This window comes from Virgisporangium ochraceum, assembly GCF_016863655.1.
Classification (GTDB): domain Bacteria; phylum Actinomycetota; class Actinomycetes; order Mycobacteriales; family Micromonosporaceae; genus Virgisporangium; species Virgisporangium ochraceum.
The window spans coordinates 57672-115342 of the sequence record NZ_BOPH01000142.1; the positions used below are offsets into that span (position 1 = coordinate 57672).

The 57671-nt window shown below is 71.5% G+C and carries 45 protein-coding genes and 1 tRNA gene (2 of these 46 cut by a window edge); 25 read left to right on the plus strand and 21 right to left on the minus strand.

Going from position 1 to position 57671, the window contains the following annotated elements:
• From ftsH to Voc01_RS54350, 3 genes are all read right to left on the minus strand, one after another.
• On the minus strand, positions 1-1029 hold the 5' portion of the coding sequence (gene ftsH / locus Voc01_RS47795) for an ATP-dependent zinc metalloprotease FtsH (RefSeq protein ID WP_203934449.1). Its footprint begins 978 nt before the window's first position; 1029 of the gene's 2007 nt are visible here — the first part of the coding sequence; its start codon is at positions 1027-1029; its stop codon lies off the left edge, out of view.
• A gap of 208 nt (positions 1030-1237) precedes the next feature.
• Positions 1238-1807: a hypoxanthine phosphoribosyltransferase gene (gene hpt, locus Voc01_RS47800; protein WP_203934450.1), complete on the minus strand. Its 570-nt coding sequence runs from the start codon at positions 1805-1807 to the stop codon at positions 1238-1240.
• 115 nt (positions 1808-1922) lie between these two features.
• Positions 1923-2054 (minus strand): hypothetical protein, encoded by a 132-nt coding sequence (locus tag Voc01_RS54350; RefSeq protein ID WP_275423833.1) that lies wholly within the window; start codon positions 2052-2054, stop codon positions 1923-1925.
• A gap of 152 nt (positions 2055-2206) precedes the next feature.
• On the opposite strand from Voc01_RS54350, the gene Voc01_RS47805 reads away from it, so the two are divergent.
• On the plus strand, positions 2207-3160 hold the full coding sequence (locus tag Voc01_RS47805; protein WP_203934451.1) for a GlxA family transcriptional regulator: 954 nt from the start codon (positions 2207-2209) through the stop codon (positions 3158-3160).
• On the opposite strand, the gene Voc01_RS47810 is transcribed toward Voc01_RS47805, so the two are convergent.
• The 4 genes from Voc01_RS47810 to dacB form a co-directional block, all read right to left on the minus strand.
• Positions 3149-4777: a gamma-glutamyltransferase family protein gene (locus tag Voc01_RS47810; RefSeq protein ID WP_203934452.1), complete on the minus strand. Its 1629-nt coding sequence runs from the start codon at positions 4775-4777 to the stop codon at positions 3149-3151. The genes Voc01_RS47805 and Voc01_RS47810 overlap by 12 nt on opposite strands.
• A 5-nt stretch (positions 4778-4782) precedes the next feature.
• Positions 4783-5760: a tRNA lysidine(34) synthetase TilS gene (gene tilS / locus Voc01_RS47815; protein WP_203934453.1), complete on the minus strand. Its 978-nt coding sequence runs from the start codon at positions 5758-5760 to the stop codon at positions 4783-4785.
• A gap of 3 nt (positions 5761-5763) precedes the next feature.
• Complete coding sequence (locus tag Voc01_RS47820) at positions 5764-6813, minus strand: Rv3626c family coenzyme F420 biosynthesis-associated protein (RefSeq protein WP_203934454.1); 1050 nt, start codon at positions 6811-6813, stop codon at positions 5764-5766.
• A gap of 686 nt (positions 6814-7499) precedes the next feature.
• A complete protein-coding gene (gene dacB, locus Voc01_RS47825; protein ID WP_203934455.1) occupies positions 7500-8891 on the minus strand; it encodes a D-alanyl-D-alanine carboxypeptidase/D-alanyl-D-alanine endopeptidase in 1392 nt (463 codons plus the stop codon).
• 87 nt (positions 8892-8978) lie between these two features.
• Between dacB and Voc01_RS47830 the strand changes: the two genes are divergently transcribed.
• On the plus strand, positions 8979-9509 hold the full coding sequence (locus Voc01_RS47830; protein ID WP_203934456.1) for an inorganic diphosphatase: 531 nt from the start codon (positions 8979-8981) through the stop codon (positions 9507-9509).
• A 47-nt stretch (positions 9510-9556) separates the two neighbouring features.
• On the opposite strand, the gene Voc01_RS47835 is transcribed toward Voc01_RS47830, so the two are convergent.
• Positions 9557-10822 carry a S8 family serine peptidase gene (locus Voc01_RS47835; RefSeq protein ID WP_239161029.1) on the minus strand — a complete coding sequence of 422 codons (1266 nt, stop codon included), beginning with the start codon at positions 10820-10822 and terminating at the stop codon, positions 9557-9559.
• A 195-nt stretch (positions 10823-11017) separates the two neighbouring features.
• Positions 11018-14812 (minus strand): type VII secretion protein EccCa, encoded by a 3795-nt coding sequence (gene eccCa / locus Voc01_RS47840; protein ID WP_203934458.1) that lies wholly within the window; start codon positions 14810-14812, stop codon positions 11018-11020.
• A 110-nt stretch (positions 14813-14922) separates the two neighbouring features.
• On the opposite strand from eccCa, the gene eccD reads away from it, so the two are divergent.
• Complete coding sequence (eccD, locus tag Voc01_RS47845) at positions 14923-16254, plus strand: type VII secretion integral membrane protein EccD (protein ID WP_203934459.1); 1332 nt, start codon at positions 14923-14925, stop codon at positions 16252-16254.
• A gap of 83 nt (positions 16255-16337) precedes the next feature.
• Here the strand turns inward: eccD and Voc01_RS47850 are convergent, their stop codons facing one another.
• Positions 16338-17015 carry a Crp/Fnr family transcriptional regulator gene (locus Voc01_RS47850; RefSeq protein ID WP_203934460.1) on the minus strand — a complete coding sequence of 226 codons (678 nt, stop codon included), beginning with the start codon at positions 17013-17015 and terminating at the stop codon, positions 16338-16340.
• 204 nt (positions 17016-17219) lie between these two features.
• Between Voc01_RS47850 and Voc01_RS47855 the strand changes: the two genes are divergently transcribed.
• From Voc01_RS47855 to Voc01_RS47910, 12 genes are all read left to right on the plus strand, one after another.
• A complete protein-coding gene (locus tag Voc01_RS47855) occupies positions 17220-18584 on the plus strand; it encodes a CapA family protein (RefSeq protein WP_239161024.1) in 1365 nt (454 codons plus the stop codon).
• Positions 18585-18612: 28 nt separating this feature from the next.
• Positions 18613-19371 (plus strand): endonuclease III, encoded by a 759-nt coding sequence (gene nth / locus Voc01_RS47860; protein WP_275423834.1) that lies wholly within the window; start codon positions 18613-18615, stop codon positions 19369-19371.
• Positions 19368-19949, plus strand: coding sequence for a TlpA family protein disulfide reductase (locus Voc01_RS47865; RefSeq protein ID WP_203934461.1), 582 nt, complete (start codon positions 19368-19370; stop codon positions 19947-19949). Before nth ends, Voc01_RS47865 begins: the two co-directional genes overlap by 4 nt.
• A gap of 126 nt (positions 19950-20075) precedes the next feature.
• Complete coding sequence (locus Voc01_RS47870; protein WP_203934462.1) at positions 20076-20723, plus strand: NUDIX hydrolase; 648 nt, start codon at positions 20076-20078, stop codon at positions 20721-20723.
• 4 nt (positions 20724-20727) lie between these two features.
• The gene (locus tag Voc01_RS47875) at positions 20728-21912 is read left to right on the plus strand and encodes a MarP family serine protease (protein WP_239161025.1); all 1185 of its coding nucleotides are present in this window, start codon (positions 20728-20730) and stop codon (positions 21910-21912) included.
• A 375-nt stretch (positions 21913-22287) separates the two neighbouring features.
• The gene (locus Voc01_RS47880) at positions 22288-22893 is read left to right on the plus strand and encodes a TetR/AcrR family transcriptional regulator (protein ID WP_373873968.1); all 606 of its coding nucleotides are present in this window, start codon (positions 22288-22290) and stop codon (positions 22891-22893) included.
• A gap of 8 nt (positions 22894-22901) precedes the next feature.
• Positions 22902-23675, plus strand: coding sequence for a TIGR03084 family metal-binding protein (locus Voc01_RS47885; protein ID WP_203934463.1), 774 nt, complete (start codon positions 22902-22904; stop codon positions 23673-23675).
• Positions 23672-25372 carry an acyclic terpene utilization AtuA family protein gene (locus Voc01_RS47890; protein ID WP_203934464.1) on the plus strand — a complete coding sequence of 567 codons (1701 nt, stop codon included), beginning with the start codon at positions 23672-23674 and terminating at the stop codon, positions 25370-25372. The genes Voc01_RS47885 and Voc01_RS47890 overlap by 4 nt, the downstream gene beginning before the upstream one ends.
• Positions 25369-26484, plus strand: a complete 1116-nt coding sequence (locus tag Voc01_RS47895; protein WP_203934465.1) for an acyl-CoA dehydrogenase family protein — start codon at positions 25369-25371, stop codon at positions 26482-26484. Before Voc01_RS47890 ends, Voc01_RS47895 begins: the two co-directional genes overlap by 4 nt.
• 2 nt (positions 26485-26486) lie before the next feature.
• Positions 26487-28109 (plus strand): acyl-CoA carboxylase subunit beta, encoded by a 1623-nt coding sequence (locus Voc01_RS47900; protein WP_203934466.1) that lies wholly within the window; start codon positions 26487-26489, stop codon positions 28107-28109.
• Between the two features lie 31 nt (positions 28110-28140).
• Positions 28141-30153 (plus strand): ATP-binding protein, encoded by a 2013-nt coding sequence (locus Voc01_RS47905; RefSeq protein ID WP_203934467.1) that lies wholly within the window; start codon positions 28141-28143, stop codon positions 30151-30153.
• A 36-nt stretch (positions 30154-30189) separates the two neighbouring features.
• Entirely contained in the window at positions 30190-31350 is a 1161-nt protein-coding gene (locus Voc01_RS47910; protein WP_203934468.1) for an acyl-CoA dehydrogenase family protein, read from the plus strand.
• Positions 31351-31505: 155 nt separating this feature from the next.
• On the opposite strand, the gene Voc01_RS47915 is transcribed toward Voc01_RS47910, so the two are convergent.
• The 5 genes from Voc01_RS47915 to sp36 form a co-directional block, all read right to left on the minus strand.
• Positions 31506-33170, minus strand: a complete 1665-nt coding sequence (locus tag Voc01_RS47915) for a serine/threonine-protein kinase (RefSeq protein ID WP_239161026.1) — start codon at positions 33168-33170, stop codon at positions 31506-31508.
• A gap of 60 nt (positions 33171-33230) precedes the next feature.
• Positions 33231-36821, minus strand: a complete 3591-nt coding sequence (locus Voc01_RS47920; RefSeq protein ID WP_203934469.1) for an adenylate/guanylate cyclase domain-containing protein — start codon at positions 36819-36821, stop codon at positions 33231-33233.
• Positions 36818-37570 carry an MBL fold metallo-hydrolase gene (locus tag Voc01_RS47925; RefSeq protein ID WP_203934470.1) on the minus strand — a complete coding sequence of 251 codons (753 nt, stop codon included), beginning with the start codon at positions 37568-37570 and terminating at the stop codon, positions 36818-36820. Before Voc01_RS47925 ends, Voc01_RS47920 begins: the two co-directional genes overlap by 4 nt.
• A gap of 172 nt (positions 37571-37742) precedes the next feature.
• A complete protein-coding gene (locus Voc01_RS47930) occupies positions 37743-38201 on the minus strand; it encodes a RidA family protein (RefSeq protein ID WP_203934471.1) in 459 nt (152 codons plus the stop codon).
• Positions 38194-38364, minus strand: coding sequence for a Sp36 family protein (gene sp36 / locus Voc01_RS47935; protein ID WP_203934472.1), 171 nt, complete (start codon positions 38362-38364; stop codon positions 38194-38196). The genes Voc01_RS47930 and sp36 overlap by 8 nt, the downstream gene beginning before the upstream one ends.
• A 65-nt stretch (positions 38365-38429) precedes the next feature.
• Here sp36 and Voc01_RS47940 point away from each other — a divergent pair, with 65 nt between their 5' ends.
• The 3 genes from Voc01_RS47940 (at position 38430) to bagB (ending at position 41635) form a co-directional block, all read left to right on the plus strand.
• Positions 38430-39419: an Rv0361 family membrane protein gene (locus Voc01_RS47940; protein WP_203934473.1), complete on the plus strand. Its 990-nt coding sequence runs from the start codon at positions 38430-38432 to the stop codon at positions 39417-39419.
• Between the two features lie 20 nt (positions 39420-39439).
• Positions 39440-40417: an ATPase BagA gene (gene bagA, locus Voc01_RS47945; protein WP_203934474.1), complete on the plus strand. Its 978-nt coding sequence runs from the start codon at positions 39440-39442 to the stop codon at positions 40415-40417.
• A gap of 63 nt (positions 40418-40480) precedes the next feature.
• Positions 40481-41635 (plus strand): ArsA family ATPase, encoded by a 1155-nt coding sequence (gene bagB, locus Voc01_RS47950; protein WP_203934475.1) that lies wholly within the window; start codon positions 40481-40483, stop codon positions 41633-41635.
• Positions 41636-41662: 27 nt separating this feature from the next.
• On the opposite strand, the gene Voc01_RS47955 is transcribed toward bagB, so the two are convergent.
• The gene (locus Voc01_RS47955) at positions 41663-41986 is read right to left on the minus strand and encodes a WhiB family transcriptional regulator (protein ID WP_203934476.1); all 324 of its coding nucleotides are present in this window, start codon (positions 41984-41986) and stop codon (positions 41663-41665) included.
• A 444-nt stretch (positions 41987-42430) separates the two neighbouring features.
• On the opposite strand from Voc01_RS47955, the gene Voc01_RS47960 reads away from it, so the two are divergent.
• Positions 42431-44896, plus strand: a complete 2466-nt coding sequence (locus Voc01_RS47960) for a penicillin-binding protein (protein WP_203934477.1) — start codon at positions 42431-42433, stop codon at positions 44894-44896.
• Between the two features lie 127 nt (positions 44897-45023).
• On the opposite strand, the gene Voc01_RS47965 is transcribed toward Voc01_RS47960, so the two are convergent.
• Positions 45024-45479: a GatB/YqeY domain-containing protein gene (locus Voc01_RS47965; protein WP_203934478.1), complete on the minus strand. Its 456-nt coding sequence runs from the start codon at positions 45477-45479 to the stop codon at positions 45024-45026.
• 63 nt (positions 45480-45542) lie between these two features.
• Here Voc01_RS47965 and Voc01_RS47970 point away from each other — a divergent pair, with 63 nt between their 5' ends.
• The 5 genes from Voc01_RS47970 to Voc01_RS47990 all read left to right on the plus strand — a co-directional run bounded on the left by Voc01_RS47970 (position 45543) and on the right by Voc01_RS47990 (position 49947).
• The gene (locus Voc01_RS47970; protein ID WP_203934479.1) at positions 45543-46415 is read left to right on the plus strand and encodes a metallophosphoesterase; all 873 of its coding nucleotides are present in this window, start codon (positions 45543-45545) and stop codon (positions 46413-46415) included.
• On the plus strand, positions 46412-47533 hold the full coding sequence (locus Voc01_RS47975; protein ID WP_203934480.1) for an alpha/beta hydrolase: 1122 nt from the start codon (positions 46412-46414) through the stop codon (positions 47531-47533). Before Voc01_RS47970 ends, Voc01_RS47975 begins: the two co-directional genes overlap by 4 nt.
• A 61-nt stretch (positions 47534-47594) precedes the next feature.
• Positions 47595-47668 (plus strand) — tRNA-Pro (locus tag Voc01_RS47980).
• Positions 47669-47879: 211 nt separating this feature from the next.
• Entirely contained in the window at positions 47880-48098 is a 219-nt protein-coding gene (locus Voc01_RS47985; protein ID WP_203934481.1) for a hypothetical protein, read from the plus strand.
• 52 nt (positions 48099-48150) lie between these two features.
• A complete protein-coding gene (locus tag Voc01_RS47990) occupies positions 48151-49947 on the plus strand; it encodes an HEXXH motif domain-containing protein (protein ID WP_203934482.1) in 1797 nt (598 codons plus the stop codon).
• An 18-nt stretch (positions 49948-49965) separates the two neighbouring features.
• On the opposite strand, the gene fxsT is transcribed toward Voc01_RS47990, so the two are convergent.
• The 3 genes from fxsT to Voc01_RS48005 all read right to left on the minus strand — a co-directional run bounded on the left by fxsT (position 49966) and on the right by Voc01_RS48005 (position 56382).
• Positions 49966-53850, minus strand: coding sequence for an FxSxx-COOH system tetratricopeptide repeat protein (fxsT, locus tag Voc01_RS47995; protein ID WP_203934483.1), 3885 nt, complete (start codon positions 53848-53850; stop codon positions 49966-49968).
• A 70-nt stretch (positions 53851-53920) separates the two neighbouring features.
• Positions 53921-55405, minus strand: coding sequence for a VMAP-C domain-containing protein (locus tag Voc01_RS48000; RefSeq protein ID WP_203934484.1), 1485 nt, complete (start codon positions 55403-55405; stop codon positions 53921-53923).
• A 242-nt stretch (positions 55406-55647) separates the two neighbouring features.
• Complete coding sequence (locus tag Voc01_RS48005; protein WP_203934485.1) at positions 55648-56382, minus strand: 3-keto-5-aminohexanoate cleavage protein; 735 nt, start codon at positions 56380-56382, stop codon at positions 55648-55650.
• A 92-nt stretch (positions 56383-56474) separates the two neighbouring features.
• On the opposite strand from Voc01_RS48005, the gene Voc01_RS48010 reads away from it, so the two are divergent.
• Positions 56475-57335 (plus strand): SGNH/GDSL hydrolase family protein, encoded by an 861-nt coding sequence (locus Voc01_RS48010; protein ID WP_203934486.1) that lies wholly within the window; start codon positions 56475-56477, stop codon positions 57333-57335.
• 29 nt (positions 57336-57364) lie between these two features.
• Here Voc01_RS48010 and Voc01_RS48015 read toward each other — a convergent pair whose 3' ends face one another.
• Positions 57365-57671: the 3' portion of a response regulator gene (locus Voc01_RS48015; protein WP_203934487.1), read on the minus strand. The gene runs 368 nt beyond the window's last position; 307 of the gene's 675 nt are visible here — the last part of the coding sequence; its start codon lies beyond the right edge, outside the window; the stop codon is at positions 57365-57367.

A 57671-nucleotide genomic window follows, 5' to 3' on the forward strand; every position in this document is an offset into this window, starting at 1 on the left:
CATGTCGGGACGGTCGACGGCGATCTGCCGGTCGAACCGGCCGGGACGCAGCAGCGCCGGGTCGAGGATGTCGGGTCGGTTGGTGGCCGCGATCAGGATGACCCCGCCCTTGGCGTCGAAGCCGTCCATCTCGACGAGAAGCTGGTTCAGCGTCTGCTCACGCTCGTCGTGACCACCACCGAGGCCGGCGCCGCGGTGACGGCCGACCGCGTCGATCTCGTCGACGAAGACGATCGCCGGTGCGTTCGACTTCGCCTGCTCGAACAGGTCGCGGACCCGGGAGGCACCGACACCCACGAACATCTCGACGAAGTCGGAACCCGAGATCGTGTAGAACGGCACCCCCGCCTCACCGGCAACGGCACGGGCGAGCAGCGTCTTACCGGTACCGGGCGGGCCGTACAGCAGCACACCCTTGGGGATCTTCGCGCCGAGCGCCTGGTACTTGGCCGGAGCCTGCAGGAAGTCCTTGATCTCGTGCAGTTCCTCGACAGCCTCGTCGGCGCCCGCCACGTCGGCGAACGTCGTCTTCGGCATGTCCTTGGAGATGAGCTTCGCCTTGGACTTGCCGAAGTTCAGGACCCGCGACCCGCCGCCCTGCATCTGCGACATGAACAGCAGCAGCAGGATCACCAGCACCGCGATCGGCAGCAGGTTCACCAGGAGGCTGACGAAGATGCTGTCCTTCGTGACCTTGATGTCCCACTTCTCGATCGTGCCCGCGGCCTTCAGCTCGTTGAGCTCGGTGTACAGGTCGTCCATCGACTCGGCCGGGATCGACGCCTGGATGCGGTCGGTGTCGGTGCCCTTGACCTTCACCTTGTTCTTCAGAACGAGGTTGAGGGTCTGCTCCTTGTCTTCGACGAGCACCGTCTTCGCGTTACCGGAGCGAAGGTTGCTCAAGACGTCGGAGGTGTCCCACTTGGTGTAGGTGGGTCCGCCCGAGATCAGGTAGCTCAGGGCGACAGCGCCAGCGATGACCAGGATGATCCACACCAGCGGTCGGCGGAACAAGCGAGTACGTTCCATATCGTCGTCGAGCGCCGCGCGCCCGGCCCCTCCCGATCGGTGAGACAGCCAACCCCGGCTAGATCCGGGCCCGGTGCCGCCCTCGGCCACCGGTCATTTGACGGTACACCGTTGTCACAGGTGGCGTGGATCGCCGGTTGACCCCTCCGGTGGAAGTCTCAGCCGGTTCACAGCATAAACCGGGCGAATCAGCCCCGAGGCCATGAAATCAGCGCTGGTACACCGATGGCTTGAGGACCGCGACATCGGCCAGTTCCCGGTAACGCTCCGCATAGTCCAGCCCGTAGCCCACCACGAACTCCGTGGGGATGTCGAAGCCGACGTACCGCACGTCGAGCGGAACCCGCACCGCCTCGGGCTTGCGCAGCAGGGTCACCACATCGATCGAGCGGGCGCCGCGGCTCGCCAGGTACTTGAGGAGCCACGACAGCGTGAGCCCGGAGTCGACGATGTCCTCGACCACGATCACGTTGCGGCCCGCGATGTCGCGGTCGAGGTCCTTGAGGATGCGCACGACGCCTGACGACGAGGTCCCCTGGCCGTACGACGAGACGGCCATGAACTCGAGCTCGACCGGTGGCCCGTACCGGCCGAGCGCGCGGGCAAAGTCGGCCATGAACATCAGCGCGCCCTTGAGCACGCCGACAAGTAGCAGGGAGTCAGCATCGGCGTGATCGGCGGCGACCTGTTTGGCCAACTCGTCGGTCTTCGCTCGGATCTGCTCCTCGGTGACGATGACCCGGTCGATGTCGCCGGCGTACCAGGTGCCTTCGGCCATGGGGCAAGCCTGCCGCATCAAGATGCGTAAACAGGCCGCGGGTGGCTCTTTTCACGAGTGAAGGCCCGGCTGAACTTCAGCCGGGCCTTCTACGTATACAGATGGTCATCATCGGTCAGTGCCAGCGGGTCACCCGGAATCCGTCGGACGAGGGTGCCCAGTCGGCGCCGTCGCGGCTGTCGACGACCCACCCGAGGGCGGCGGCGATGGCGAGGAGGACGAAGACGGAGAGGAGGAAGAGTTCCATGGTGGCCAGTCCTTAAATTAGGTCTTTGTGGGGATCTGGCCGGTGCGCACCGGTCTGTTGCCAATAAGCATGCGCTTCGCAAGGATTGATCGACAGTGGCAGCAATGCCACACATCTTCAACATCCTGCCATCGGCGGGTATCTTCGGTCACATGCTCACCAGGGTCGCCGTACTGGCACTTCCCGACCTCGCCGTGTTCGAGCTCGGGGTCCTCGTGGAGATCTTCGGGTACGAGCGCGAGGGGCTGCCGAAGTACGACTTCGCCCTGTGCAGCTACAAGAAGCAGCCGGTCCGCACGCATGCCGGGTTCTACGTCTCGCCGGAGCACGACCTCGACGTCCTCGAGCGGGCCGACCTCGTCGCCGTCGCACCGTCCGACAACGGCCAGACGCCGCCCGAGCCGGTCCTGGAGGCCCTGCGCCGGGCGGCCGACCGCGGCGCCTGGGTGCTGAGCCTCTGCACCGGCGCGTTCGCTCTCGGCGCGGCCGGCCTGCTCGACGACCGCCGGTGCACCACGCACTGGCGGCACACCGACCGGCTGGCCGACCTGTACCCGAAGGCCAAGGTCGACCCGAACGTCCTCTACGTCGCCGACGGCAACGTCATCACCAGCGCCGGCACCGCGGCGAGCATCGACGCCGGGCTCTACCTGGTGCGCGAGGTGCACGGGAGTGCCGTGGCCACCGCGCTCGCCCGCCGCATGGTGGTGCCGCCGCACCGCGACGGCGGCCAGGCCCAGTTCATCGAGTCGCCGGTGGCCGCCACGGTCGAGGCGCCGACCCTGCAGCCGCTGCTCGCCGACGTGCTGGCGAGCCTCGACCAGCCGCACACCGTCGACACGCTCGCCGCCCGCGCGCACATGGCGCCGCGCACGTTCGCCCGCCGCTTCCGCGCCGAGACCGGTGCCACGCCGCACGACTGGCTCACGAACCAGCGCGTCCTGCTGGCCCGGCGCCTCCTCGAGGAGAGCGACCTGGGCATCGACGCGATCGCCGCCCGCGCGGGCTTCGGCAGCGCCGCGACGCTGCGCCACCACTTCACCCAGCGGATGAGCACCACGCCGCAGGCGTACAGGTCGACGTTCAAGGTGCGGTCAGTAGCCTAGGGCGGCCCCGTCGGCGCGCGGTTCCGTCCCGGCGACGTAGCCGCCGGCGGGCGATCGCCAGATCGCCTGCCCGTACCCGAACCCGGTCGGCTCGGCCACGACCGTGACCTCGTGGCCGCGGGCGCGCAGGGCGTCGACGCCGTCGAAGTCGGGCTCCACCTGCACGGTCCGGCCGGCGTGCCAGTACCACCGCGGCCGGTCGAGCGCCGCCTGCGGGTCCAGGCCGTCGTCCACTGTGGACAGAACGACCTGCAGGTGGCCCTGCGGCTGCATGTGGCCGCCCATCACGCCGAACGGCCCGACGGCGTCGCCACCGCGGGTGAGGAAACCCGGGATTATCGTGTGGAACGGCCGCTTCGACGGCGCCGCCGCGTTGGGATGGTCGGCGTCGAGCGCGAAGCCGGCGCCCCGGTTCTGCAGCGTGAACCCGGTGCCCGGCGCCACGACGTACGACCCGAACCCCATGTAGTTCGACTGGATCAGGCTCACCATCATGCCGTCGCCGTCGGCGGTGCAGAGGTAGACGGTTCCGCCGCGGGCGGGGTCCCCGGGCGGCGGCGTGGCGGCCTTGTCGGTGATCAGGCCGCGGCGCCGCGCAAGGTAGTCGGCGTCCAGAAGAGCGTCAGAGGTGACGCGCATGGTGGCGGGGTCGGCTACATGTGCGTGCGCATCAGCAAACCCGAGCTTCATCGCCTCGATCTGCTCGTGCACGCCCACCGGGGCGTCGAAGCCGTCGAGCATGCCGAGCGCCTGCAGGGCCGCGATGCCCTGCCCGTTCGGCGGGATCTCCCACACCTCGTGACCCCGGTACCGCACCGAGATCGGGTCCACCCACGTCGACTCGTGCCCGGCGAGGTCGGCGAGGCTCAGCAGCCCACCGGTGCGGTCGGCGAACGCGGCCAGCGCGACCGCGGTCTCCCCGCGGTAGAACGACTCCGCGCCGGTCGAGCCGATCAGGCGCAGCGTGCGCGCCGCGTCGGGGTTGCGGAACAGTTCACCGGCCGCGGGCGCGCGTCCACCGGGCGCGAACACGCGCAGCCACTCGGCGAACTCCGGCCGACCCTCCATCGTCGACCGCACGGCGGCGACCGCGCGCGCCCAGTAGTGGGCCACCGTCGGCGAGACCGGGAACCCGTGCTCCGCGTAGTGCGCCGCGTCCTCGAGCAGGGCCGGGAACGGCAGCCGGCCGAAGCGCGCGTGCAGGTCCCGCCACCCGGCCGGCGCGCCGGGTACGGTCACCGGCAGCCAACCACGCGCCGGCATCACCGTCGACGCGTCGGCCTGCGCCCCACCGAGCGCCGGACCGGCCGGTTCGCCGGCGGCGTGGGCGGCCTCGAACGTCAGCGCCGCGGGAGAGCGGCCCGACGCGTTGAGCCCGTGCAGCGTCGACCCGTCCCACACCAGCGCGAACAGGTCGCTGCCGATGTCGTTGGACCCGGACTGGACGATGGCCAGCGCCGCCGCGGTCGCGATCGCCGCGTCGACGGCGTTGCCGCCCTGACGCAGCACGGCCAGGCCGGCCGACGCGGCGAGCGGCTGGCTCGTGGCCACCACCCCGCGCGCGGCATGGAGCGGCTTGCGCCGCGAATGGGGGCTGAAACTCCGAGGTGCGGACACGTCTGCTATCTAACCGCCGGCGCGAGGAGACCGCCCGTCCGGCCGACCAGCACCCCGCCGGGAAGCCCGACCGCGCCCTGGCCGTGCCAGTCGGTCACGAGGGCGTCGAGGGCGACGAGGTGGCACTGCGACAGCGCGTTCGCGCCCACCTCCGCGGCGAACAGCCGGAGCACGCGGGTGCGGATCGCGGCCGGCTGCGTGGCGAGCACGTCCGTGGACAGGCCGTCGGGGACGCGGGCCACCGACAGGGCCCGCTCGGCCAGCTCGTCGAGCGCGGCGGTGTCGTCGGCAACCAGGGCGGCGGTGCGGGCCAGGTTCGCCACCACCCCCGGTCCCAGAACATCGATCAGCACCGGTAGCGCCGCGCGCACCCGGGCCCGCGTGTACGCCGGGTCGGTGTTGTGCGGGTCCTCCCAGGGCTTGAGACCCATCTGGACGCCCGCCGCGCGGACCTCGGCCCGGGTGAGCCCGAGCAGCGGCCGCAGGAACGTGATTCCGTCGATCTCCCGGGTCGCCGGCATCCCGGCCAGCCCGCGTGGGCCGCCGCCCCGGGCCAGTGCCAGGAGCACGGTCTCGGCCTGGTCGTCGAGCGTGTGCCCGAGGAGAACGGTGGCGCCGCCGCAGTCGTGGGCGGCCTTGCACAGCGCGTCGTACCGGGCCTCCCGGGCGGCCGCTTCCGGGCCGCCGGACCGGCCGACGTCGACGGCGACGTTCAGCACCGGGGAGAACCCCTCCGACCGGGCCCACCCGTCGATGCCCCGTGCCCGCTCGGCCGAACCTTCCTGCAACCGGTGGTCGATGGTGACCAGTCCACACGCCACGCCCAACCGGGAGCTGACGAACCTGGCCGCGCCGGCCAGCGCCAGCGAGTCACCGCCGCCGGAGCACGCCACGAGAACGCCGCGCCGCGCGCGTCCACTCGCTTCTATCGCCCGACGGACCGCGAGCCTGACGGCGGCGACCTCGCGGGACGGCCCGGTCACGACCTACGCGGCGAGCGACGGCACCACCCGCGCGACCCATGCGCCCGGGTCGCCCAGTTCGTTCAGGCGGGGCAGGGTGAGCGGCGACTGCCAGATCTTGTTGAAGCCGGTCATGCCGACCCGCTCGACCACACCGTGGACGAACCTACGGCCTTCGGCGTACTGGCGGAGCTTCACCTCGATGCCGATGAGCCGGCGGATGACCTTTTCGACCGGGTTGGCCTCTTCGCGGCGGCGGTTGAACTTCTGCCGGATGTCGGCGACGCTCGGGACCACCTCGGGGCCAACGCCGTCCATGACAAACTCGGCGTGGCCTTCCAGCAGCGTCATCAGGGCGGTGAGCCGGTCGAGCACGGCTCGCTGGCCGCTGGTCTGCACGATGTCGAGCACGGAGGCGCGGCTGTCGGGGTTGCGGGCGGCGTCGGCCAGGGTGGAGATGCCGCGGCGGATCCGGAGCAGCATCTCGTCCTTGTCGAGCTGCGACGCGTCGACGAACGCCTGCACCTCGCCGAGGAAGTGGGCCCGCAGCCACGGCACCGCGGTGAACTGCGTGCGGTGGGTGACCTCGTGCAGGCACACCCACAGCCGGAAGTCGTGCGGGTCGGCGCCGAGGCGGCGCTCCGCCTCCACGATGTTCGGGGCGATGAGCAGCAGCTGGCCGGGGTCGGCCGAGAAGACCTCGTACTGGCCCAGCACCCGTCCCGACAGGTAGGCGAGCACCGTGCCGGCCTGCACGCCGGTGAGCCGCGACCCGACCGCGGTGCTGACCGTGCCCGGGTTCTTGCCACCGGTGAGCCGCTCGGCCAGCGGCGTGATCACCTCGCGGAGCCCGGCGATGTTCGCCGCCGCCCAGTCCTTGCGGTCGACCACGCGCACCGGCGCGTCGGGCCCCTTGAGCTGCGTGTACTCGGCGACGTGCACGGCCGCCACATCGGCGAGGCGGCGCAGGTCGGCGACGGCCTCGGCGGCTTCTTCCAGACTCACCTTGGGGCCGGCCTTGCCGAGCGCGCCCGCGGTGGAGGCGGCGAGATCCCAATCGACAAACTGCACCATGCCGTCCACCGTACCCGCGGCACGCCCACACCCCCGGTGATGATCACCAAAGATCCGGGACGTCTCGGGGTACCGCCCTACTTGCCCCGACACGCCCTTCAGCCGCTTTACGATCGTGGCCCTCCCCTGCTCGGCCCGCCACGCTTGATGCCCCTGGGACGCCCCATGCCCTGACCCGCCGCATGCCCTGACCCGCCGCATGCCCTGGTACGCGCATGCCCTGGTACGCGCATGCCCTGGTACGCGCATGCCCTGGTACGCCGCATGCCCCGGCGCGCCGCGCGCCATGGGGCGCCCGGGCAGACGCCGCACCCCGCGCGAGACCAGCCACCCTCGACGCCACCCCAGCGAGGCACCCTCCCCCGATCTTGGACAGTTGTGCACCGGAACCGATGCAGGCGTGTCCAAGATCGCCGGTTGGCCCGGCCCGGCGCGCCCAGAGACGAGGCGGAGCCCGGATGAGACGACGCGGCCCACCAACAGCGCGGCCCACCAACAGCGCGGCCCACGAACAGCGCGCGAGGCGGCACGGGGCGGCACGGCGCGGAGACGGCCGAAACGCGGTCGGGTACGGGGAGACCGAGGCAGACAGGCCAGGACGCCGCCCGCAGCCACGCCACCCGCAGTCACGCCACGGCACCGGGGCGCTACCCTGCAGCTACACCCCACCCACAATCGCGGGCGGGCTACTTGCAGCCGCAGGCGGCCAGGGCGGCCAGCACCCGATCCAACGCGTCCTGGGCTGCGAGCGTGGGGTTGGTGCCCGCCGCGACGCCGTCGGCGAGGATGGCTACTGCCAGTTCGCGACCGTCGGCGGTGAAGACGACGCCGGCCACGCCGCTCACGGAGCGCAGCGTGCCGGTCTTGACGCGCACCATGCCGGCGGCGCCGGCACCCGCGTTCGACTTCTTGAACCGGTTGAACAGCGTGCCGTTGTACGCCGCCACGGGGAGACCGGAGTGCACCGACCGCAGGTTGACCTTGTCGGGTTTCGCTGACAGCGCAATCAGCTCGGCCAGCAGCGACGGGCTCACCTTGTTGCCGCGGGACAGGCCGCTGCCGTCGGACAGGGTCAGCTCGCCGGCCGGCAGTCCCAGCTCACCGATCTGCTCCATCTGCGCCTGCGCGCCACCCTCGAAGCTGGCCGGCTTGCCGCGCTTGATCGCGACGTGCCTGGCCAGCGCCTCGGCGATCACATTGTCGCTCTCGACCAGCATCAGCTCGACCTGGCGGCTCAGCGGCATCGACTTCACCGCGCCGAGCTCCTTCGCGCCCTGGGGCGCCTGGCCCTGCGCCACCGCGCTCGCGGGCACGCCGAGCAGCTTCGCGAACGCCTGCGCGGCGGTGCCGGCCGGCAACTGCACCCGGGGCGTGCTGCCCCTGGTCACCTTGGGGTCAACCCGACCACCGTCGGTCATGAGCCCGACGATCGGCGCGACCACGCCGTTGGTGGGGATGTCGGAGTCCCAGGGTCCGACGGCCGGACCCGTGAAGATCGACACGTCGTAGGTGACCTTCGTGGGCGCGGTGCCGCCGAGCGCCTTCTTCACCTGCTCGGCGAGGTCGGGCAGCGTCGCCGCCTGCGGATACGTGCCGGTGGCCGCCGCCGACAGAGTGATGTCACCGCCGCCGATCAGCACCACCTCACCCGCCGCCGCGCCGGCCACCGCCTTCGTGACGAACTGGTGGTTGGGCCCGTACGCCGACAGCGCGGCGACCGCCGTGACCACCTTGATCGTCGACGCGGGGATCGTGGGCGTGTCGGAGCCCTTCCCGTGCAGCACCTGGCCGCTCGCCACGTCGACCACGTGGGCCGTGACGTTCGTACCGAGGGCCGGGTCGGCCAGCAACGGCTGCAGCTTCGCCGCCACCTGGGCCGCGTCGGGCACCGGCGCCGCCGGGGCCGCGGCCGGCAGCACCGCGCGGTCGTTCGGCGGGACGCCCTTGCGCCAGCCGGTGTCGGGACCAGCACCGAGCAGGCCCACCACGTCGTCGACCCGCCACGTGACCAGACCGGCCACGACCAGGCAAACGGCGAGCACCCCCGCCGCGACGACTGTGCCCCGCTGCTGTGACATCGGCCTTCCTTCCACCCCGTCCGCGCGCATCAGGGACACTAGCCGGCGGGTGCGACAGACGGACGCGGGCACGGCAGGGGGCAGGGAATGGACTTCTTCGACGTCACGGTGGAGATCCCGAAGGGGCATCGGAACAAGTACGAGGTCGACCACGTGACGGGGCGGATCCGGCTAGACCGGACGCTGTTCACGGCCACCCAGTACCCGGCCGACTACGGGTTCATCGAGGGCACCCTCGGCGAGGACGGCGACCCGCTCGACGCGCTGGTCCTCATCTCCGAACCGACGTTCCCCGGCTGCCTCATCGCCTGCCGCGCCATCGGCATGTTCCGGATGACCGACGAGAAGGGCGGCGACGACAAGGTCCTCTGCGTACCCGCGGAGGACCCCCGGCACCGCCACCTGACCGACATCCACCACATCGCCGAGTTCGACCGGCTGGAGATCCAGCACTTCTTCGAGGTCTACAAGGATCTCGAGCCCGGCAAGAGCGTCGAGGGCGCCACCTGGGTCGGCCGGGTCGAGGCGGAGGCCGAGATCGTGCTCTCACGCCAGCGGTACACCGACGCCATCGCCGCGGGCACGTACCACGACCCGGGCGTCCGCACCCACCCCTGAGCGCGGGGCCCCGCGCTCCGCGCAGGACGCCGCGCGGAAACGGCGCCTCAGCGGGAGTGGCGGGCCGAGCGGCGGTACCGGCTCAGAAGCCCACGCCGGTCGGCGTACGCGGCCGCGGCCAGCAGGGCGAGGATGATCACCGGGACCGTCGCCACCGCCGCCAGGTCCAGCGGGCTCAGCGTTCGCGCGGTCTTCGCCGCCGCCACCGCGGGAGTGCTGGTCGTCGGGTCGGCGGGGTTGCCGGCGCCGGCCGGTTCCGGGTTGGTGGGGCTGGCCGCTCCGGTCTTCTGGTCCGGTGCCCCGGTGGCGGGCTGGGCCAGGTTCTGCGGGTCGGTCAGGGGGTTGCGGCCCACCTCGGGGATGGTGCCGGTGACGGCCCGGTAGGGGTCCACCAGGCCGTAGCCGTAGCGGGCGTCCCGGCCGGGCGTGCCCAGGTCGGTGGCCGTACCGATCAGGCGGTTGATCACCGTGGCGGCGTTGGCCCGCGGATGGCGGGAGCGGATCAGGGCGGCGGTCGCCGTGACCAGCGGCGCGGCGAAGCTGGTGCCCTGCACCCGCCAGTACCCGCCCGGACGGGCACCCACCAGCGTGGCGGCGGGAGCGCTGAGCACGGTCTCGGGGCCGGTCAGCGAGCCCGGCCACAGGTCGTCGCCGCCGGCCGGACGGTCGAGCCAGTTCTGCGTGGTGGTGGTCGACGGGTTGCGCAGACCCGTGACGGCCACGACGCCCGGCTCGCGGGCCGGGTACCAGACCCGCAGGTCGGTGCCGGTGGTCTGGGCGATGTTGCCGGTGCACGCGATCACGACCACGTCGCGCTCGGCGGCGTACTCCAGGGCCGAGGCGAGCAGGTCGCTCTGGGTCACCCCGCCCAGCGACAGGTTGACCACCGTGGCGCCGTGGTCGACCGCCCAGCGCAGCCCCTTCGCCACCACGGACGCGTCGTCGTAGCGGTTCTGCCGGTCGAGCACCCGCACGGGGAGGATCTTCGCCTCGGGCGCGATGCCCACGACGCCGTCGTCGTCGCGCTTGCCGGCGATCAACGCGGCAACGGTGGTGCCGTGGCCGACCGGGTCGACGCGCCCGTCGCTGGAGCCGTCGACGAGGTCGATGCCCGGCAGCACCTGGCCGGCGAGGTCGACGTGGTTGGCGTCGACGCCGGAGTCGAGGATCGCGACCGTGACGCCGCGCCCGGTGGACAACTCCCACGCGGCGGCGGCGTTCAACGTGCCCAGTTGCCACTGCTCGTTACGCACCGAGTCGGCATATGCGGGCTCTGTAACGAATCCAGGGCTGATCGCAGTCAGCGTCGCCAGGAGAACGGCGATGAACGCGGACCTACAACGATCGATGAGCACTCGCACGGCGCGTCCATTCTGGCGGCTGCTCGCAACAACGGCGAGACGGCTACCCCCAACGACCGTCGATGCGTGCGGCCAACTACGGGTCATTTCCGGGCAAATGAGATCGTTGACCGACGACCGGACAGATAAAGCCGTCCGAACGGACCGCTACCGCGGTGGCAGGTACGCGAGCTGAACCAGGCGCACGCCGTCTCGCCTCGTGATCAACCGACCACGGCCCGGCGGCAACGGACCGGGCCTGACGTTGCCGACGAGCACGCCCTCGTCGCGGTCGCCGGACATCACCACCGCCGGACCCGACAGCTCCCGGATGCGCTGGATCACCGACTCGTACATGGCCCGTGCCGCGCCGCCGCTGCTCCGGGCGATCACCACGTGCAGGCCGATGTCGCGGGCCTGCGGCAGGAAGTCGAGCAGCGGGAGCAGCGGGTTGCTCGGACCGCCGCTCACCAGGTCGTAGTCGTCGACGAGCACGAACAGCTCCGGCCCCGACCACCACGACCGCCCGCGCAACTGGTCGGGCGTGACGTCGGGACCGGGAAGCCGGCGCTCCATGTACGCGGCGGCCGTCTCGACCAGCTCGGTGGCCTGCCGCGCGCCGGTACCGGTGCCGATGAGGTGGTCGCCCGTGATCGCGCCGAGCAGCCCGCGCCGGTAGTCGACGAGGATGACGCGGGCCTGTTCGGGGGTGAACCGCGCGACGATCGTGGCCGCGAGCGCCCGCAGGAACGACGTCTTGCCGCAGCCGCTGTCGCCGAACAGCAGGAGGTGCGGCTCGGCCCGGAGGTCGACGCACACCGCGCGCAGGTCGTCTTCGGCGATGCCGACCGGCAGCACGAGCGGTTCGCCGGTGATCCCGGCGAGGTCGCCGTACGGCACGAGGTCGGGCAGCAGCCGCACGGGAGGCGCCGGCGGTCCGGTCCAGGCGGCGGCGACGGCCGCGACCGGATCGCGGCCGTCGGTGAGGGCGGGCCGGGCCGCCAGGAAGTGGTGGCGTTCGGTGGTGATGCCGCGACCCGGTGCCAGCGGCACCGCCGCGGCGGTGCGCCGGTCGACGTCGGAGTCGCCCGGCTCGCCGAGCCGGAGCTCCAGTTTCGTGCCGAACAGGTCGCGGATGCTCGGCCGGAAGTCGTTCCAGCGCAGTGCGGCGACCACGACGTGGATCCCGTACGCCAGCCCCCTGGTGGCGAGGTCGGTGATCGTCAGCTCCAGCTCGTCGTAGTCGGCGCGCACGGTCGACCAGCCGTCGACCACGAGGAACACGTGCGCCCGACCCGTGGCGAGCGGTTCGCGCTCGCGCTCGGCGAGCAGGGTCACCAGCTCGGCGACGGTACGCCGGACCGCGGTGGTCTCCTGCCGGGAGGCGACGCCGCCGACGTGCGGCAGGCCGGCCACCGACGCGAGCGTGCCGCCGCCGAAGTCGAGGCAGTAGACGCGGGCCTCGGCCGGCGTGTGGGTGAGGGCCAGGCCGGTGACGATCGTGCGGAGCAGCGTCGACTTGCCGGTGCGCGACGAGCCGACGACCGCGATGTGTCCGGCACCGGCGTCGAGGGCCAGCCAGAGCGTGTCGCGGAGCTGTTCGAGCGGCTTGTCGACGTGTGCGACGGGCACCTGCAGTGTGCCGTGCAGGTCGGGGTTCACGGTGGTGAGGCCGCGGTCGGGCACCGCGTGCACCGGGCCGAGCAGGTCGTCGAGCGTCGGCGGGGTGTCGAGTGGCGGCAGCCAGACCCGGTGGGCCGGCGGGCCGAGTGGCGCGAGCCGGCCGACCAGCACGTCGAGGAGGCTGGTCGTCGACGGCGTGGGTGCCGGCGGCTCCGGCGGCATCGCGACGTCGTGGGTCGTGAACTCCAGCACCGGCCGGCGCGCCGGCCCACCGGCGGGCGTCGCCGGCGGCACGTACGGACCCGACGCATAGGCGGCCCGGAACCGCACCAGCGGCTCGGTGACGCACTTGAGGTACGCGTGACCGGGGGTGCGGGGCAGCTCGTACGCGTCGGGTACGCCGAGCACCGCCCGCGACTCCAGCGCCGAGAACGTGCGCAGGCCGATGCGGTAGGACAGGTGCGTGTCGAGCCCGCGCAGCCGGCCCTCCTCCAGCCGCTGCGACGCGAGCAGCAGGTGCATGCCGAGCGACCGCCCGACGCGTCCGATCTGCACGAACAGGTCGATGAAGTCGGGCTTGGCCGTGAGCAGCTCGGAGAACTCGTCGCAGACGATGAGCAGCGTCGGCAGCGGACCGAGCGGCATGCCGCCGGCCTCGTAGTCGTGGATCGACGCGAAGGTGCCGGCCCGCCGCAGCAGCTCCTGCCGGCGCAGCACCTCGCCGTTGATCGCGTCGGACATGCGGTCGACGAGGGTCAGCTCGTCGGCGAGGTTGGTGATCACGGCGGCCACGTGCGGGAGCCGGTCGAGCGAGACGAACGTCGCCCCGCCCTTGTAGTCGATCAGCACGAAGTTGAGGTTGGCCGGCGGATGGGTGGCCGCCAGTCCGAGCACGAGCGTGCGCAGCAGCTCCGACTTGCCCGACCCGGTGGCGCCGATCACCAGCCCGTGCGGGCCCATGCCGTCGAGCGCCGACTCCTTGAGGTCGAGCTCGACGGGCTGCCCGTCGGTGCCGACGCCGATCGGCACCCGTAGCCGGTCCCGGGCGGGCCGTTGAGCGGTGGGCCCGTCGAACCCGGCCGCGTCGCGGATGCCGAGCAGCTCGGTGAGGCCGGTGGTGCGGCGCTCGGGCGCCTCCCCGCGGCCGCTGACCGGCAGCCGCCGCGCCGCCAGCCGGCGCATCAACGCACGCGCCTCCACCCGGCTGAGCAGGTCGGGCCGGCCGACGTCGCCGGAGTCGCCCAGGGTGGTGGTGACCAGTCGCCCGTCGTCGACGGCCAGGACGATCGAGTACCGGTCGAGGAGGCGGGGTGGCGGCGTGTCCAGGTCGAGCACGGTGACGCCGGCGACCGGGCGGTCGGTGCCCACCAGCCGCGCCCCCGACGGGTCACCTCCGTCAAGCAGCACCACGACGTGCGGGCCCTCGTACCCGCCGCCGTGCCGGGGCCGCGGACCGACCACGTCGGCGAGCCGCTGCTCCAGCTCGGCGACGCTGGTGGCGACCAGCCGCACCGGCCCGGCGCCGTCGACGCGCGTGGGGTGCAGGGCGTGCGGCAGCCACTTGACCTCTTCCCACTCGTCGCGCCGGCCGGGTGCCGGGCAGACCGCGACCAGCAGGTCTCCGGGCGCGTGGAACGTGACCAGCTGCGCCAGCACCGCCCGGGCCAGCGCGCGGTTCCCGGTCCCGCGGATGTAGACCCGCGCGAACCCGCGCAACGACACCGCGACCGGCAGGTCGGGCACCACCGAGTACGTGTCGAGGAACCGCCGCAGCGCACCGGCGGTGACCGGCTCCAGGTCGTCGAGTTCCGCGCTGACCGGTGCCCGCAGCGGCGTGGCGAGTGTCTGCGGCCCCGACCCGACCCGCACGACCGCGAAGTCGGAGTCGCCGGGCCGGCGCTCCCAGAGGCGGTAGCTGTCGGCGGCGCACCACAGCTGGCCGGGCTCGGGGTGCCGGTAGGTCATCGCGACGCGCTGCGCGGTGATGGTCGACCGGACCTGGCGCCGCAGCCCGGCGAGCAGGCGCAGGTAGTCACGCCGCATCGCCATCAGCTCGGAGCGGCGCGGCTGCCCGCCACCGCCCCAGCTGGTGGCCAGCATGCCGAGCGTGGACAGGCCGAAGAACGCGCCGATCACCAGCGAGTACCGGTCGCCGCTGCGGCCGGCGAACAGCAGCGCTGTGGCCACCGTGCCGAGCAGCATGGGCAGCACCTGCAGCGCGCCCTGCCAGCGCGACCCGGTCGGCTCCGGAATCGCCGGTGGCGGCGGCACCACGACGTCGCCCGTCGGCAGCACCGGCGCCGGCCGGCGGGCGCTTCTGCGCACGACGACGACACCCATCGACAACCTCCCCAGGAAGCCGGCCCGAGGGCCGGCCAGTCGATGCTGGAGAAACTGTAAGCGACGGACGGGACACGTGGGGTACCCGTTTTAGTGGTAAACCTTCGGGCGTGCTCACGCGGATAACAGTCGCCTCCGCGCAGCGGCGGGTCGACGTGGTGCTGCCCGACGAGGTTCCCGTCGCAGAGCTCCTGCCCGACCTGGTCCACCGCGCCGGGGCCGGCCTCGCCGACCAGGGCCAGCAGCACGGCGGCTGGGCGCTGCACCGCTTCGGCGGTTCCCGGCTGGCGGCCACCGACTCGATGGCGACGGCGGGCGTCGCCGACGGTGAGGTGCTGCACCTGGTCCCGGCCCGTACCGACTGGCCGGAACCGGAGTACGACGACGTCGTCGACGCGATCGCGTCCGGCGCCCGCGGGCTGGGCGCGAGGTGGAGCGGCGCCGCCACCCGCGTCGCGGCCGTGGCCGCCGCCGGCATCGTGCTGCTGGTGGGCCTCCTGGGCGCGACCTTCACCCGCGACCGCTGGTCGGCGCTGGCGCTGGCCGCGGTGCTGCTGGCGGCCGGCGTCCTCGCCACCCGCGCCTACGCTGAGCCGCTGGTCGGAGCCGCTCTGGCCGCCTACGCGCTGCCCACCGCCTTCCTCGGCGGCTGGCACCTGCTGCAACCGGGCGCCGATGCCGCGTCCCGCATGCTCGTCGCCACGACGGCGCTCGCGCTGTGGTCGGCCGCCGCGGCCGTCGGCGCTCCCGGCGCCGGTTCGTCGATGTTCGTCGCGGGCACGGCCGCTGGTCTCCTCGGCGCCGCCGGCGCAAGTGCCGCATATGTGACCGGCACAGCCCGGTCCGCGGCAATCGTGCTGGTCGTGGTGGTGGGTGGGGTGGCCGCCGCCCCGTCACTGGCGGTGCGACTGGGGCGGCTGCCGCTGCCCGTGGTCACCCCACCGCCCGACGCCGCCGACGCCAGCGCGCTGGTTCAACCGCCCGACCACCGACGGATTCGTGCCGCGGTGGCGAGGGCCGACGCGATGCTGACCGGCCTGGTCACCGGGCTGGCGGCCACCGCAGCGGTCGCCGGGTGGGCGCTGGGTCCGGCCGGCGTGGCGGGCCTGCTGCTCACGCTGGCCGCGGGCCTGGCGCTGCTACTGCGGTCGAGGCTGCTGGTGACGGTCCGCCAGCGGGCACCTCTCCTGGCGGGCGGCGCCGTGCTGCTGGTCCTGCCGGTGGCCTCGGGCACCTGGAGCCTGGGCCGTCTCGCCGTACCCGCCCTGGCCGTGGCGGTGGTGGGCCTGGCCGCGGCCGGTGTGCGCTACAGCCGCCGGAGCCCGTCGCCCTACCTGGGCCGGGCCGCCGACATCGTCGACACCCTGTGCCTGGCGGCCCTGGTTCCCCTGGCCGCCGGAGTCCTCGACCTCTACACGATGATGCGAGCCCTGTCGGGCTGACGCACAGTATCGGGCACGCAAGTACCTCTCGGCCGACCCGAGAGGTACTTCCGTGCTCGGTAGTTGGCGCCGGGGGCGGCTAGCTAGACGCGGGCCCGCCGGGCCAACCGCTCCGGGTCCAGGATGATCACGGACTTGCCGTCGAGCCGGAGCCATCCCCGCGAAGCGAAGTCGGCCAGCGCCTTGTTCACCGTCTCCCGTGACGCGCCCACGAGCTGGGCCAGCTCCTCCTGGGTGAGGTCGTGCGTCACGCGCAGCACCCCACCGTCACGGTTGCCGAAGCGGCCGGCCATCTGCAGCAGGTTCTTGGCGACCCGGCCGGGGACGTCGGTGAAGATCAGGTCGGCCAGCGTGTCGTTCGTCCGGCGCAGCCTGCGGGCCAGCACCCTCAGCAACTGCTCGGCGATCTCGGGCCGGTTGGTGAGCCACGGCCGCAGGGCGGTCTTGCGCAGCCGGGCCAGCCGGGCGTCGGTGACCGCCGTCGCCGTGGCGGTTCGCGGACCGGGATCGAACAGCGACAGCTCGCCGATCATGTCGCTCGGCCCGGTGAGGGCCAGGAGGTTCTGGCGTCCGTCGGCCGCCCGGCGACCTAACTTGATCTTGCCGGACAGCACGATGTAGAGGCTGTCGCCGGGATCGCCCTCGTTGAAGACGACCTCGCCCTTGCGGGCCTCGACGTACTCCAACTCCTTCGCCAACGACTCGGCGGCATCGGCATCTACCCCCTGGAAGATGCCGCTACGAGCCAGTACCTCATCCATCGCGCCCACCTCGGATCCCGCGCGCAACGCGCCAGATCAGTTTAGGCATAACGGGCCTGATAGCGAACGTCGCCCAGCAGTGCGTCCTCTATCCGTCGAACAGCGGGCACGACGGTGGCGGAGGTGCGCTAGTGTCGCGACGAGTGTCACGGCCGGGCGCTCGGAGGTATCCCCGGCCCGAATCGGCAGGGGACGGTCCGCGCGATGAGTGTGTACGGAAGCCGTCGGGACGACGACGACCCGGGCTGGAACAACCAGTCGTACGGTTCGTCCGAATCTACCGGAAGCTACCAATCTGACCGGTACGACACGCCGGGTCCGTACCAGGGCCCGACCTACGGCCACCCGTCCGACCCCACCTCCGGGATGTACGGGAACCACCAGCCGGCCGCCGCGCCGCCGCCCCCGCCGCGTCCCCGCCGGTCCGGCCTCAACCGCACCACGCTGATCATCACGATCCTGGCGGTGCTGCTGCTCGGAGCGGGAACGGCCGCCGCGGCCACGCTCCTCACCGGCGACGACAAGGGCAACGAGACCCCCAACGGGCCCACCGCGGGCGACAACACCGGCCCGGCCGCGCCCGCCTCCTCGGCGGCCGCGAAGGAGCCGATCTCGATGACGGCCACCGGCGACGTCGTGATGGGCATGGCGCCCAACAAGCTGGCGCCGAACAACGGCAAGGGCATGTTCGACCAGGTCGCCCCGCTGCTCAAGGCCGACTTCCAGATGATGAACCTCGAGCAGACCATCACCGACGACACCGGTGTCACGAAGTGCGGCGCCAACAGCACCTCCTGCGTGGCGTTCCGTACGCCGCCGGCCACGGTGCAGAACCTGAAGGACGCCGGCACCCACCTGGTCTCGCTGGCCAACAACCACGCGTACGACTTCGGCGACAAGGGCTACAAGAACACCCAGGCGGCCCTCGACGGCGTCCAGATCAAGTACACCGGCTGGCCCGACCAGGTCACGGTCACCGAGGTCAAGGGCGTCAAGGTGGCGGTCGTCGGGTTCTCGCCGTACGAGCGGTGGTCGAACTCGTGCATCGACGTCGAGAAGTCGTCGGCGCTGATCACGAAGGCGTCCACGCAGGCCGACATCGTGGTGGTGCAGGTCCACATGGGCGCCGAGGGGTCCGACAAGACCCGGGTGAAGCCCGGCACCGAGAACTACGTCGGCGAGAACCGGTGCGACCCGGTCAAGTTCTCGCACGCGGTGGTCGACGCCGGTGCCGACCTGGTGGTCGGGCACGGTCCGCACGTGGTGCGCGGCATGGAGTTCTACAAGGGCCGGCTGATCGCCTACAGCCTGGGCAACTTCGTCGGCTACGGCGGCGCGCTCAAGTTCGAGGGCATCCTGGGCGTCACCGCGGTGATCAAGGTCAGCCTGAACCCCGACGGCACCTGGGCCGGCGGCTCGCTGATCCCCACGCACATCGTGTCGCCGGGCGTGCCGCGTCCCGACCCGAACAAGCGGGCGATCACCACGATCAGCGACCTCACGAAGAAGGACTTCGCCCAGACCGGGCCCGCCATCGGTGCCGACGGCACCATCACCGCGCCGAAGTGACGTCACACCCCCGCAGTAGTCTGGCGACGTGACCGAGACCTCGCTTGGCCTCAAGCGGCGTGCCCGCCGCATGGCGCGGGAACTCGCGGCGACCCATCCCGACGCCCACTGCGAGCTCGACCATACGAACGCCCTCGAACTCGCGGTGGCCACGCTCCTGTCCGCGCAGACCACCGACGTCCGGGTCAACGAGACCACCCCGAAGCTGTTCGCCCGCTACCGCACCGCGGCCGACTACGCCGCGGCCGACCGCGCCGAGCTGGAAGACCTGCTCAAGCCGCTCGGCTTCTTCCGGGCGAAGACCGACTCGTTGATGAAGCTCGGCCAGGCCCTGGTCGACCTGCACGCCGGTGTCGTGCCGAACACGATGGAGGCGCTGGTCGCGCTGCCCGGCATCGGCCGCAAGACCGCGAACGTCATCCTCGGCAACGCGTTCGGCGTGCCCGGCCTCACCGTCGACACCCACTTCCAGCGCCTGGTCAACCGCTTCGGCTGGACCGCCGAGACCGACCCGGTCAAGATCGAGATGGCCGTCGCCCAGCTCATCGAGAAGCGCGACTGGACCATGTTCAGCCACCGCATCATCTTCCACGGCCGCCGGGTCTGCCACGCCCGCAAGCCGGCCTGCGGCGCCTGCACCATCACCCGCAGCTGCCCGTCGTACGGCCTCGGCCCGAAAGACCCCGCTCTCGCCGCGAAGCTGCTCAAGGGCCCACGCATCGCCGAGCTCGCGAAAGCCGCCGGCGCCCCCGTTCCGGAAGGCGTGGTCGCGGAGCCCGCGCTGTGAGGTTGGTTGCGCTGGTCGCGCTGCTCACCCTGGTCGTCACCACCGGTTGTTCGAGGGGACGGGCACCGTCCGAGCCCTCCGTTACCGCGGCTTCGGGCACCGCTGCCCCGTGCGTGCCGGCGGCCACTCCGGCCGCCCCGGCTTCGCCGGCGGCCCGGACCGCCGGCGGCGAGAAGGTCCCCGACCTTGCCCTGGCCTGCTTCACCGGCGGCAGCGAGACCCGGCTGCGGACGCTCGGCCGCCCGGCGGTGGTCAACCTGTGGGGGTCCTGGTGCCCGCCCTGCCGTAAGGAGCTGCCCGCGCTGAACACGTTCGCCCAGCGCGGCACCGTCCTCGTCGTCGGCGTCGCCACGGAGGACACCCGGTCGGCGGCCGGATCGATCATCGAGGACCTGGGCCTCGGGTTCCCGAACCTCTACGACCGCGACGGCAGGCTCCACAAGGCGCTCGGGTCGGTGCCGTTGCCCGTCACGCTGTTCGTCGCGGCCGACGGCACCGTCGCGTACACGCACCGTGCCGGCGCCCTCGACGAGGCCGGCTTCGAACGGCTGGCCCGCGAGCACTTGGGGGCGGCATGACCGCCGGAGCGAAGCGGAGGCGGTTGTGCCGCGCTCCTGCGCGCGACCTCGGAGGCACAGCATGACCGCCGCAGCGAAGCGGAGGCGGTTGTGCCGCGCTCCTGCGCGCGACCTCGGAGGCACAGCATGACCGAGCTGCCCGGCTGGTTCGAGCCGCTGCTCACGCGGGTCCACGAATCCGACGCGACCACCTGGACCCGCCTACCGACGCCCGCCGACGGCCGGGCCAGCGCGGTGCTGGTCCTGTTGGGAGAGACCGACCACGACGGCCCGGACGTGCTGATCCTGCAGCGCGCGGCCACGATGCGCAGCCATGCGGGCCAACCCGCCTTCCCCGGCGGCGCCTCCGACCCCGACGACGACGGCCCGGCGGCGACGGCGCTGCGTGAGGCGGCGGAGGAGGTCGGTCTGGATCCCGACACCGTCGAGGTGGTCACCGAGTTGCCGACGCTGTGGATCCCGGTGAGCGGCTTCCTCGTCACGCCGGTGCTGGCCTGGTGGCGCGAGCCGCATCCGGTGCGGCCGGTGGCGCTCGAGGAGGTCGAGGCGGTGCGGCGGGTGCCGCTGGCCGAGCTGGTGGATCCGGCCAACCGCCTACGGATCCGCCATTCGAGCGGGTTCGTCGGTCCGGCGTTCCAGGCCGGGGAGATGCTCGTGTGGGGATTCACCGCCGGCGTTCTGTCGACGCTGCTCGAACTCGGCGGCTGGGCCCGGCCGTGGCCCACCGACCGGATCGAGGACCTGCCTGACACGAGCGCGGTCCCACTACGCTGACAAGGTGAACGGAAGCGTGGTCGATCTCGTCCTCATCGGACTGCTGCTGATATTCGCCTTCAACGGCTATCGGCAGGGGTTCGTCGTCGGCCTGCTCTCGTTCGCCGGGTTCTTCAGCGGTGCGCTGGTGGGGCTGCAGCTCGGTCCACTGCTCGCCGACCGGTTCGACACCGACGCCAAACGGGTGCTCGTGTCGATCATCGTGATCTTCGGTCTGGCCGTGTTCGGCCAGGCCGTCGCTGGTTTCCTGGGCTCCCGCCTGCGTGGCGCGATCCGGCACCGCGGCGCCCAACGCGTCGACGACGCCGGTGGCGCGGTCGTCTCGGTGATCGCGGTGCTGCTGGTCATCTGGCTGGTGGCGACGCCGCTGAGCCAGTCGTCGCTGCCGTGGCTGGCCCGGGCGGTCAGCAACTCGATCATCCTGAAGGTCGTCGACAAGGCGATGCCGAGCCAGGCACGCGCCCTGTCGCAGGCCCTGCAGGACACCGTGAACACGCGCGGGTTCCCCCGGGTGTTCGACAACTTCGGGCCCACCCGCGAGCGCGAGGTGCCCGCCCCCAACCCGGCCCTGGCGAACTCGCCGGTGGTGAAGAACTCGCAGGGTTCGGTGCTGAAGGTGCTGGGCAACGCGCAGAGCTGTTCGCGGCGCATCGAGGGCACCGGTTTCGTGTACGCCAACGAGCGGGTGATGACCAACGCCCACGTGGTGGCCGGCACCAAGTCCGTGAAGGTCGAGGTCGGTGACGGCAGCCGGAACGGCAAGGTGGTCGTCTACGACCCGGAACGCGACCTGGCGGTCATCCACGTCCCCGGCCTGAAGGCCACGCCGCTGAACTGGGCGCCCAAGCAGGCAGCGAGCGGCGCCGACGCCGTGGTGCTCGGCTACCCGCTGGACGGTCCCTACGACGCCCAGGAGGCGCGGGTCCGCGAGGTCCGGAACATCACCGGTCCCGACATCTACGACAACGGCCAGGTGACCCGCGAGGTCTACACGATCAAGGCCCTCGTACGAAGCGGCAACTCCGGCGGCCCCCTGATGAGCTCCGACGGCACCGTGCTGGGTGTCATCTTCGCCGCCGCCGCCGACGACCAGGAAACCGGCTTCGCCGTAACCGCCGCCGCGGCCCAACGAGTGGCCGACCTGGGCAAGAACGCGACAAGCGCCATCAGCACCGGCGAGTGCGCATAACGTAACCCGCACCCGGGACCGGCACCGAGGGCCGGATCCCGGGACCCCCTCCCGGATCCGCACCGAGGACCCGCACTCGACACCGCACCCGCCCTGCCCGCGGTCTCCCGCTCCCAGCTACCGCACGCCGCCCGCGGCCTCCCGCGCCAGCCACCCCACCCCGCCCACCGGTATGGGCCGCACACCACTCCGCGCCGCCCGCGCCCGCCGCGAAGCCCCTGCCCGCCGCACGCCACAGGGTCCGCCCACCCTGCCCGCCGCACGCCACAGTCCGCCTGCCCTGCCCTGCCGCCGGCCGCGCCGCGCTCCACCTCCCCCGCCACCCGGAAACAGTCAGGCTTGACTGATTGTTTGTCAGGCGCCACGCTGGACGGCGTGACCATCAGCCGTGCGCCGCAGCAGGAACGGAGCCGGCTCACGCAGCAGCGTCTCCTGTCCGCCACCGTCGAATGCCTCGTGGAGTTCGGGTGGTCCGGCGCCACGACCACCGTCATCGCCGACCGGGCCGGGGTGTCGCGGGGCGCGCAGCTGCACCACTACCCCACGCGGGCGTCGCTGGTATTGGCCGCCGTCGAGCACCTCGCCGAGCTTCGGGCGGCCGAGCTGCGGGTCGAGGCGGCCGCGCTCGGTGGGCTCGCCGGGCACGACCGGCACGACCGGGTGCTCGACATGCTGGCCGCGAGCTTCACCGGCCCGCTGTTCGTCGCGGCGCTGGAGGTGTGGGTGGCGGCCCGCACCGATCCGGAGCTGCGGGCGGCGCTGATCCCGCTGGAGGCCAAGGTCGGACGGGAGATGCACCGCCTCGCCGTCGACCTGCTCGACGCCGACGAGTCGACACCCGGAGTACGGGAAGCTGTGCAGGCGACGCTCGACCTGCTGCGGGGCCTCGGCGTGGCGAACCTGCTCACCGACGACTCCGCCCGCCGCACAGCGCTGCTCGCCGCCTGGAAGGACCAGCTCGCCACCATCCTGAACCGCTAGGAGACGCCGTGCCCGACCCCACCCTCACCCGGGTGCTCGCCGATCTCGCCGCCGAGTCCGCCGACCTCGACCGGACCGTGGCCGCCCTGCCCGCCGCCGACTTCAGCCGGCCCACCCCCGCGCCCGGCTGGACCATCGCGCACCAGATCGCGCACCTCGCCTGGACCGACTGGATCGCCCTGACGGCCGTGACCGACCCCGACGCGTTCCACGCCCAGCTCGCCGCGGCCGGCACCGACACGGGGAGCCTCGTCGACCGCGCAACCGAGAGCTTCCTGGCCGTGCCGCAGGAGCTGCTGTACCGCTGGCGGCAGGGGCGCGCCGACCTCGCCACCGCGCTGGCGGCCACCACCGCGTCGAAGGTGGCCTGGTTCGGAACCTCGATGTCACCGACGTCGATGGCGACGGCCCGGCTCATGGAGACGTGGGCGCACGGGCTCGACGTCGCCGACACGGTGGGAATCGAGCGGGGCTTCACGCCGCGGCTGCGGCACGTCGCGCACCTGGGCTACCGCACCATCGGCTACGGGTTCGCGGCGCACGGCCGCCCGGTACCGACGGTTCCGTTCCGGGTCGAACTGTCCACACCGGATGGTTCACTGTGGACGTTCGGCCCCGACGACGCGGAGGAGCAGATCACCGGGCCGGCGCTGGACTTCTGCCTGCTGGTCACGCAGCGGCGCAACCCCGACGACCTGGCCGTCAAGGCGACCGGTGCCGTCGCCACCGAGTGGCTCGAGGTGGCGCAGGCGTTCGCCGGCCCACCCGGGGTGAAACGATGAGGATCGGCAACGCGTCGGGCTTCTACGGCGACCGCTTCAGCGCGTGGCAGGAGATGCTCGAGGGCGGCGACCTCGACGTCCTCACCGGCGACTACCTGGCCGAGCTCACCATGCTGATCCTCGGCCGCGACCTCGCGAAGAACCCCGACCTCGGCTACGCGAAGACGTTCCTGCGCCAGCTCGACGGCTGCCTCGCCACCGCGGTCGACCGCGGGGTCACGCTCGTCACCAACGCCGGCGGGGTGAACCCCACGGGGCTGGCGTCCGCCGTGCGCGCGCTCGCGGAGAAGCTCGGGCTCGCTGCCAGGCTGGGCCGCGACATCCGCGTGGCGACGGTCGAGGGGGACGACGTACGCGCGCACCCGGCGGTCCCGCGCCACGCGTTGACCGCCAACGCGTACCTGGGGGCGTTCGGCATCGCCGAGTGCATCCGGGCCGGTGCCGACGTCGTGGTGACCGGTCGGGTCACCGACGCGTCGCTGGTGATCGGTCCGGCGATCGCCCACTTCGGGTGGACCCGCGACGACCTCGACGCGCTGGCCGGTGCCACGGTGGCAGGCCACGTCATCGAATGCGGCGCACAGGCGACCGGTGGCAACTACCCGTTCTTCACCGAGCTGCCCGACGGCGGCAGGAGGCCGGGCTTCCCGATCGCGGAGGTCGAAGCCGACGGGTCGAGCGTCATCACCAAGCATCCGGGCACCGGCGGCGCGGTCACGGTCGAGACGGTCACCGCGCAGCTGCTGTACGAAGTGGACAGTCCCGCCTACCGCGGCCCCGACGTGGTCGCGCACCTCGACACGGTGCGGCTCGACGCCGACGGGCCAGACCGCGTGCGCATCAGCGGGGTCCGGGGCAGCCTTCCGCCGCCGACCCTGAAGGTGGGCGTGAGCACGCTCGGCGGGTTCCGTAACAGCGTCACGTTCGTCCTGTGTGGACTGTCCATCGAGGACAAGGCACAGCTCGTGCGGGACCAGCTCACGAGCGCGGTGGGCAAGGACGGGCTGGAGTTCCGGCTCGCCCGCACCGACCACCCCGACCCGGCCGACACGGAGTCGGGCAGCGCGCTGCTGCACGTCCACCTGAAGGACACCGACGCCAAGCGGGCCGGGCGCGCGTTCTCGGCGGCGGCCGTCGAGTTGGCACTGGCGTCGTACCCGGGCCTGACGATGCTCGGGCCACCCGGTGACGCGGCGCCGTACGGAGTGTTCGAGGCGTACGCCGTCCCGCAGGAGGACGTCACCCACACGGCTGTCCTTCCCGACGGCACGCGCGTCCCGGTCCCGCCACCGGCAGAAACCACGACGGACCTCGCGCCGGAGGCACCGCCGCAACCGCAGACGACGCCGCGACGGGAACCGACCGCGCGCACGCCGCTGGGCGCCGTGGCCGGTGCCCGCTCGGGAGACAAGGGCGCCGACGCGAACCTCGGCGTGTGGGCGCGCGACGACGCCGGATACGAGTGGCTGCAAGGGTTTCTCACGGTCGGGAAGCTGAAGGCGTTGCTGCCGGAGGCGGCCGCGGTGCCGGTCGAGCGCTACGACCTGCCGAACCTGCGCGCGGTGAACTTCGTGCTGCGCGGCCTGCTGGGAGCCGGCGGTGTCGCGGCATCGACGCGGTTCGACCCGCAGGCGAAGGCGCTCGGTGAGCTCCTGCGGGCGAAGCTGGTCGAGATTCCCGTGAGGTTGGTGTCGTGAAAGAGCTGCGGGACCTGACGCGCCGGTTCACCGAGCGCGAGATCGTTCCCCACCTCGCCGGCTGGGAGCGGGCCGGCGAGGTGCCGCGGTCGCTGCACCTGTCCGCGGCGAAGGTGGGGCTGCTCGGCGTCGCGTTCCCGGAATCCGTTGGTGGCGGCGGCGGAACGCTGCTCGACTCGCTCGCGGTCAGCGAGGAGGTGATCCTCGCCGGTGGCTCGTCGGGCCTGATCGCGGCGCTGTTCACGCTGGGAATCGCGGTGCCGCACATCGTCGAGGCGGGCGACCCCGCGCTGATCGACCGGTACGTGCGACCGACGCTCGCCGGCGAGAAGATCGGCTCGCTCGCCGTGACCGAACCCGACGGCGGCTCGGATGTGGCGTCGCTGCGGACGACCGCGACGGCGGTCGACGGCGGATACCTGGTGAACGGCAACAAGACCTACATCACCAGCGGCGCGCGGGCCGACTTCGTGGTCACCGCCGCCCGCACCGGCGGACCGGGACACGAGGGCGTCTCGTTGCTCGTCGTCGACACCGACTCCCCCGGCTTCCGGGTGACCCGGCGGCTCGACAAGATGGGGTGGCACTGCTCCGACACCGCCGAACTGTCCTATTCGGACGTTCACGTACCGGCGGGAAACCTGGTCGGCGCGCCCGGCACCGGTTTCCTCCAGATCATGCGGCATTTCACCAGTGAGCGCCTGTCGTTGGCGATCCAGGCGGTCGCCACCGCGCGGCGCTGCCTCGACCTCACGCTCGCGTACACCCGGCAGCGGGAGACGTTCGGGCGGCCGCTGGCGAGCCGCCAGGTGGTGCGGCACCGGCTCGCCGAGATGGCCCGCCGCACGGAGGTGGCTCGCACGTTTGTACAGAGCGTGGCGGCGCGTGTCGAGATGGGTGAGCCGCTCGTTAGCGAGGTGGCGATGGCAAAGAACACCGCGGTCGACGCCTGCGACTTCGTCGTGGACGAGGCGGTCCAGTTGCACGGCGGATTCGGTTACCTGCGCGACGCCGAGGTGGAGAGGCACTACCGGGACGCCCGGATCATGGGCATTGGCGGCGGTACGACGGAGATCATGAACGAGATCATCGCTAGGCACCTGGGGGTCTAGGCATGGTGGCACTGGAGACCTCGCTCGACCCGCGCTCGTCGGCGTACGCCGACAACCGCGCCGCGATGCTCGAACGGCTGGCCGAGCTCGACGCCGCGGCGGAACAGGCGCGGGCCGGTGGCGGCGAGCGGTACGTGGCCCGCCATCACGCGCGCGGCAAGCTGCTCGCCCGCGAACGCGTCGACCTGCTGCTCGATCCGGAGAGCCCGTTCCTGGAGCTGGCCCCGTACGCGGCCTGGGGCACCGAGTACACCGTCGGCGCGAGCCTGGTGACCGGCATCGGGCTGGTCGAGGGCGTGGCGTGCGTGATCGTGGCCAACGACCCGACCGTGCGCGGCGGCTCGGTGAACCCGTACACGTTGAAAAAGACCCAGCGGGCGCACGCGATCGCGCGCATCAACCGGATGCCGATGATCAACCTGGTGGAGTCGGGTGGGGCCGACCTGCCGACCCAGGCGGAGATCTTCATCCCGGGCGGCGCCGGCTTCCGCGACCTGACCCGCCTGTCGGCCGAGGGCATCCCGACGGTCGCCGTGGTGTTCGGCAACGCCACCGCCGGTGGCGCCTACGTGCCGGGGATGAGCGACTACACCATCTTCGTGCGCGAACAGGCCAAGGTGTTCCTCGCCGGTCCGCCACTGGTGAAGATGGCCACCGGCGAGACCGTCGACGACGAGACGCTCGGCGGTGCCACCATGCACGGCACCCGCAGCGGACTGGCCGACTTCGTCGCCGAGGACGAGCGCGACGCCATCCGCCTCGCGCGCTCCTGCGTCGCCCGGACCCGTTGGCGGCAGCCGGCCGTTCCCGGCGGCATGGAGCCGAAGTTCCCGATCGACGACCTCCTCGCCATCCCGTCGGCCGATCAGCGCGTGCCGTTCGACCCGCGCGAGGTCCTGGCCCGGGTGCTCGACGGCAGTGAGTTCGACGAGTTCAAGCCCTTGTACGGCACGGCTTTGGTCACCGGTTGGGGCTCGATCCACGGGCACCCGGTGGGCGTGCTGGCGAACGCCCGCGGCGTGTTGTTCTCCGCCGAGGCGCAGAAGGCGGCGCAGTTCATCCAACTGGCGAACTCCTCGCGGACGCCGTTGCTGTTCCTGCAGAACACCACCGGCTACATGGTGGGCAGCGAGTACGAGCAGAACGGCATCATCAAGCACGGCGCCCTGATGATCAACGCGGTGTCGAACTCGACGGTGCCGCACCTGACGCTCAACATCGGCGCCTCGTACGGCGCCGGCAACTACGGGATGTGCGGCCGGGCCTACGATCCCCGGTTCCTCTTCGCGTGGCCGAACGCGAAGTCGGCGGTGATGGGTCCGACCCAGCTCGCCGGGGTGCTGTCGATCGTGGCGCGGCAGGCGGCCGAGAACAAGGGCCGCGTCTACAACGAGGACGAGGACGCGGCCATGCGGGCGATGGTCGAGCAGAAGATCGAGGCGGAGTCGGCGGCGCTGTTCCTCTCCGGCCGGCTCTACGACGATGGGGTGATCGACCCGCGCGACACGCGCACGATCCTGGGCCTCTGTCTGTCCATTGTGGACAATTCCAACGACGACCGCGGCCGTGATCGCGGCCGCGCGCACGACGGCGGCCGGCCGCCCTTCGGCGTTTTCCGAATGTGATGCTCCCAGAGACAGGTGAGGTCCACAGAGCATGATCCGACGGCTGCTGGTGGCGAACCGTGGCGAGATCGCCCGCCGCATCATCGTCACGTGCCGGGCGGTCGGGGTGGAGACCGTGGCGGTCCACTCCGACGCCGATGCCGACGCACCTTACGTCGCGGAGGCCGACTACGCCGTTCACCTGCCCGGTAACTCCCCCACCGAGACCTACCTCCGCGGCGACCTGCTCGTCGACGCCGCCCGCCGGGCCGGCGCCGACGCGGTTCACCCGGGCTACGGGTTCCTGTCGGAGAACGGCGGCTTCGCGCAGGCGGTGCTCGACGCGGGACTGGTGTGGGTCGGCCCGCCGCCCAAGGTGATCGACGTGATGGGCTCGAAGGTCGAGGCCAAGCAGCTCGTCGCCGACGCCGGCGTGCCGACGCTGCCCACCTGGAACGACCCGCTCGACGTCGAGTCTTACCCGGTGCTGGTGAAGGCGTCCGCCGGGGGCGGCGGCCGCGGCATGCGTCTGGTCCGCGACGCGTCCCTTCTGGCGGACGCGGTCGCGTCGGCCCGGCGCGAGGCCGAGTCGGCCTTCGGCGACGGGACCGTGTTCTGCGAGCGGTACGTGGAACGGGCCCGCCACATCGAGGTGCAGATCATCGCCGACTCGCACGGCAACGTCGTGTCGCTCGGCGAGCGGGAGTGCTCGATCCAGCGGCGGCACCAGAAGATCATCGAGGAGACGCCGTCTCCCTTCGTGGACCCCGCCCTGCGGGAGAAGCTGTGCTCCGCGGCCGTGACCACCGCCCGCGCGGTGGGATACATCGGCGCCGGGACCGTCGAGTTCGTGGTCGAGCCCGACTCGCGCTTCTGGTTCCTCGAAATGAACACCCGCCTGCAGGTCGAGCACCCGGTCACCGAGCTGGTCGTCGGCATCGACCTCGTGCGGCTGCAGCTGCTCGTCGCCGAGGGCGGCACGCTGCCGTACGCGGGTCCGCCGCCCCTGCGCGGACACGCCGTCGAGGCGCGCCTCTACGCCGAGGACCCGACGTGCGCCTGGCTGCCCCGCACCGGCACCCTGCACCGGTTCGACATCCCCGGTGCCGACAAGGAGTTCGGCCCGATGCTCACGCCCGGGCTGCGCCTGGACTCCGGCGTGGTGGCCGGGTCGGTGGTGGGCGTCCACTACGACCCCATGCTCGCCAAGCTCATCTCCTGGGCGCCGACCCGGTACGAGGCCACCCGGCAGCTCGCCACCGCGCTGGCGCGGGCGCGCATCCACGGCGTCGGCACGAACCGGGACCTGCTCGTGCGGGTGCTGCGGCATCCGTCCTTTGTGGCCGGTGACCTCGACACCGGCTTCCTCGACGGCCACCCCGAGGTGTTCGCGCCCCTGCTGTCCTCAGTGGACTGTCTGCGCCTGTGCTGCCTCGCCGCCGCGCTCGCGGGGTCGGCCTCGCGACGGGAGTCCTCGCCACTGGCGGCGCTGCCGGCCGGCTGGCGCAACATGCCGTCGGCACCGCGTACCGTCGCGTTCGAGGCGCCGAGCGGCACGTTCGAGGTCGCGTACCGGCTCGACCGCACCGGCGCGCTCACCGGCTGGACGGTGCGCGCCGTGGAACGCGACGATGTCGGCCTGCCCGGCGACACCCCCGACCTCGACGGCGCCCCGGACGTCGCGATCGTCTCGGCGACGCCGTCTCGCGTGGTGCTCGACGTCGCCGGCGTGCGCTACACGTTCGACGTCGACCGGGTCGGCGACGTGTCCTATGTGGACTCCGCCGAGGGCTCGGTCGAGCTGACCGAGCTTCCCCGATTCCCCTTGCCGGGCGCCGAGACGGCCGAGGGCACGCTCACCGCGCCGCTGCCCGGGGCGGTGTCGCGCGTCCTGGTGGTGCCGGGCCAGCGGGTGGCCGCCGGCGACCTGCTGCTCACCGTCGAGGCGATGAAGCTCGAACACGCCGTGCACGCACCCACGAGCGGCGTGGTCACCGATCTGAAGGTAGAGGCCGGCGCCCAGGTGGAGGCCGGTGCGTTGTTGGCGGTGCTCACACCGGACTAATGCTCACACCGGACTAATGAGAAAGGTCCACCCCTCATGGACTTCGACCTCACACCCGAACAGACCCTGCTGCGCGACTCGGTCGCGGCGCTCGGCCGGCGGTACGGCCACGAGTACTTCGTGGCCAAGGCAAAGGCCGGCGAGCACTCCGACGAACTGTGGGCGGAGACCGGCAAACACGGCTACCTCGGCGTCAACCTGCCCGAGGAGTACGGCGGCGGTGGCGGCGGCATCACCGAGCTGGCGATCGTCGTCGAGGAGCTGGCCGCCGCCGGCTGCCCGCTGCTGCTGCTCGTGGTGTCACAGGCGATCGCCGGCACGATCATCGCCAAGCACGGCACCACGGACCAGAAGGAGCGGTTCCTCTCCGGCATCGCCGACGGCACCGTGAAGTTCTGCTTCGCGATCACCGAGCCCGACGCCGGGTCGAACTTCCACAAGCTCTCGACGGTCGCCACCCGTGACGGCGACGACTACCTGATCACCGGCCGCAAGGTCTACATCTCCGGCGTCGACGAGTGCGACCACATGCTCGTGGTCGCGCGGCTCGCCGACTCCCGCGACGGCAAGCTCAAGCCCGCGCTGTTCCTCGTGCCCACCGACGCCGCCGGGCTCGACCGCAGCAAGATCGAGATGGAGATCGTCTCGCCGGAGAACCAGTTCCAGGTCTTCTTCGACGAGGTCCGCGTACCCGCGTCCGCACTGGTGGGCGGCAGCGCCGACGCCGGTCTCCCCGCACTGTTCAGCGGCCTGAACCCCGAGCGCATCACGGTCGCCGCGATGGGTGCGGGCACCGCGCGCTACGCACTGGAGAAGGCCTCGAAGTACGTCGCGACCCGCACCGTGTGGGGCCGCCCGATCGGCTCCCACCAGGGCGTCGCCCACCAGCTGGCCCACGCCTGGGCACAGGTGGAACTGGCGAAGCTGGCGATCGCCAAGGCCGCGAGCATCTACGACGCCGGCCGCGACCTGGAGGCGGGGGTGTCGGCCAACCTGGCCAAGTACGCCTCGTCGGAGGCCTCGGCGCTGGCCGTCGACACGGCGATCCAGGTGCACGGCGGCAACGGCATGACCACCGAGTACGGGGTCGCCACGCTCCTGGGCGGCGCGCGGGCCGGCCGGATCGCACCGGTGTCGCGCGAGATGATCCTCAACTTCATCGCCCAGCACGTGCTGGGCCAGGAGAAGAGCTACTAGACACCGTTCGGCTGGCCCGTTGTCGGGGCCCGCTCCCGTCGCCACCCCTGTTGATCATCTTCACTGGCGAGAAGGTGAAGTAACACTTCAGGTTTCCGCCAGCAGAGTCGATCATGAGGCTCGGCGGCCGGCGGAACCCTGATCCCGAAAGCTCTTCAGCGGGCGAAGCGGGAGTCGCGGAGCTTGGTCGGCGGGTTGCCGGCCAGGCAGCGGTAGGTGCGGTCGCCGGCGCGGACCTGGTCACGCGACGGCGGCAGCACCTCGATCTGCCAGTTCTGCTGCGGGTTGATCGCCTTGGCGTTGGCGGTACTGCACACCTGCCGTACCTCGGCGTTCTGCTTGATCGCCGAGTGCGACGCGGTGTCGAGCCCCTGGGGCAGGCTCGCGGTGGCGAAAACCTCCCAGACGTGCGGCTCGACACACGCCACGGCCGGCGCCCGCGCCACACCGCTCTGCACCGTGACCCGGTCGAAGCACTCCGGCTCCCGGACGCACTGCGCCGCCCCGGCCGGCGCCAGCGGGCAGGCCGGTGTCGACTGGACCGGCTCGGACACGAACGTGGTGGTCGGCTCGGCGGACCGGAGATAGAACGCCCCGATCACCAGGGCCGCGAGCGCGACCACGTAGCCGGCGGCGATGCCGGCCAGGAGCAGCCGGCGGCCCGAGGCTCCCGCCGGGGCGGCGTCGGCCCCCGGCCAGGGGCCCGGTCGCACCCCGGTTGGCTGGCGGGCGCCACCGGTGTTCGGCGGCGGGAACTGCGGGCCGGGCGGCTGGTACAGCCCGTGCATTGCGGGCGGACCGGGCATCACACGCGCTCCCGCCGGCGGTGGGTACACCGTCGGCGTCGGCGGTGGGTACACCGTCGGCGTCGGCGGCGCGGCCGGAGCCAGCGGCCCCTCCGGGTTCACCACCTGGGTCTCACCACTGTCGGCGTCCTCCGCCGAGGAGCCGTGCGTCGGGGAACCGTGTGCCGGCGCGCCGTGCCCGGTGGGGCCGGACGCCGGCTGGTGCCGCAGCATGCCGGTCGGCAGGGGAACGGCACCCAGCTCCATCGCCAGCAGCTCGTCGCGCAGTTCCGCGGCGCGGGGCCGGGCCGGCTCCACAGTGGACATGCCCCGCATCACCAGTGCCATCAGGTCACGCGGTACGTGCGGCAGGTCGGCCACCGGGTCGGAGAACATGTCGACCAGGGACTCGAGGCTCGGATCGGCCGAGTTCTGCGGCCAGCGGGGCGGCCGCCCGGCCATCAGGGCGTAGAGCGTCGCGCACAGGGCGTAGACGTCGGCGGGCGGGGCCGGTGGGGCGTGGCGGAACATTTCGGGCGGCGCGTACGCCGGGGTCAGCACGTCGAGGGTGATCGAGATGTCGCGGTTCTCGGTGAGGATCGCCAGCCCGAAGTCGGCCAGGGCCGGCTCACCGAAGTGGGTCATGAGGATGTTGGCCGGCTTGACGTCGCGGTGCAGCACGCCGAGCTCGTGCGCGTCGGCGAGGGCGTCGGCGATCTTGACACCCACGTCGCGCGCCTCGGCCGGCGACAGCGGCTGCCGGCGCATGCGCTCGGAGTACGAGCCCTGGCACAGCTCCATGATCAGGTAGGGGTGACCGTCGTTGGTGACGCCGGCGTCGAACAGGTCGACCACGTGCGGGTGGCTCGACATGCGGCCGGCGGCGCGCGCCTCGCGCATGAACCGCCGCTGGTCGCGCTCGTTCTCGAGGATCCCGTTCTCGACCTTGACCGCCACCAGCCGGCCGACCGACTCCTGCATCGCCCGGTAGACGGTCGCGTACCCGCCCCTGGCCAGCACTGAGAGGCCGGTCATGCCCGGCACCATGGGGACCCGCTCCGCGGTCACCTTAAGAAGGTACGACAGATGCCAAGTTCAGCCGACAGCGGCGAGTGTCGCGTCGGCGGCAACCCGCTCCGAGATCTGCTGTGTTCCATACGCTTCGCGCACGGCCGATGCCGCTACGGTCAACGCCTCGTCCTTGTCGCCGGCCGCGGCCAGCGCCGCCGCGAGGACCCGGCCCGCCACCACGCGGCTGCGGACGTCCTCCGCCGGCAGGTCGACGGCCCGGCGGGCCCAGGCCAGCGCCTCGGTCGGCCGGTCGGCGGCGAGCAGAGCCTGCGCGTACCCCGCGACCGCCTGCCGGCGCGGGAACAGCAGCGACGGCTCGGCCGCGGCGGCGGCGATGTCGCCGAGTTCGGCGAGCGCCGTGCCGGTGTCACCCGCCGCGAGGTCGGCCAGCGCCCGCAGAGCCCGCGGCCCGACGCGCACCGCCGGCAGCACGCTGTGCGACCGCATGCGGTCGAGCACCCGGTCGGCGTCGCACGCGGCGGCCGCCGGGTCGCCCAGGTCGAGGTGCACGAACCCGCGGACCGTGCCGGCCATGCCGATCAGCAGCGGGTGGCCGGTGCGTGTCGCGCAGTCGAACGCGTCGTCGAGCAGGTCGCGGGCGTGGGTCGGCTCACCCAGCCCGCGGGCCACGACACCGCGGACCACCAGCGACAGCCCGCGCCCCCAGTCGTCGTCGGCGGCCTCGAAGTCACGGAAGGCGCGCCGCGCGGCCGCGTCACCTTCGGTCAGGTCACCGACCTCGGCGGCGGCGTAGGCGCCGACGGCGCGCAACGTGCCGACGGCCCACGCGTCGCCGACCCGTTCCCCGAACGGGAGGAACGCGGTGGCCAGGCGCCGCGCCTCGCCGAGCCGACCGGCGAGCAGGCGCGCGAACGCGGTGGTGCCCCGCAGCCAGGCCCGGCCGACCGGGTCGCCGAGTTCGGCGAAGCGGCGGGCGGCGCGCAGGATCGACACGTCGGCGCCGGCGAAGTCTCCACGGGTCACGGTCACCCACGCCAGGTCCTGCAGCGACCACGCCTCGTTGCGGCGGTCGCCGGCGGCGACCGCGATCTCGTTCGACGCGCGGAACCGCTCGGCGGACTCGGTGAGACGACCGGCGCGGTAGTCGGCCATGCCGAGCCGGCGCAGCGCCGTGGCCCGCTCGCCCGGCAGCCCCGCGGCGGTGGCGGCGTCGAACGCCTCGTTCCAGGCGGCCCGGGCCCGGTCGACCTCGCGGTTCACCTCGTACGCGCGGCCGGCCAGCAGCAACGCGCCGGCGCGGATCGTGGCGTCGGTCGCGTTGGCGGCGATCTTCTCGGCGTACTGAAGGGCGTCGGGGACCCGTCCCAGCTGCAACAACGCACGCGCGTGCACAAGGCGTTGGTGCGCCGACAGCAGCCCGCCACCCAGCGCCGCGGCGCGTTCGGAGTAGCGGGCGGCCTGCGCCGGCTCGCCGTTGGCCAGCGCCCGGTCGGCCAGCCGGGCCAGCGCCGCCAGCCCGATCGACGCCACCGCGCGGGCCGGTGCGTCGGGGCGCAGCCGCACCGCCTCGGCCAGCGCCGACGCCCGCTCGGCGTGCTCGGCGACGAACGCGTCGTCGCCCCGGCCCGGTCCGCCGATCGCCCAGTGCACCAGCGCGGCGTGCCGCTCGGCGAGGTTGCTCTTGCCGATACCGGCGTACGCCGCTTCGCGCAGCAGCGGGGTGGCGAACGCGTACCCGCCCCGTACCCGGCGCAGCATCCGGCGCTGGAGCAGTTCGTCGATGGCCCGTTCCAGTTCGACGGCGGCCACGGCGGCCGGGCGGCGGGCCGCCACCGACCGGGCCAGCTGCAACGATTCAACGGCGCCAGCCGGCACCGCGTCGCCGACCACCGCCGAGTCGCGGAGCACCGCGCGGGCGTCGGGCGGCAGCGCGTCGATGCGCGCGGCGAGCACCGCGGCCAGGTCGCGGGACAGCAGCCGGCCGCCGAGCGAGCCGGGCGTCAACCTCCACAATGGACCATGTGACCGCGCCGGACCGTGCTCCGGCACCGCGACGCTCGTGAGCGCGCCCCGCTCGCGCAGCAGCGAGACCAGCTCGGCCAGGTAGAACGGGTTGCCCTGCGCGGTGGCGAGCAGCCGGTCGGCGTCGGCCGCGGCCAGCCGTCCGCCGGACAGGTAGGCGGTGAGCAGCCGGGACGCGTCGGCACCCCGCAGCGGCGGCAGCGCGTACACCTCGGCGTCGGCGAGCCGGGTGAAGATGCCGGCCGTGCGCACCAGCTCGGGCCGCCCGAGCATCAGCACCAGGACCGGGCCGGCGAGCCGTTCCAGCGTGGCGGCCAGCCCGTCGACGGTCTCGGCGGTGGCGTCGTGCAGGTCGTCGACGATCACCACCAGCGGGCTCTCGGTGGCCAGCGCCGACAGCAGCTCGGCGACCGCCGCCGGGGTGGCCTCCAGGTCGAGGTCCTCGCCCGGACCCGCCGGGCGCCCGTCGCGGGTGAGGGCGTACTCGTCGCCGGTTTGCGGCTCGTCGCCCGGTCCCCGGCCGTACCCCAACAGGCTCAACAGCTGGGTGACGGCGAGGCCGGACCCGTCGCCGGGAGCCCGCCGGCGACCGCGCTCCAGACGCTGCACCAACCGCCGCAACCGCTCCTCGGCCTGCGCCCGGCCCACCGGAGCGGCATCGCGCGGCAGACCGATCGCCGCCCGCACGATGTCGGCCAGCGGCGCCAGCCGGCGCAGCTCGCCGAACGCCGCGCAGTGGACGGTCAGCACCCGCGCACCGGACGGCACGACGTACCCGCCGGTCGCGACCGGGTAGCCGGCCGCCATCCGCTCGACCTCGCCGGCGAACCGGGTCTTGCCGAGGCCCGCCTCACCGGTGACCACCAGGGTGCGCGGCTCGCCCCGGTCGATCGTGTCGGCCAACCGGCTGGCGACCCAGGCCAGCTCCGGTTCGCGTCCCACGAACGGCGCCTCGTCGCCGATGCCCGACCGGGTACCGGGCGCGTCGAGCAGGCCCAGCAGCTCGAACGCGGCCACCGGCTCGCGCTTGCCCTTCAGCCGCAGCGGCCGCAGCCCGCGCCACGACGCGATGTGTCGGGTGCCGGCCGAGGTGGTCGCGCCGGCGTAGACCGCGCCGACCGCCGCCGCGTCGGCGAGCCGCGCCGCCGTGTTGACCGTGTCGCCGATCACCGTGTACTCGATGTCGGCCTGCACACCGGCCACGACCGGACCGGTGTTGAGGCCGACCCGCAGCCCGAGCGGCGCGCCGCCGCCGCGCTCGTCGTCGAGCACCCGGCGCACCGCGCGCTGCATCGACAACGCCGCCCGCACGGCGCGCTCGGCGTCGTCTTCGTGCGCGACGGGCGCGCCGAACACGGCCATGATGCCGTCACCGGTCAGCTTGTCGACGTGCCCGCCGAACGTGCGCACCGACCCGGCGAGCGCGGCCAGCACCCGGTCGGTGACAGCGCCGACGCGCTCGGGGTCGACGTCTTCTGCCCACGCCGTGAACTCCGACAGGTCACCGAACAGGACCGTGACGACGCGGCGCTCGGTGGCCGGCAGTGACGCGGCGGCCGGCAGCGCGGATCCGCAGTTGTGGCAGAACCGCGCGCCGGGTACGGCGACGGTTCCGCACACGGGGCACGTCACGGTTTCTCCCGCTCTTCGAGGTAGGCGAGCTGGGCGCGGACGGTGGCCTCGGCGGCCGGCCACAGCACGCGGTCGACGTCGGCGTAGACCACCCGGACCACTTCCATGGCCTCGGCGGCGCCGGCGTCGACGGCGGCGCGCACCTGCTCCAGGCGGGCTTCCCGGTGGGTGCGGTAGTAAACGGACGCGGCCGCGCAGTCTGCCAGCGCCGGCCCGTGCCCCGGCAGCACCGGCACGGGGCCGAGCCCTTCCAGGGTGTCGAGGCTGGTGAGGTAGCTGGCGAGGTCGCCGTCGGGCCAGGCGACGATCGTGGTGCCGCGGCCGAGGATGGTGTCACCGGAGAGCACGGCCTCGTCGTCGATCACGTAGCAGACCGAGTCGCTGGAGTGGCCGGGCGTCTCGATCACCCGGATGCCGAGGCCACCGACCTCGTACGTACCGGCACGGTCGAGCACCGGTGCACCGGTGATCTCGGCCAGCCGCGGCACGCCCTCGGTGTGGTCGAAGTGGCCGTGCGTGATGAGGATGCCTTCGATGGGACCGTGGTCGGCGACCGCGCGCAGGTGGGCCTCGTCGAGGGGACCGGGATCGACGACCACGTATCCCGCCGAGCTGCCCGGAGCGCGGAGCAACCAGGTGTTCGTGCCGTCGAGCGTCATCGGCCCGGGGTTCGGAGCCCGCACGAGGGTGGCCCACGCGGGCAACGAGTCGAGGATCGCGGCCGCAGGCGCGGTGACGTGGCCCACCATGCCAGCGATGTTACGGCCGCCGGATGGCGCGACCGCCGTCCGATCGGCGCCCTGTGGCCCCCTGGAACGCCGATCTTGGCGGGTTCATGCGAGGTTCACGGCGCTTTGACCGGCTTTGTCGTCAGAAGAACTGCACGATCAACGACAGTCCGCTCTCAGCGAACCTCGAATCTCAGCGAACCTCGAAGATCGCCTCGACCTCGACCGGGACTCCACGGGGAAGCTCGGCCACGCCGACCGCGCTGCGGGCGTGCCGGCCGGCCTCACCGAAGACCTCGCCGAACAGCTCGCTCGCGCCGTTGATCACCGCCGGCTGGTCGGTGAACCCGGGCGCCGACGCGACGAAGCCGACCACCTTCACCACGCGCACCACGTTCGCCAACCCGACCAGATCGTCGACGGCGGCCAGCGCGCTCAACGCGCACCGGCGCGCCAGCGAGGCGGCCTCGTCGGTGGTGACCTCGGCACCGACCTTGCCGGTGGCGAGCACCTTGCCGTCGGCGATCGGCACCTGGCCCGACACGTAGACGTGGTTGCCGGTCTGCACCGCCGGCACGTACGCCGCCAGCGGCGCGGTGACCGGCGGCAGCTCCAGCCCGAGCTTGGCGAGCCGCGCGAACGGGTCAGTCATTGCCGGGACCCGGGAGCGGACGCTTGAAGTACGCGACCAGGTTCTCCGGGTTCGGACCCGGCACCACCTGGACGAGCTCCCAGCCGTCTTCGCCCCAGTTGTCGAGGATCTGCTTCGTGGCGTGCACCAGCAGCGGCACGGTGGCGTACTCCCACTTCTGCATAACCGTGACCCTATCGGGTGGGCCGGGGCCGATACGCTGACCCCCAGACGTTGCGAGGGGGACAAATGAGTACTCCACCCGGGTACCCGCCACCGGGCGACCCGTATGGCCAGCCACCTGGCCAACCGCCCACCTCAGGTGGGCCGTACCAGGGGTTCCCGCCGCAACAGCCGCCCCCGCAGCAGGCACAGCAGCCACCACAGCAGCCGCAGCCCGACCAGTTCGGCCAGCAGCCCGGCTTCGGGCAGCAGCCCGGGTACGGCCAGCCGACCTCGGCACCTCCGTCGTCGGGCGGGCCCTACGCACCGCCGCCGGGCGCTCCGTACAACCCGCCGCCCACGTCGGGCGTCCCGTACAACCCACCACCCACGTCGGGCGTCCCGTACACGCCGCCGCCGACCTCGGGCGTCCCCTATGGACCCGCACCGGGTGGCGCGCCGTTCGGGCAGCAGCCCTACGACCCGAACCAGCCCCAGAACCAGCCGCCGTTCGGGCAGCAGCCGTACGACCCCAACCAGGCGGCCTACCCGACGAGCGGCTTCCCGGCCGGCCCTCCGGGGTACGGCACCGACCCGACCGGCGCCTACCCGGGTGCCCCGGCGCCCGCCCGCAGCCGGCGCACGCTGCTGATCTCGCTGATCGCCGCGGTCGTCGTGGTGGTGCTCGTCGGTGGCGGCATCACCGCGTTCCTCGTGCTGGGCCGCGGCGGCGGCGACGGGCAGGCCAACCCGACGGCGGCCGCCAGCAACTTCCTCACCGCCGTGTACAAGGACAAGGACGCCACCAGGGCGAGCAAGTACGTCTGCGCCTCGGCGCGCGACGCCGACCAGATCAAGACGAAGGTCGACCAGGTCAAGGCGTACGCGCAGAAGTTCAACCGGGATCCGCAGTTCACCTGGGACGAGCCGAAGGTCGAGAAGTCCAACAAGGAGTCGGCCACCCTCGCCGTCACTGTGCGGTTCACCACCAGCGACGACCGCGCCGCCGAGGAGAAGCTGAGTATCACGGCGGTCAACGACGACGGCTGGTTGGTCTGCGAGGTCAAGACCGTCTGACGCGCACTACCGTTGGCGGCATGACTGGCAAGGGGCGCGGGGTCGGGTGGCCGGCCCGCCTGCACGTGGTCACGGGCAAGGGCGGCACGGGGAAGACCACCGTCGCCGCCGCGCTCGCGTTGGCTCTCGCCGCCGACGGTGGCCGCGTGCTGCTCGTCGAGGTCGAGGGGCGGCAGGGCATCGCCCCGCTGTTCGGCCTCGGCCCGCTGCCGTACCAGGAACGGCGGGTCGCCACCACGCCCGGCGGCGGTGAGGTCCGCGCGCTCGCGGTCGACGCCGAGGAGGCGTTGCTCGAGTACCTGGACATGTTCTACAAGCTGGGCGTCGCCGGCCGCGCGCTGCGCAAGGTCGGCGCGATCGACTTCGCCACGACGATCGCGCCCGGACTGCGCGACGTGCTGCTCACCGGCAAGGTCAAGGAGTCGGTGACCCGCACCGCCGACGGCCGGCGGTTCTACGACTCCGTGGTGCTCGACGCGCCACCCACCGGTCGGATCGGGCGGTTCCTGAACGTCACGGCCGAAACCGCCCGTCTCGCCAAGGTCGGGCCGATCAAGAACCAGAGCGAGGGGGTCGCCGCGATCCTGCGCTCCCCGATGACCACGGTGCACGTGGTGACGCTGCTGGAGGAGATGCCGGTCCAGGAGAGCGCCGACGCCATGGCGGAGCTCACGGAACTCGGCATCCCGCTCGGCCGGGTGATCGTCAACAACGCCCGGGAACCGGTGCTGGCCGGCGTGAAGATCACCGCCGCCGAGGTGAAGCGCGGGCTCGTCGCGGCCGGTCTGCCGGCCGACCGGGAGACCGTGGCCGGCCTGGTCGCCGAGGGCCGGGCGTATCAGACCCGGCTGGAGGTCGAGGCGGAGCTGCGGGCCGGGTTGGACACTCTCGGGCGTCCCGTGATCGAACTGCCCGCGCAGGCGGGCGGCGTGACCCGCGACGGCCTCGACCGGCTCGCGAAGCTGCTCCACGACGGCCTGTCCAAGGCAGTTACGTAAGAGACTCTGTGATGCGTCTCTTCGACCGAGCAGACCCGGTGATCTGACAGATACGCTCGGAACGTGGTTTCTGAAAGCCCGGTGAGTCCCGAGCTGGACCTCGACGTGATCCTCGGTGACCCGGGGATCCGCACCGTGGTCTGCTGCGGAGCCGGCGGTGTCGGCAAGACCACCACGGCCGCCGCGCTGGCGCTGCGTGCGGCCGAGAAGCACGGACGCAGCACCGTGGTGCTGACCATCGATCCGGCCCGGCGCCTCGCACAGAGCCTCGGGCTCACCGAGCTCGACAACACCCCGCGCCGTGTGGAGGGCGTCTCCGGCGACCTGCACGCGATGATGCTCGACATGAAGCGCACCTTCGACGAGGTGGTGCTCGCACACACCGACCCGAAGCGCGCCGAGGAGATCTTCGCCAACCCGTTCTACCAGGCCATGAGCTCCACGTTCTCCGGCACGCAGGAGTACATGGCGATGGAGAAGCTCGGCCAGCTGCGCGCCCGCGACCTGTGGGACCTGTGGGACCTGATCATCGTCGACACGCCGCCGTCACGGTCGGCCCTGGACTTCCTCGACGCGCCGGCCCGGCTGGGGCGGTTCCTCGACGGGCGGATGTTGCGCATGTTGCTTGCACCGGCGCGGGCCGGCGGTCGAAGCGTGTTCTCGCTGGTGTCGTCGTCGTTCAGTCTCGTGGGGCGCACGGTGACGAAGGTGCTCGGCACCCAGCTGCTGGCCGACCTCAGCGGGTTCGTCGCGGCGCTCGACTCGATGTTCGGCGGCTTCCGCGCCCGCGCGGAGCAGACCTACCGCGTGCTGCAGGACCGGGAGACCGCGTTCCTGCTGGTGGCGGCGCCCGAGCCCGACGCGGTCCGGGAGGCGGCGTACTTCGCCGGCCGGCTGGCGCAGGACGACATGCCCCTGGCGGGGCTGGTGGTGAACCGGATGACCACGGTGTCGGCGCCCGCACTGACGGCGTCCGACGCCCGCACGGCGGCCGACGAACTGGAGGCCGCCTCCGTCGGCGACGGGTCGGCCGCCTCTCCTGTGGCCGACCTGCTGCGGGTGCACGCGGCGCTCGCCGAGCAGGCCGAGCGCCAGGCCGCCGAGGCGGCCCGCTTCCAGCGCGAGTACCCCCACGTTCCGGTGGCGACCGCCGCCGCCCAGGCCGCGGACATCCACGACCTGGACGGACTCAGGCGCATCGGCGACGAACTCTGCTGATTCCCGTCGTCGCCGTACGGGTGAAACTTATACGGATCCGGCGTTGACCAGTTCCTTCTCTGTCAGGCTCTTGTCGAGGCCACGGTCACGCATCGCAGCCTCGAACGTACGACGCCAGCTCGTCACGCTGGGGTGACGCCGAAGCAGCGCCCGGCGTTCACGCTCCGTCATTCCGCCCCAGACCCCGAACTCGATCCGGTTGTCGAGCGCATCGGCCAGACACTCCATCCGCACCGGGCAGCTGCGGCAGATGCGCTTGGCGACGTTCTGCTCAGCGCCCTGCACGAACAGTGCGTCCGGATCTCCGTTCCGGCACGCAGCCAGGCTCGGCCAGTCGACGACCATGCTCATGCTCGCTAATCCCCCCTAGTACTCCCCCAAGTACGTCCAAGGCGTTCCCCCGACGAGATCACCTAAACCAGGACCGATCCCCCCGATCCCGGTCAAGTCACCCCGCACACTGCCCCGAACGGACGAAGCTGTCGGTCCAATGACTTCCGGCCCCGCAGGGCCATCATGCTCTGTAATCACTCGACTACGCAACGCTGTTGCACCAGGTTAACCGCCGTTTTCTCCTCCGCCAACCGTCGACGGAGGGTCATCCCGACGGTTGCGCAAGTTCCAGCCCTCCGGGTGATTGGCCGGTAAAGCCCGATTTCGGAGCCGGATGTGGCGGAGAATTGACTCCTGAGGACCAACCAACCGCCAGCGTCCGTGCGTCTATCCCAACGACGGGGCGTCCACTCAGGACGCGGCCTCGTCGTAGAGGTCACGTACCCTGGGGCGGTGAAGTGGATGCGCAATCGCGATCACAGCCTGCTTGCAAACGGAGCGTCGCTCCTTGTATGCGGGCTGCTCGCAGGCTTGGTGGTGGCAGCGGCGGCTTTCCCCGCCGTTGCAATGGGTGGTCTGGCAGCCAAGGCGGGCGCCGACACCTTCGACAGCCTGCCGACCGAGATCGACGTGCTCCCTTTGCCACAGAACACCGAGGTCTACGCCAACGACGGCACCACGCTGCTGGCCTACATGTACGACGAGAACCGTCGTGACGTGACGCTCGACCAGATGGCCGAGGTCGTGCGGCAGGCCATGGTGGCGTCGGAGGACTCGCGGTTCTACCAGCACAACGGCGTCGACATGAAGGGTGTGGCCCGCGCGTTCGTCAACAACCAGCGCGGCGGCAACACCCAGGGGGCGTCGACGCTCACCATGCAGTACGTGCGGCAGGTGGTCTCCTACTCGGCCAAGACGCCGTCGGAGGTGGTCGCCGCCACGGAGGACACCGGGCCACGCAAGATCGCCGAGATCAAGCGGGCGCTCGCGATCGAGAAGAAGCTCACCAAGGACCAGATCCTCGAGCGCTACCTCAACATCGCGTCCTTCGGCAACGGCGCCTACGGCGTCGACGCGGCGAGCAAGGTGTACTTCGGCAAGCCGGCGTCCGAGCTCACGCTCGGCGAGGCCTCGCTGATCGTCGGCCTGGTGAAGGCGCCGAGCGACTTCGACCCGGCCGACGACAAGAAGCGGCCCCGGGCGATCGAACGGCGCGACAACTACGTGCTGCCGCAGATGGTGAAGATGGGCTACATCACCCAGCAGCAGGCCGACGAGGCGAAGGCGACGAAGCTCAACTTCGTCAACAAGCGCACGCCGGAGGGCTGCACGCAGATCCAGCGGCCCGAACTCAACGCCGGCTACTTCTGCGACTACCTGATCCGCTGGTGGGGTGAGCAGGCGAAGTTCGGCAAGGACACCTACGAGCGGCAGAACAAGCTGCGGTCGGCCGGCTACAAGATCATCAGCTCGCTCGACCTGCAGGCCCAGGCCGCGTCGGTGAAGAGCATCAACGACGTCATGGCCAAGAAGGGTGGCAACAACACCACCGAGACCATGATGCTCACGGGTGTGGCGCCGGGATCCGGACGGGTCACGTCGATGGCGGTCAACCGGAACTTCAGCAACGACCAGTCGGTCAACGGGCCGAACTCGAACCCGGCGAAGAAGGGCCTCAAGGGCAACTGGCCGAACACCACCGTGCCGCTCCTGAGCGCCGGTGGTGACACCCAGGGCTACCAGGCCGGCTCGGTGTTCAAGATGTTCACCATCGTGGCCGCCCTGGAACGCGGCCTGCCGCTGGACTACCCGATCGACGCCAAGTCGCCGTACAAATCGAAGTACATCATCGACCGGGGCAGCCCGGCCGCCTGCCCGGGCACCCAGTTCTACTGCCCGGAGAACTCCGGCAAGAACGACGCCGGCGTCGTGAACATGTGGTCCGGCCTCGGCCGGTCGATCAACACCTACTTCGTGCCGCTGCAGGAGCAGATCGGCACCTCGAAGGTGGTCGACGTGGCCAAGCGGCTCGGCCTCACGTTCCACAACCAGCAGGACACCGACCTCGCCAAGAACGCCGACGAGTGGGGCGCCTACACGCTCGGCGTCACCGCGCAGACCCCGCTGGAGATGGCGAACGCCTACGCGACGCTGGCCGCCGACGGCAAGTACTGCAAGCCGACGCCGCTCCTCGAACTGCAGGACCTCCAGGGCAAGAAGCTGGAGGGCGGCGAGCCCGAGTGCCAGCAGGTCGTCGACCCCGACGTGGCCCGCGGCGCCGTCGACGCCGGCCGGTGCCCGCTGGGCGACCAGTCGGCCTACGGCAAGTGCACCAGTGGTACCGCGTCCGACACCAAGGGCAAGGTCAAGCACCCGGTGTTCGGCAAGACCGGCACCACCGACAAGGAGAAGTCGGCCACGATCATCATCTCCACGAAGTCGCTCACGATGGCCGGTTTCTACACCGACGCCGACTGGCCGCAGACCAACGAGCGCTTCGAGCACAATGGTGGCGTCAACCCGGCCGTGCAGAACGCGATGGCCGGCGCGATGCAGGGCAAGCCACAGCAGGGCTTCGAGAAACCCAGCCAGAAGATGGCCTTCGGTACCCGGGTGTCGATCCCGAACGTCAAGTGCAACTCGGTCTCCGACGCCCGCAGCAAGCTGCAGCGGGCCGGGTTCAGCGTGACGACCGGTCGGGAGGAGCCGTCCGACTGCCCGAAGGGCACCGTGGCGAAGACCTCGCCCGAGGGCAGCACGGTCAAGGGCGGCGTCGTGTCGATCATCGTGTCGTCGGGTCCCGGGGGCGCGAGCCCGGGCGCGGGCGGCGGCCGCGGTGGCGGCAACGCCGGCCCTGGCAACGGTGGCGGCAACGGCGGGGTCAACGGCCGGTGCGCCCAGCTGCCCTGGCTCTGCCCCGACGACTGATCAGCGGCAAGGTCGCCGGTGGCCCCTGTCCGCTCGCGGACAGGGGCCACCGGCGTTACCGGCTCACGGCGCGGGCGCGCGAAGCTGTCCGAGTGGCGCCGCCCCGTAGCGCGTCACCTCGAAAACGTCAGACCGAAAGCTGACGACGGACCTCAGCCGCGACGCGGCCGCCCTCGGCGCGACCGGCGACGGCGGCCTGGGCCGCCTTCATGGCGGGGCCCATGCTCTGCTTACCGCTGAAACCGCCGGCGGCGAGCGCCCCCGCGACCAGCTCGGCGATCTCCTCGTCGGAGAGCTGGGCGGGCAGGTAGCCGCTGAGCACCTCCTCCTCGGCGCGCTCCTTGGTGGCCAGCGCGTCACGACCGGCGTCGGCGAACGCGGCCGCCGCCTCGCGGCGCTTCTTCGCCTCCTTCGTGAGCACGCCGAGCACCTCGTCGTCGGTGAGCTCGCGGGCCGCCTTGCCGCTGACCTCCGCCGCCTTCACGGCGGTGAGCGCCATGCGGAGCGTCGACGTGACGAGCTCGTCGCGGGCCTTCATCGCGGCGCGGAGATCCGTCTCCAGTCGCGCCTTCATCGTGGACATGGCCGGAAAAGTACCGTCGGGGAGGCGACGATGGCGAGCCGGTTTGAAAGCTAATCTTGGCGGATGCGCTTTCGTACGTTGGCTGCCGGCACCATCGGGCTCGGCCTCGGCGTGGCCGCGTACGCGAGCCTGGTGGAACGCAACTGGTACCGGCTGCGGCGGGTCGTGGTGCCGGTGCTGCCCGACGGCGCGTTCCCGCTGCGCGTCCTGCACATCAGCGACCTGCACATGACGCCCTACCAGCGCCGCAAGCAGCGCTGGGTCGCCGAGCTGGCCTCGTTGGAACCCGATCTGGTGATCGTCACGGGCGACAACCTGGCGCACGTCGACGCCGTACCGGCGGCGCTGCGGGCCTTCGAGCCGCTGTTCCAGTTCCCCGGCGCGTTCGTGTTCGGCTCGAACGACTACTTCGGTCCGGTGCTGAAGAACCCGTTGGGGTACCTCCGCCGCGACCGCGAGCACATCGAGGGCCCGCCGCTGCCGACGGAGGAACTCCGCGCGGGGCTGGTGTCCGCCGGCTGGCTCGAGCTCAACAACGCCCGCGGTTTTCTCAAAGCGGGTGGACGCGCGATCGAGCTGGTCGGCGTCGACGACCCCCACATCGGCCGCGACCGGTACTTCTCCGCGCCGCTCGACCAGGGCGCCGACCTGCACCTCGGGGTCACCCACTCGCCCGAGCCGCGGGTGCTCGACCCGATGGTCGACGACGGCCTCGACCTGATCCTGGCCGGCCATACCCACGGCGGGCAGGTCTGTGTGCCGTTCTACGGCGCGCTCACCACCAACTGCGAGCTTCCGCGCCGGATGGCCCGCGGGCTGCACCGGTACGGCGACGCCTGGCTGCACGTCAGCGCCGGGTTGGGAACGCACCCCACGGCACCGGTGCGGTTCGCGTGCCCGCCCGAGGTCTCGATCCTGACGCTGGTGCCGGCGTGACAGCCGACGCGCTGCCGTTACGGCGGTGGCCCCGGCGCGTGGGCTACGGCCTGGCGTTCGGGGCGGCCGGGTTGGCGGTGCTGCTGCCGTCCGGAACGGCGGGTGCGGGGCTGTTCTTCGCCACCCAGGTGCTGACGCCGGCGCGGTGGTATCCGCTGGTGGTGCGGTCTGTCGTCGATTCGGAGGTCGAGCTCACCCGTACCGAGGACACCGAGCGGTCGATGCCGCTCGGCCTGGCCTGGCGGGGCGGGCACGCCGTCCTCGGCGACGTGGTGCGGGTCGAGCGGAACACCGTGGTGCGGCGGGTCACGTCGGTGGTGCGGGGGTCGCTGCGGGCCGGTCTCCGGGCGTACACGAGCGGCTCTGTGTTCGAGGGCGACCCGCAGTCGGTGCACGGCCTGCCGTTCACGTCGGTGTTCGTTCCGGGTGAGCTGGGTCACTATCCGGCCTGGGTGCTGCCCGGGTCGGACACGTGGGTCATCGGGGTGCACGGCCGGGGCGCCAGCCGGGTGGAGGCGCTGCGCGTCCTGCCCACGCTGGCGGCGACCGGCGTCACCACGATGGTGATCTCCTACCGCAACGACCTGGGTGCGCCCGCCAGCCCCGACAGCTACTACCACCTGGGTGCCACCGAGTGGCAGGACCTCGTGGCGGCCTGCGCCTACGCCCGTTCCGCCGGCGCGCGGCGCATCGTGCTGTACGGCTGGTCGATGGGTGGGGCGGTCGTCCTGAACGCCCTGCGGAACGAGGCGGTGCCCGACGTGGCCGGCCTGATCCTCGACTGCCCCGTCGTCGACTGGACCGCCACCCTGCGGATGCAGGCCGCCCAACGCCGCCTGCCCGGCGCTCTGACCTGGTCGGCGATCCGGCTGGTCGAGCAGCGGATCGGCGTCCGCCTGGCCGACCTGGACTTCTCCTCCTTCCGGCCGGCCGTGCCCACCCTCGTCTTCCTGGACGGCGACGATCGGGTGGTCGACCCCGCACCCACGCGCTCGTTCGCTCAGGGCGCCGGCGCCCGCCTGGTGGAGACCACCGGCGGCGGGCATGTGCGCTCGTGGAACGTGGATGCCGGGCGGTACGAGCGGGAGCTGACGGGGTTCCTGTCCGCCCTGGGTTGAGCCTCGCCGGGGTATCGAGTTTGACCGGCGGAGGGGGTGGGCTAGTATTGCTCGGCACGCTCGGGGTGTGGCGCAGCTTGGTAGCGCGCTTCGTTCGGGACGAAGAGGTCGTCGGTTCGAATCCGGCCACCCCGACAGAGCGAGTAATGCAGTGAGTAGCAGGTTGGGCCCTGCCACCTATGGTGGCGGGGCCCAGTCGCTTTCTGCCCACCTGAACCCGGTGACGACATCCGACAGATCGCAGATCGTGAATCTTTAGGCAGTGGCCGACGGTAACACTACCGTCTCAGTCCAATGATGAGGAATGATGGAACTACCGCTGCCCAGTATCGAAAGGCTGCTTCGGATGGATCACACCCCGACCGGTATCGAGTCTGAACTGCTCGATCTGTCGAATTCCGACGTGGCGACGCTGCGCTCCATCAGGGGAGGCAGCATCGACGCGGCCATCGATCGGGTTCGAGCGACAGTCACGGATGCCGAAGGACGCATCAGCGGATACAACGGATCATTCTCGGACCGGATGCGGCCGACCGGGTCAGAATCAGAGGACCGTGCCGGGTGACCAACAGCCGACAGGTTCGGCACACATCATTGACCCAGACCACTTTCATGCCTTGGCAACGGGAGCCGGCGACCAGCGGGTGATCGCGGAGTTGTGGCGGTCGGAACGTAGCTGGCGGCTCACCGCACTGTTGACGGTCGTCAACGCCTGCGCCGGCCGTGAAGAAGCCACCGGCCCTCTCGCACCGATCGACGAGACCTGGAGTCTGCTCGTCGAGGCATTCCGGGCTCATCCAGACGTCACCGAGGACGTCCTGTCCCGCCCACAGGTCGGTATCTGGGCAGCGCACACGCTCGCACGGCTCGAAGAGAGCAGTCCGACCGGCCCCGAACCGCTCTGGGCCGACGTCGGATACCTGCACTCGTTGGTAGCGGCGATCGCCGTCCGGGCCGGCGTCCCCTTCGAACTCGACGTTCCGGTACGTGGCGGCACGGCCGTCCTGCCCACCGTTGGCGCTGCCACCTTCCCTCCCGGCACCACGCGCGCTCGCGTTCGTGCGGCCGACGGCCGGGCCACCCTGATGGCCGGAGACGTCACGGTGCCGGTCGGCGCGAGAGACGGGTGGCATCCGTCGATCACCGTCACGGTCGACCGGCATGACGTGCCATTGCGGGTCGAACTGCTCGACCGCGACACGTACCGCGCCCTGCGCGGCCCGTCGCAGCCACGGACCATCGACAGAGCGGAAGTTTCGCACTGGCGGCGCCTGCTCGGCGACGCGTGGGACGTCCTCGTGCGGGAACAGCCGGACCGGGCCAGGTCGATCGCACAGAGCTTCCGGATGCTGGCGCCGGAACCGGCCGAGGAACGGTTCCGTCAGCACTCCGCGTCGGGCGCCGAAGCGTTCGGCGGAATGCTGGTGTCGGTGCCCGACGACGCCGTCCAGTTGGCGGCGACTCTGGTTCACGAGACCCAGCACCACAAGCTCCACGCCCTGACGCATCTGCTGACCCTGACGCTCGACGACCCCTCGGTGCGCTACTACGCCCCGTGGAGAGACGATCCCAGGCCGGTGGCCGGGCTCCTTCAGGGTGCGTACGCCTTCGCGGGAATCGCCGGCTTCTGGCGCATCCATCGCCGACACGCGTCACCCACGGATGCACCGCTGGCTCACGTCGAGTTCGCCCTGTGGCGGCGCCAGACGCACCTGGTGCTACGCACGCTCGCCGGATGCGGCCGGCTGACCGAGCACGGCGAGCGGTTCGTCGCGACGCTTGTCTCCGAGGTCGAGGGCTACCTGGGCGAGTCCGTCCCGGTTGCCGAGCGGGCCGCGGCCGACGCGATCGCCGACGACCACTGGGCGATGTGGCGAAGCCACAACCTCAGGCTGTCCGAGCCGGTCGCGGCGGGCCTCTCGGCGGCCTGGCGGCGCGGCAGGGAACCGGTGATCCCGCCCGCCGAAGGCGGCTCCGACCCGCCGCGTGCGATCGTCGAGCCCGGTCGGATCTGGTTCGACGGCCGGGCCGTGCTCACGCGCTACCGACACGGTGCCGCAGCGGAGTTCGCCGCCCTGCGGGCGGACCCTGCCCGGGTGGGCCGTCAGGTGGCCGGTGCCACCGGGGCCGACCTTGATCTGGTCGGAGGCGATCCGGAGGCGGCCGCCCTCGGCTACCTCGACGAACTGGCCCGCGACCCGACCAGCGTCCACGGCTGGGTCGGGCTCGGACTGGCCCACTCCGACCCGGGCGGCCCGGTTGCCCGGGCGCTTCTCGGACGCCCCGAACTGGTGCTGACCGTGGCACGGCGGGAGGGTGCGGCTGATCCCCTTGCGTTGGCTGCCTGGATCGGCCGTGCGTTGACCGACGACGACGTGCGTGAGGCCGGCCCGGCGGGCTGGTCGGTGACCTGACCCGCCGGGAGCCTCCGACTAGAGCAGCAGCGGGTCGATGTCGCAGTTCGCCCGGACGCCGGCGGCCGCCGCCCGGGAAGCGGGGTGCGCTTCGCCGAGGATCTGGCGGAACTTGTGGATGGTGTCTTCGAACAGGCCACTGGCCTCTCCGGTGCGCTTCAGCGCGCGGAGGTCCATCGCGTGGTTGGCCGCACACGCCAGCGTGGTGGGGTGCCGGTCACCGAGTCCGTCACGGTCGAGGCAGCGGCGGAGCGTCTCCCGGTCGAGCGCCTCGGCCTGCTCGTACTCACCCAGTTCGTAGTGGTCGCTGGCGAGGTTGATCCGCGCGGACAGGACGAGCGCGTGCGACTCGCCGAGCCGATCGACCAAACGCCGCAGCGCCTGCTCGTTCAGCGTGCGGGCATGCTCCGCCTCGTTGAGCAGCCGCAGGGTGACCGCCAGGTCGACCTGCGATCCCGCGGTGTGCGGGTGCTCCTCGCCGTACAGCTGACGCAGACCGGCTACCGCTTCCTCGCCGTACTCGCGCGCGGTCCGCAGGTCTCCGGTCACCCGCTGGTCGATCGAGAGCGTCAGGGTGGCGAGAACCGTGGCGGGGTGGTTGTCGCCGTACCGCAGGCGATAGCGGTGCCGCACGTCGCTGGACAGGTTCAACGCACCGACGTGGTCGCCCGCCTTGCGCCGGAAGCTCGCCAGGCTGTGGCTCCACCCGAGGACGTCGGGGTGGTCCTCGTAGCGCAGCACGCGGCGCGCGGTGGCCACCACGTTCTCCTGGCTCACGTGCGCGGCGACATAGTCGCCCAGCTCGCGGCGGTCGAGGTTGACACCGTGCAGGCTGTCGAGCGTGTCGCGGTGTTCGGCTCCCAGGATCTGCACGAACCGCCGATGCGTCTGCTCGTCGAGGCGTAGCGCCTGGCCGAACAGGCTCGACAACCGCATGCTGACGCCGAGGTTGTGGGCCGCCCGCAGTGTGAACGGATCGTCGTCTCCGAACCGCCGCCTCGACTGCTCGTACACCGACCGCGACAGTTCGAGGGCGCCCGTGAAGTCGCCGGCCACCCGGTGATCCGCGCCGACCGCGCCGACCGCGTACAGCGTCTGCTCCTGGTCGTCGCCGATGGTCTCGCGGTAGAGCTCCAGGGTCCGGGCGTTCAACTCGGCCGCGGCGGCGTAGTCGCCGACGACGAAGTGCATGAAGCCCAGGTGAGCCGCCATGCCCAGGGTGTCGCGTCCGGCCTCCTTGCCGTCTGCCGACCACGCGTTGTACGCACGCTGGGCAAGATCACGGGCACCCACGTGGTCGCCCCAGCGCCACAGGTACTTCGTCTCGTTCAGCACCATGTCCCGCACGAGTTCGTCGGGACATTCCTCCGCCTCCGAGGCGACCAGGTGCGGGTACAGCTCCGCGTACCGGGACCACTGTTCGGCTTCGTCGGGCTGGCTCGGGTCGTTGCCGGCGAGCAGCAGGTGCGCGCCGTGCTTCATCGCGTTCCGGTCTTCGGGGTCCATCTGTGAGATGAGCACCCGCTGCACCAGCCGGTGCATCTGGAACGAGTTGTTCCGGTGGTCGATGCGGGCGAGCGACAACCGCCCGAAGTTTCGGATGGCGTTACGGAGGCGGTCGGGATTTCGGATCAACCGGTCGAGGGTGTCGTGGATCCGGAGGCCACGCGGCCGTGACAGGAGCACCGTGCTGATCGGCTCTGGGGCGAAGAACGCGCACACCTGCAACAGGCGCAGGGCGTCGGGGTCTCGGTCACGCAGGCCGTTGAGCGAGACGTTCCAAGCCGCGGCAACCAGTTCCGGGTAGTCCTGATCGGTGCGGGGTACGTCGTCACCCAGCTCCGGTCTGCTGTTCTGAAGCAGTTCGAGATAGTTCTCGGCAGACATTTCCGTCTCCGCGCGCCACGCCGCCGCGAGCTCGATCGCCAACGGCAGGTCGCCGAGCGCCGCAGCCAACCGGTCGGCGTTCTCGGCACCCAGTTCGGGGCCACGCCCGCGGAGCATCTCGATGCTCTCGTCGCGGTCGAAGACGTTGACCGGCAAGCTGTTGGCGATTTCGCGCCACTGCTCGTTGCGGGACGTCACGACGATGCTTCCCGCGCCGCCCTTCGGGAAGAACCGCTCGACCTCGGCGGGCTGCTCCGCGTTGTCGAACACCAGCAACCAGTTCGACACCGGTCGCCCCACGCGCAGCGCCTCGAGCACGGCCGGTACCGCGGTGTTCGCCGTCGACGGCACCTCCAGGCCCAACCTGGCCGCCAGGTCGCCGAGCGCCGACTGGATCTGAACCGGCCGCTCCGCCGGGATCCACCAGATCAGGTCGAAGTCCTGTTCGTGCTTGTAGACGTACTCAACGACGAGTGCCGATTTGCCGACCCCGCCCCGACCGTGGACGGCCTCCGGGAGGACCGCCGTCGTGCCGACACCGAGCCGTTGATGCAACTCGTCGAGCAGGTCCTGACGACCGGTGAAGTCGGGGTTGCGGGGTGGCACACCACCGACGATCGTTGCCGGCCGGGGCGCACCGACTTCAGCGCTTTCTGTCCTATCGGCTGTCGTCGTCACTGCGCCTCCTCCCGGCTGGCGGTCGTATGGGAGCCCGCCAGTCGACGGGCGCGTTGACGCCTCGGGCGAGCCCGCAGAGCGCAGTATTTCAGACATAGGGGACTCCGCGCGGGGGTTGGAATAAGTTCGTTGCGGTGGGATCGGTGATCCGATTGCTCGACTCAGAAGCTCGGCCGCGATGAGGTTCGCTCCACCCAGTGACAGGTGCACTGCGAACTCGACGCGCAAAAAGGGTTCGGTGGCCGGCGAAACCCGGGGGTACGTGGTGCTCCCCGGTTCCTTGATGCGTTGTGTCAGGCCACGGATCACCTCGACGTCACGCCCGAGCTCGCCTTCCACAACGTGTTGCACCTCGATGGTGCGGTCGCGGTATCCGAGTTCGAGCAGTTGTTCGCGCACTCCTGGAACGAAGTCGAACAGGATCCGCGTGTCACCCGGGCCACCGCTGTCATGGATCACCTGACGGACAAGGTCGCTGGTGAGGACCTCGGTCAGTTCCAGTGCCTTCGCCCGCGGCACGGTTCGCGGCAACGCGCGCAGCATCCGGCCGTTCAGAGGCGCCGCCGCAAGCCGGGTCGCAAGGGTGAAGGCCGCGGGCGACGCGAACGCGCGGAACCGGGCGACCAGGTCGGCGGTACCGAAGTGCCCGGATACCGGTTCCGGCTTGCGATCGCCGACGGATACGAGCACTGCGGGCAGATCGACCGGCCTGGCCGACGAGCCCGTCGTGAGCCGGGTCCACCGCTCCAACCAGTTGAGTCCCCGCTCCAGTACGGGAACCGCCTCGACCGGCGCGTCGTCTCGACGCTCGACGAAACGGAGGTCGAGGCCGATCACCCGCCAGGACGACCGGTTACCGGGCTGTTCCCATTCGACCTCCGTGGTCGCCATTCCGCTGCGGTGCCAGGCCTGCTGCGGAAGAAGGTTCACGACCGCAACCGGCGCGGCCGCCGCCCACGACGCCAGAACGGGTTGCACCAAGCCGTTTCGCCATATGGCCGAACGACCGTGCGTCACCAGGAAGATGACTTGCTGCCGCGTCGCATCGAGAATGTCGTCGGGTCGACGTGAAGCGTGTCCCGGCTCGGTGCCCACCATGGGGCCGTCGCGTCCGTCGGCCGACATCCACCTCAGGTGGACGTCGCGGAAACCGAGGTCAGCGCTGAGGGTCTCGGCGAACGTGGCGATCTCTTCAGACCAGAACTCCATGACCGGCGTGTCGTCGATGACGACGATGGCTTCGGAGTTCCGCCAGACGGAATCGCCTGGTGGCGCGGCTGTGTGCTGAGGCGGGATAGATGTCGACTGATTCATCGGCGACCGGTCGCCCATCCGCATCCGGGCACCGCGGAACCGGGCTGTGACCAGCCGCGCGAGCTATCGGCTTGTCCTCGGTGGCCGTTGCCGGTCATGTGTGGACCTTTCCCGTAGCCCGTCCGGGTTGACGCTCCGGGTCATCCCACAGGACCACGAGGTCGTGGCCGATGTGAGGGTCACTGTCACCAGGGTCTTCACTCCAAGCGACTTGCCTTAACTTTGCGGCATGTTTGGGTAGTTCCGCTAGTCCTGACGCTGACTCTCCGTCATCGATCATTGACTTTATAGTCTCGCATAGTTCGTCCGACACCGATGCCCCGGCGCGGTGCCACACGATCGCAGGGAACCCCGACCGGAGGCCGGCGCGGACCTCCTGCTGCCCGACGCTGTTCAGCGTCGGCGGTTCGCTGAGCACGAGCACGACCGCACCCGCCTTTCCCCTCAGAATTGCCTCGAGCTGAACAGCACCATGATTGCCAGTGGCGCAGTAGAGACGATCTTCTTTGTCCGACGGATCGAGCAGCCGCTGCCAACGGCCCCTCCACACCCGATGCCACTCCACCGCCCTGATGCGTTCCAGACTTCGGACCACCAGTGGGTACTCCATCGCCAACGGGCTCGGCACGTCTGAGTCGAGTTCCTTACGCCACCGGTCGACCGGCTCGTTCAACAGCTGCCACGGCAGCACGAACTCGATCGTCACGTCGCCGACCCGGTCGGCCCACCGCCGCTCGGTCTCCAGCACGATCTCGTCGACAGCCGACTCCAGATCGTCGTACCTGACGTAGCGGTCGTCGCCGGGAATCGGCTTCCACTCCGGCGATGCCCATTGGTACCAGTGGGAGACGATGAACGTGTCGTCTTCGCCGCCGTACTTCTCGAATTGAATGACCAGATAGGCGGTGTGGCGGTCGTCGATGCCCACGAACGGCCGCGACCGCGTGGCGTGCAGCCGGTCGGTCGCACCCCATTCGGCAGCCAGCGAGTTGACGAGCGCGGGCAGCTCGGTGGACGACGAACCCATGAGGATCAACCTGTCCAGCAGCAGCAGCCACGGCGGCAGACCTTCGACCGGGTTCGTCGAGGACAGGTAGGCGAACAGATGCCAGACGTGCTCGCAATGCTGGGGAACCGGTTCACCCCGCATGTCGTGTACGAACTGCCGCAGGCCCGGCGTGATCCGCAGCGCGGCCAGCTCCGTCCGCAGCCACTCGAGGTCACGGTCCTGGAACTGGTCGGCCACCTGCCAACGGTCAGCGGCGCGGAGGATCTCGACGGTCTGGATGCTGCCCGGCTCCAGGACCTCGATGCATTCCGCCAACGCCCGCAGCGCCCCGGTCCGTTCGATGCATACGTTGATCAGCGACACGAGCTGCGGACGCAGCACCGCGACCTCGCGTACCGGAAGGTCACCACGGAGCGAGTCGCGCAGCATGTCGTAGAGCACCCGGCGGCTGTCCGGGTCGCGGATGATCGGCGACGTCTCCAGCAGTGTCGCGATCTCGTCTATGAACCGGCGGCGTTCCTCTGCTACCGCAGTCGGATCGCGCCGGGACAGGTCACGCCCTTCCCGCATATGCCCGTGCACCGGCGCAGTAGTCGGCCACACGAGAGGCTGCCACCGCAGAAAACATGAGGTCAGCGTGGGACCGCGGGCAGTCGCCCACCGTATCGGCGACGGAGACCTCCGGTGACATGCAGCCATGCTAGGAGTACGCTGCTCGACTCCCGGCACCGGGCTACCCGAGAGCGGATGTGATCTAGACCACACGACCCCGTAAGGGGCCGGCTTTGTCCACAGTGGACTGACCGACACATTCAGACGCGCAACTGCTCCAGTGCCGCAAGCCTCACGAGGTGAGCGTTGTCGTTCACCGACGTCCCGTCGGGCGCGGTCAGGACGTCCTCCAACCCGATGCGGGTGGGCAGACCCAGCCGGGCCGCGTGACGGATCAATGCCCAACACGCGGAGTTCTCGCCATGCAGGAGCCTGGGCGCCGAGGAGTTCGCGGCATCGAGGGCGGCCAGCACCGCATCCGCCTCGGCCACGGCGTTCTCGGCGGGCGCGTCGATGATCTCGACCAGAACCCGCAGGACGCTGGCACGGCCCAGGGCGAGGGCGTCGGCCACCGACCAGACGCCCGCTTCCACGGCGATGCCGGCCGCCCGCAGCACCGTCGCCAACTCCGCGAAGCCCGGCTCCGACAGGTTCACCGACGCGAAGTCCGGGCGGGCGGAGGGTGGCAGCGTGGCCCACCGCCCCACCTCGGTCGACCGCCGGTCGGGGTCGCCGGCCGCGATCCAGAGCCCCGTCGACACACCCACCGGCATTCCGGGGACGGCCGCCCGGATCGCGGTCACAGCGGCTCCCACGGCGCCGGCGTCCAAGGTTTCCAGGCCGTCTCCGTCGCGCGGGTGGACGTGGACCGCGGCGGCACCCGCTGCCGCCGTCGCCGCCGCGGCCGTGGCCAGTTGTGCGGGCGTGAGCGGCACCGCCGGGTGCTCGTCGGGCCGCCGGGCCCCGTTGAGGCACGCCTTGATCCACCAGGTCATAGGGGCAGCGTAAGGGCTGCGTAGGGGCATTGACGTCGGTCACTGGAGGGCGCCACACTCGTGCTCCCATCACCGCCGTTACGGGGGTCTCCATGCGTCGTTCCGGATTGCTGGCCCTGCTCCTCGCCGCCGTCACACTGATCGTCGCCGTTCCGGGAACGGCACAGGCCGCAGCACCGACCGGGCGGTTCGTCGCGCTCGGCGACTCGTTCACGTCCGCTCCGTTGGTGCCCACGCAGGTCGACCTGAACTGCGTCCGGTCCAACCGCAACTACCCCGCCGTCACCGCCGCCGCCATCGGCTCGTCGTCGTTCGTCGACGTCAGCTGCGGCGGGGCGACCACCAACGACATCCTCAACCCCGGCACCGGCACGCTGGGCTTCGCGGTGCCGGCCCAGCTTGACGCCGTCACGGCCACCACGGCGCTGGTCACGATCGGCATCGGCGGCAACGACATCGGCTTCAGCAACATCGTCAGGACCTGCGCCGAAGACAGCCTCAGCAGCCCGTTCGGCACGCCATGCAAGAACCGGTACACGGCCGGGGGCACCGACCAGCTGCAGGCACGCATCGCCGCCGCCGCGCCGAAGGTGGCCGCCGTGCTGCAGGCCGTCCGGAGCAAGGCCCCGAACGCCAGGATCGCGCTGGTCGGCTACCCGGCCATCGTTCCCGACTCCGGGTACGGATGCTGGCCGGTGGTCCCGTTCGCCTACGGCGACGTGCCCTACCTGCGCAGCACCGAGAAGGCCCTCAACACCATGCTCGCGAACACCGCCGCCGCCAACGGTGCGTCGTTCGTCGACACGTACACGCCGTCGATCGGGCACGACTCCTGCCAGGGCACCAGCACGCGCTGGGTGGAAGGGCTGGTCCCGACCAACCTGGCGGCACCGTTCCACCCCAACGAGGCGGGCGAGCGCGGAATGGCCGCCGCGGTCGTCGCTCGGCTGTAATCGGGTCGCGTGGCCGGGCCTGACCGCGGTCAGGCCCGGCCGCCGGGGGTCACCAGGCCGGTCTCGTAGCCGAACACCACCGCCTGTACGCGGTCGCGCAGGTTCAGTTTCTGCAGGATGCGGCTCACGTGGGTCTTCGTGGTCTGCTCGGAGATGAACAGCTCCGCCGCGATCTCGGCGTTCGACCTGCCGTGGGCCATCAGCCGTAGCACCTCACGCTCCCGGTCGGTGAGGCCGTTGAGCGACGTCGCTCCGGCCGGCCGCCGCGGTCGGGCCTCCACGAAGTTCTCGATCAGCCGGCGGGTGATGTTCGGCGCCAGCAGCGCCTCGCCAGCG

Excerpts from the sequence above, each read along its gene's own strand:
- dacB (WP_203934455.1), bottom strand. The coding sequence starts at position 8,891 with ATGTCACAGCAGCGGGGCACAGTCGTCGCGGCGGGGGTGCTCGCCGTT.
- Voc01_RS47905 (WP_203934467.1), top strand. The coding sequence starts at position 28,141 with ATGATCCGACGGCTGCTGGTGGCGAACCGTGGCGAGATCGCCCGCCGC.
- Voc01_RS47955 (WP_203934476.1), bottom strand. The coding sequence starts at position 41,986 with ATGAGCATGGTCGTCGACTGGCCGAGCCTGGCTGCGTGCCGGAACGGA.
- Voc01_RS47805 (WP_203934451.1), top strand. The coding sequence starts at position 2,207 with ATGCTCACCAGGGTCGCCGTACTGGCACTTCCCGACCTCGCCGTGTTC.
- Voc01_RS47910 (WP_203934468.1), top strand. The coding sequence starts at position 30,190 with ATGGACTTCGACCTCACACCCGAACAGACCCTGCTGCGCGACTCGGTC.
- Voc01_RS48005 (WP_203934485.1), bottom strand. The coding sequence starts at position 56,382 with ATGACCTGGTGGATCAAGGCGTGCCTCAACGGGGCCCGGCGGCCCGAC.
- sp36 (WP_203934472.1), bottom strand. The coding sequence starts at position 38,364 with ATGCAGAAGTGGGAGTACGCCACCGTGCCGCTGCTGGTGCACGCCACG.
- Voc01_RS47830 (WP_203934456.1), top strand. The coding sequence starts at position 8,979 with ATGGACTTCTTCGACGTCACGGTGGAGATCCCGAAGGGGCATCGGAAC.
- bagA (WP_203934474.1), top strand. The coding sequence starts at position 39,440 with ATGACTGGCAAGGGGCGCGGGGTCGGGTGGCCGGCCCGCCTGCACGTG.
- Voc01_RS47915 (WP_239161026.1), bottom strand. The coding sequence starts at position 33,170 with ATGACCGGCCTCTCAGTGCTGGCCAGGGGCGGGTACGCGACCGTCTAC.
- Voc01_RS47900 (WP_203934466.1), top strand. The coding sequence starts at position 26,487 with ATGGTGGCACTGGAGACCTCGCTCGACCCGCGCTCGTCGGCGTACGCC.
- Voc01_RS47855 (WP_239161024.1), top strand. The coding sequence starts at position 17,220 with ATGAGTGTGTACGGAAGCCGTCGGGACGACGACGACCCGGGCTGGAAC.
- Voc01_RS47870 (WP_203934462.1), top strand. The coding sequence starts at position 20,076 with ATGACCGAGCTGCCCGGCTGGTTCGAGCCGCTGCTCACGCGGGTCCAC.
- Voc01_RS47985 (WP_203934481.1), top strand. The coding sequence starts at position 47,880 with ATGGATCACACCCCGACCGGTATCGAGTCTGAACTGCTCGATCTGTCG.
- fxsT (WP_203934483.1), bottom strand. The coding sequence starts at position 53,850 with ATGCGGATGGGCGACCGGTCGCCGATGAATCAGTCGACATCTATCCCG.
- Voc01_RS47970 (WP_203934479.1), top strand. The coding sequence starts at position 45,543 with ATGCGCTTTCGTACGTTGGCTGCCGGCACCATCGGGCTCGGCCTCGGC.
- Voc01_RS47820 (WP_203934454.1), bottom strand. The coding sequence starts at position 6,813 with ATGGTGCAGTTTGTCGATTGGGATCTCGCCGCCTCCACCGCGGGCGCG.
- Voc01_RS47960 (WP_203934477.1), top strand. The coding sequence starts at position 42,431 with ATGCGCAATCGCGATCACAGCCTGCTTGCAAACGGAGCGTCGCTCCTT.
- Voc01_RS48000 (WP_203934484.1), bottom strand. The coding sequence starts at position 55,405 with ATGCGGGAAGGGCGTGACCTGTCCCGGCGCGATCCGACTGCGGTAGCA.
- Voc01_RS48010 (WP_203934486.1), top strand. The coding sequence starts at position 56,475 with ATGCGTCGTTCCGGATTGCTGGCCCTGCTCCTCGCCGCCGTCACACTG.
- eccCa (WP_203934458.1), bottom strand. The coding sequence starts at position 14,812 with ATGGGTGTCGTCGTCGTGCGCAGAAGCGCCCGCCGGCCGGCGCCGGTG.
- Voc01_RS47925 (WP_203934470.1), bottom strand. The coding sequence starts at position 37,570 with ATGGTGGGCCACGTCACCGCGCCTGCGGCCGCGATCCTCGACTCGTTG.
- Voc01_RS47850 (WP_203934460.1), bottom strand. The coding sequence starts at position 17,015 with ATGGATGAGGTACTGGCTCGTAGCGGCATCTTCCAGGGGGTAGATGCC.
- Voc01_RS54350 (WP_275423833.1), bottom strand. The coding sequence starts at position 2,054 with ATGGAACTCTTCCTCCTCTCCGTCTTCGTCCTCCTCGCCATCGCCGCC.
- hpt (WP_203934450.1), bottom strand. The coding sequence starts at position 1,807 with ATGGCCGAAGGCACCTGGTACGCCGGCGACATCGACCGGGTCATCGTC.
- Voc01_RS47965 (WP_203934478.1), bottom strand. The coding sequence starts at position 45,479 with ATGTCCACGATGAAGGCGCGACTGGAGACGGATCTCCGCGCCGCGATG.
- Voc01_RS47890 (WP_203934464.1), top strand. The coding sequence starts at position 23,672 with ATGAGGATCGGCAACGCGTCGGGCTTCTACGGCGACCGCTTCAGCGCG.
- Voc01_RS47940 (WP_203934473.1), top strand. The coding sequence starts at position 38,430 with ATGAGTACTCCACCCGGGTACCCGCCACCGGGCGACCCGTATGGCCAG.
- Voc01_RS47930 (WP_203934471.1), bottom strand. The coding sequence starts at position 38,201 with ATGACTGACCCGTTCGCGCGGCTCGCCAAGCTCGGGCTGGAGCTGCCG.